At 58.7% G+C, this 55,804-nt stretch carries 57 protein-coding genes, 1 tRNA gene, 1 pseudogene and 1 riboswitch; of the genes and pseudogenes, 31 read left to right on the top strand and 28 right to left on the bottom strand.

The genetic code is table 11. From position 1 onward, the window contains the following. Positions 1 to 142 precede the first annotated feature (142 nt). On the top strand, positions 143 to 535 hold the full coding sequence (locus H7848_RS07380) for a hypothetical protein (protein WP_208349536.1): 393 nt from the start codon (positions 143 to 145) through the stop codon (positions 533 to 535). Here the strand turns inward: H7848_RS07380 and lipA are convergent, their stop codons facing one another. The 3 genes from lipA to H7848_RS07395 form a co-directional block, all read right to left on the bottom strand. Next, positions 536 to 1,489 (bottom strand): lipoyl synthase, encoded by a 954-nt coding sequence (gene lipA, locus H7848_RS07385; protein ID WP_208349539.1) that lies wholly within the window; start codon positions 1,487 to 1,489, stop codon positions 536 to 538. Positions 1,490 to 1,825: 336 nt separating this feature from the next. Further along, entirely contained in the window at positions 1,826 to 2,533 is a 708-nt protein-coding gene (locus tag H7848_RS07390) for a glutathione S-transferase N-terminal domain-containing protein (protein ID WP_208349542.1), read from the bottom strand. A 26-nt stretch (positions 2,534 to 2,559) separates the two neighbouring features. Beyond that, on the bottom strand, positions 2,560 to 3,471 hold the full coding sequence (locus H7848_RS07395) for an alpha/beta hydrolase (RefSeq protein ID WP_208349544.1): 912 nt from the start codon (positions 3,469 to 3,471) through the stop codon (positions 2,560 to 2,562). 121 nt (positions 3,472 to 3,592) lie between these two features. Beyond that, positions 3,593 to 3,671, top strand: a riboswitch (SAM riboswitch). Positions 3,672 to 3,730: 59 nt separating this feature from the next. On the opposite strand from H7848_RS07395, the gene metZ reads away from it, so the two are divergent. From metZ to H7848_RS07415, 4 genes are all read left to right on the top strand, one after another. Further along, positions 3,731 to 4,909, top strand: a complete 1,179-nt coding sequence (metZ, locus tag H7848_RS07400) for an O-succinylhomoserine sulfhydrylase (RefSeq protein WP_208349546.1) — start codon at positions 3,731 to 3,733, stop codon at positions 4,907 to 4,909. A 96-nt stretch (positions 4,910 to 5,005) separates the two neighbouring features. After that, positions 5,006 to 6,109 (top strand): GTP cyclohydrolase FolE2, encoded by a 1,104-nt coding sequence (gene folE2 / locus H7848_RS07405; protein ID WP_208349547.1) that lies wholly within the window; start codon positions 5,006 to 5,008, stop codon positions 6,107 to 6,109. Positions 6,110 to 6,166: 57 nt separating this feature from the next. Further along, on the top strand, positions 6,167 to 7,108 hold the full coding sequence (locus H7848_RS07410; RefSeq protein ID WP_208349548.1) for a C45 family autoproteolytic acyltransferase/hydrolase: 942 nt from the start codon (positions 6,167 to 6,169) through the stop codon (positions 7,106 to 7,108). A 64-nt stretch (positions 7,109 to 7,172) separates the two neighbouring features. Beyond that, positions 7,173 to 7,589 (top strand): PaaI family thioesterase, encoded by a 417-nt coding sequence (locus H7848_RS07415; RefSeq protein ID WP_237072646.1) that lies wholly within the window; start codon positions 7,173 to 7,175, stop codon positions 7,587 to 7,589. Positions 7,590 to 7,640: 51 nt separating this feature from the next. Here the strand turns inward: H7848_RS07415 and H7848_RS07420 are convergent, their stop codons facing one another. Beyond that, complete coding sequence (locus H7848_RS07420) at positions 7,641 to 7,862, bottom strand: DUF1127 domain-containing protein (protein WP_208349551.1); 222 nt, start codon at positions 7,860 to 7,862, stop codon at positions 7,641 to 7,643. Positions 7,863 to 7,956: 94 nt separating this feature from the next. Between H7848_RS07420 and H7848_RS07425 the strand changes: the two genes are divergently transcribed. From H7848_RS07425 to rpsI, 3 genes are all read left to right on the top strand, one after another. Then, on the top strand, positions 7,957 to 9,351 hold the full coding sequence (locus H7848_RS07425; RefSeq protein ID WP_208349554.1) for an aminotransferase-like domain-containing protein: 1,395 nt from the start codon (positions 7,957 to 7,959) through the stop codon (positions 9,349 to 9,351). 156 nt (positions 9,352 to 9,507) lie between these two features. After that, positions 9,508 to 9,966 carry a 50S ribosomal protein L13 gene (gene rplM / locus H7848_RS07430; RefSeq protein ID WP_208349557.1) on the top strand — a complete coding sequence of 153 codons (459 nt, stop codon included), beginning with the start codon at positions 9,508 to 9,510 and terminating at the stop codon, positions 9,964 to 9,966. Positions 9,967 to 9,968: 2 nt separating this feature from the next. Beyond that, positions 9,969 to 10,472, top strand: a complete 504-nt coding sequence (rpsI, locus tag H7848_RS07435) for a 30S ribosomal protein S9 (RefSeq protein ID WP_208349561.1) — start codon at positions 9,969 to 9,971, stop codon at positions 10,470 to 10,472. A 47-nt stretch (positions 10,473 to 10,519) separates the two neighbouring features. Here rpsI and H7848_RS07440 read toward each other — a convergent pair whose 3' ends face one another. The 10 genes from H7848_RS07440 to H7848_RS07485 form a co-directional block, all read right to left on the bottom strand. Beyond that, complete coding sequence (locus H7848_RS07440) at positions 10,520 to 13,099, bottom strand: cation-translocating P-type ATPase (protein ID WP_237072641.1); 2,580 nt, start codon at positions 13,097 to 13,099, stop codon at positions 10,520 to 10,522. A gap of 44 nt (positions 13,100 to 13,143) precedes the next feature. Continuing rightward, positions 13,144 to 14,355, bottom strand: coding sequence for an efflux RND transporter periplasmic adaptor subunit (locus tag H7848_RS07445; RefSeq protein ID WP_208349564.1), 1,212 nt, complete (start codon positions 14,353 to 14,355; stop codon positions 13,144 to 13,146). A gap of 4 nt (positions 14,356 to 14,359) precedes the next feature. Further along, complete coding sequence (locus tag H7848_RS07450; RefSeq protein WP_208349566.1) at positions 14,360 to 16,723, bottom strand: ABC transporter permease; 2,364 nt, start codon at positions 16,721 to 16,723, stop codon at positions 14,360 to 14,362. 5 nt (positions 16,724 to 16,728) lie between these two features. Beyond that, positions 16,729 to 17,436, bottom strand: a complete 708-nt coding sequence (locus H7848_RS07455) for an ABC transporter ATP-binding protein (protein WP_208349568.1) — start codon at positions 17,434 to 17,436, stop codon at positions 16,729 to 16,731. 63 nt (positions 17,437 to 17,499) lie between these two features. Continuing rightward, positions 17,500 to 18,963: an L-lactate permease gene (locus tag H7848_RS07460; RefSeq protein WP_208349570.1), complete on the bottom strand. Its 1,464-nt coding sequence runs from the start codon at positions 18,961 to 18,963 to the stop codon at positions 17,500 to 17,502. A gap of 88 nt (positions 18,964 to 19,051) precedes the next feature. Continuing rightward, a complete protein-coding gene (locus H7848_RS07465) occupies positions 19,052 to 20,308 on the bottom strand; it encodes a molybdopterin-binding protein (RefSeq protein WP_208349572.1) in 1,257 nt (418 codons plus the stop codon). Next, the gene (locus tag H7848_RS07470) at positions 20,305 to 21,201 is read right to left on the bottom strand and encodes a hypothetical protein (RefSeq protein WP_208349573.1); all 897 of its coding nucleotides are present in this window, start codon (positions 21,199 to 21,201) and stop codon (positions 20,305 to 20,307) included. The genes H7848_RS07465 and H7848_RS07470 overlap by 4 nt, the downstream gene beginning before the upstream one ends. Then, positions 21,198 to 21,686 (bottom strand): molybdopterin-guanine dinucleotide biosynthesis protein B, encoded by a 489-nt coding sequence (gene mobB / locus H7848_RS07475; RefSeq protein WP_208349577.1) that lies wholly within the window; start codon positions 21,684 to 21,686, stop codon positions 21,198 to 21,200. The genes H7848_RS07470 and mobB overlap by 4 nt, the downstream gene beginning before the upstream one ends. After that, positions 21,683 to 22,306, bottom strand: a complete 624-nt coding sequence (gene mobA, locus H7848_RS07480) for a molybdenum cofactor guanylyltransferase MobA (protein ID WP_208349579.1) — start codon at positions 22,304 to 22,306, stop codon at positions 21,683 to 21,685. Before mobA ends, mobB begins: the two co-directional genes overlap by 4 nt. Further along, positions 22,303 to 23,193, bottom strand: coding sequence for a formate dehydrogenase accessory sulfurtransferase FdhD (locus H7848_RS07485; protein WP_208349581.1), 891 nt, complete (start codon positions 23,191 to 23,193; stop codon positions 22,303 to 22,305). The genes mobA and H7848_RS07485 overlap by 4 nt, the downstream gene beginning before the upstream one ends. A gap of 54 nt (positions 23,194 to 23,247) precedes the next feature. On the opposite strand from H7848_RS07485, the gene H7848_RS07490 reads away from it, so the two are divergent. The 3 genes and pseudogenes from H7848_RS07490 (at position 23,248) to rpiB (ending at position 24,747) form a co-directional block, all read left to right on the top strand. Beyond that, the gene (locus H7848_RS07490) at positions 23,248 to 23,952 is read left to right on the top strand and encodes an AzlC family ABC transporter permease (protein ID WP_208349583.1); all 705 of its coding nucleotides are present in this window, start codon (positions 23,248 to 23,250) and stop codon (positions 23,950 to 23,952) included. Further along, positions 23,949 to 24,278 (top strand): AzlD domain-containing protein, encoded by a 330-nt coding sequence (locus H7848_RS07495; protein WP_208349586.1) that lies wholly within the window; start codon positions 23,949 to 23,951, stop codon positions 24,276 to 24,278. Before H7848_RS07490 ends, H7848_RS07495 begins: the two co-directional genes overlap by 4 nt. Positions 24,279 to 24,295: 17 nt before the next feature. After that, positions 24,296 to 24,747 (top strand): annotated as a pseudogene (gene rpiB, locus H7848_RS07500) (ribose 5-phosphate isomerase B). Positions 24,748 to 24,762: 15 nt separating this feature from the next. Here the strand turns inward: rpiB and H7848_RS07505 are convergent. The 7 genes from H7848_RS07505 to H7848_RS07535 form a co-directional block, all read right to left on the bottom strand. After that, positions 24,763 to 25,377 carry a TetR/AcrR family transcriptional regulator gene (locus H7848_RS07505; RefSeq protein ID WP_208349588.1) on the bottom strand — a complete coding sequence of 205 codons (615 nt, stop codon included), beginning with the start codon at positions 25,375 to 25,377 and terminating at the stop codon, positions 24,763 to 24,765. Beyond that, positions 25,370 to 26,239, bottom strand: a complete 870-nt coding sequence (gene ppk2 / locus H7848_RS07510) for a polyphosphate kinase 2 (RefSeq protein WP_208349591.1) — start codon at positions 26,237 to 26,239, stop codon at positions 25,370 to 25,372. The genes H7848_RS07505 and ppk2 overlap by 8 nt, the downstream gene beginning before the upstream one ends. Positions 26,240 to 26,281: 42 nt before the next feature. Further along, positions 26,282 to 27,256: an alpha/beta fold hydrolase gene (locus H7848_RS07515; protein ID WP_208349860.1), complete on the bottom strand. Its 975-nt coding sequence runs from the start codon at positions 27,254 to 27,256 to the stop codon at positions 26,282 to 26,284. 64 nt (positions 27,257 to 27,320) lie between these two features. After that, complete coding sequence (gene metA / locus H7848_RS07520) at positions 27,321 to 28,250, bottom strand: homoserine O-acetyltransferase MetA (protein ID WP_208349593.1); 930 nt, start codon at positions 28,248 to 28,250, stop codon at positions 27,321 to 27,323. Positions 28,251 to 28,511: 261 nt separating this feature from the next. Continuing rightward, positions 28,512 to 29,456 (bottom strand): universal stress protein, encoded by a 945-nt coding sequence (locus H7848_RS07525; protein WP_208349595.1) that lies wholly within the window; start codon positions 29,454 to 29,456, stop codon positions 28,512 to 28,514. Continuing rightward, the gene (locus H7848_RS07530) at positions 29,453 to 31,174 is read right to left on the bottom strand and encodes a cation:proton antiporter (protein ID WP_208349597.1); all 1,722 of its coding nucleotides are present in this window, start codon (positions 31,172 to 31,174) and stop codon (positions 29,453 to 29,455) included. Before H7848_RS07530 ends, H7848_RS07525 begins: the two co-directional genes overlap by 4 nt. A gap of 156 nt (positions 31,175 to 31,330) precedes the next feature. Further along, positions 31,331 to 31,732: a RidA family protein gene (locus H7848_RS07535; RefSeq protein WP_208349600.1), complete on the bottom strand. Its 402-nt coding sequence runs from the start codon at positions 31,730 to 31,732 to the stop codon at positions 31,331 to 31,333. 220 nt (positions 31,733 to 31,952) lie between these two features. Between H7848_RS07535 and H7848_RS07540 the strand changes: the two genes are divergently transcribed. Genes H7848_RS07540 through H7848_RS07580 form a run of 9 tightly spaced genes read left to right on the top strand, consistent with a single transcriptional unit; the run spans position 31,953 to position 40,193 of the window. After that, entirely contained in the window at positions 31,953 to 32,954 is a 1,002-nt protein-coding gene (locus tag H7848_RS07540; RefSeq protein WP_208349603.1) for an ABC transporter substrate-binding protein, read from the top strand. Next, complete coding sequence (locus H7848_RS07545; RefSeq protein ID WP_208349605.1) at positions 32,955 to 33,734, top strand: ABC transporter ATP-binding protein; 780 nt, start codon at positions 32,955 to 32,957, stop codon at positions 33,732 to 33,734. Next, positions 33,731 to 34,588, top strand: a complete 858-nt coding sequence (locus H7848_RS07550) for an ABC transporter permease (RefSeq protein WP_208349607.1) — start codon at positions 33,731 to 33,733, stop codon at positions 34,586 to 34,588. The genes H7848_RS07545 and H7848_RS07550 overlap by 4 nt, the downstream gene beginning before the upstream one ends. Continuing rightward, entirely contained in the window at positions 34,588 to 35,844 is a 1,257-nt protein-coding gene (locus H7848_RS07555) for a cytosine deaminase (protein WP_208349609.1), read from the top strand. The genes H7848_RS07550 and H7848_RS07555 overlap by 1 nt, the downstream gene beginning before the upstream one ends. Beyond that, positions 35,841 to 37,238: an FAD-binding oxidoreductase gene (locus H7848_RS07560; protein ID WP_208349612.1), complete on the top strand. Its 1,398-nt coding sequence runs from the start codon at positions 35,841 to 35,843 to the stop codon at positions 37,236 to 37,238. The genes H7848_RS07555 and H7848_RS07560 overlap by 4 nt, the downstream gene beginning before the upstream one ends. Before the next feature lie 49 nt (positions 37,239 to 37,287). Next, positions 37,288 to 37,869 carry an NAD(P)H-dependent oxidoreductase gene (locus tag H7848_RS07565; RefSeq protein WP_208349614.1) on the top strand — a complete coding sequence of 194 codons (582 nt, stop codon included), beginning with the start codon at positions 37,288 to 37,290 and terminating at the stop codon, positions 37,867 to 37,869. A gap of 1 nt (position 37,870) precedes the next feature. Then, positions 37,871 to 38,503 (top strand): NAD(P)H-dependent oxidoreductase, encoded by a 633-nt coding sequence (locus H7848_RS07570; RefSeq protein WP_208349617.1) that lies wholly within the window; start codon positions 37,871 to 37,873, stop codon positions 38,501 to 38,503. Next, positions 38,500 to 39,420: an isopenicillin N synthase family dioxygenase gene (locus H7848_RS07575; protein ID WP_208349624.1), complete on the top strand. Its 921-nt coding sequence runs from the start codon at positions 38,500 to 38,502 to the stop codon at positions 39,418 to 39,420. The genes H7848_RS07570 and H7848_RS07575 overlap by 4 nt, the downstream gene beginning before the upstream one ends. After that, a complete protein-coding gene (locus tag H7848_RS07580) occupies positions 39,420 to 40,193 on the top strand; it encodes a creatininase family protein (RefSeq protein ID WP_208349626.1) in 774 nt (257 codons plus the stop codon). Before H7848_RS07575 ends, H7848_RS07580 begins: the two co-directional genes overlap by 1 nt. Before the next feature lie 256 nt (positions 40,194 to 40,449). Here the strand turns inward: H7848_RS07580 and H7848_RS07585 are convergent, their stop codons facing one another. After that, the gene (locus tag H7848_RS07585) at positions 40,450 to 41,592 is read right to left on the bottom strand and encodes an ABC transporter substrate-binding protein (protein ID WP_208349630.1); all 1,143 of its coding nucleotides are present in this window, start codon (positions 41,590 to 41,592) and stop codon (positions 40,450 to 40,452) included. Positions 41,593 to 41,717: 125 nt separating this feature from the next. Beyond that, positions 41,718 to 43,298, bottom strand: a complete 1,581-nt coding sequence (locus H7848_RS07590; protein ID WP_208349632.1) for a phosphate ABC transporter substrate-binding/OmpA family protein — start codon at positions 43,296 to 43,298, stop codon at positions 41,718 to 41,720. Positions 43,299 to 43,625: 327 nt separating this feature from the next. On the opposite strand from H7848_RS07590, the gene H7848_RS07595 reads away from it, so the two are divergent. From H7848_RS07595 to H7848_RS07605, 3 genes are read left to right on the top strand one after another with little or no spacing between them, the layout of a single operon-like run. After that, positions 43,626 to 44,333, top strand: a complete 708-nt coding sequence (locus H7848_RS07595) for an ABC transporter permease (RefSeq protein ID WP_208349633.1) — start codon at positions 43,626 to 43,628, stop codon at positions 44,331 to 44,333. After that, complete coding sequence (locus tag H7848_RS07600; protein ID WP_208349638.1) at positions 44,326 to 45,075, top strand: ATP-binding cassette domain-containing protein; 750 nt, start codon at positions 44,326 to 44,328, stop codon at positions 45,073 to 45,075. The genes H7848_RS07595 and H7848_RS07600 overlap by 8 nt, the downstream gene beginning before the upstream one ends. 22 nt (positions 45,076 to 45,097) lie before the next feature. Further along, the gene (locus H7848_RS07605; protein ID WP_208349641.1) at positions 45,098 to 45,925 is read left to right on the top strand and encodes an ABC transporter substrate-binding protein; all 828 of its coding nucleotides are present in this window, start codon (positions 45,098 to 45,100) and stop codon (positions 45,923 to 45,925) included. A gap of 87 nt (positions 45,926 to 46,012) precedes the next feature. On the opposite strand, the gene H7848_RS07610 is transcribed toward H7848_RS07605, so the two are convergent. From H7848_RS07610 to H7848_RS07620, 3 genes are all read right to left on the bottom strand, one after another. Further along, positions 46,013 to 46,255, bottom strand: a complete 243-nt coding sequence (locus tag H7848_RS07610) for a hypothetical protein (RefSeq protein ID WP_208349644.1) — start codon at positions 46,253 to 46,255, stop codon at positions 46,013 to 46,015. Between the two features lie 10 nt (positions 46,256 to 46,265). Then, the gene (locus tag H7848_RS07615) at positions 46,266 to 47,465 is read right to left on the bottom strand and encodes a S8 family peptidase (RefSeq protein WP_208349647.1); all 1,200 of its coding nucleotides are present in this window, start codon (positions 47,463 to 47,465) and stop codon (positions 46,266 to 46,268) included. Positions 47,466 to 47,605: 140 nt separating this feature from the next. After that, on the bottom strand, positions 47,606 to 47,815 hold the full coding sequence (locus H7848_RS07620; RefSeq protein WP_419555500.1) for a hypothetical protein: 210 nt from the start codon (positions 47,813 to 47,815) through the stop codon (positions 47,606 to 47,608). A 115-nt stretch (positions 47,816 to 47,930) separates the two neighbouring features. Here H7848_RS07620 and prfA point away from each other — a divergent pair, with 115 nt between their 5' ends. The 3 genes from prfA (at position 47,931) to H7848_RS07635 (ending at position 50,558) form a co-directional block, all read left to right on the top strand. Then, positions 47,931 to 48,980, top strand: coding sequence for a peptide chain release factor 1 (prfA, locus tag H7848_RS07625; protein WP_208349653.1), 1,050 nt, complete (start codon positions 47,931 to 47,933; stop codon positions 48,978 to 48,980). Beyond that, positions 48,977 to 49,843 carry a peptide chain release factor N(5)-glutamine methyltransferase gene (gene prmC / locus H7848_RS07630; RefSeq protein ID WP_208349665.1) on the top strand — a complete coding sequence of 289 codons (867 nt, stop codon included), beginning with the start codon at positions 48,977 to 48,979 and terminating at the stop codon, positions 49,841 to 49,843. The genes prfA and prmC overlap by 4 nt, the downstream gene beginning before the upstream one ends. Before the next feature lie 184 nt (positions 49,844 to 50,027). Further along, the gene (locus H7848_RS07635) at positions 50,028 to 50,558 is read left to right on the top strand and encodes a DUF4167 domain-containing protein (RefSeq protein WP_208349667.1); all 531 of its coding nucleotides are present in this window, start codon (positions 50,028 to 50,030) and stop codon (positions 50,556 to 50,558) included. A gap of 51 nt (positions 50,559 to 50,609) precedes the next feature. On the opposite strand, the gene H7848_RS07640 is transcribed toward H7848_RS07635, so the two are convergent. Then, entirely contained in the window at positions 50,610 to 51,209 is a 600-nt protein-coding gene (locus H7848_RS07640) for an outer membrane protein (RefSeq protein ID WP_208349670.1), read from the bottom strand. Positions 51,210 to 51,540: 331 nt separating this feature from the next. Further along, on the bottom strand, positions 51,541 to 52,086 hold the full coding sequence (locus H7848_RS07645) for a porin family protein (protein ID WP_208349671.1): 546 nt from the start codon (positions 52,084 to 52,086) through the stop codon (positions 51,541 to 51,543). 230 nt (positions 52,087 to 52,316) lie between these two features. On the opposite strand from H7848_RS07645, the gene H7848_RS07650 reads away from it, so the two are divergent. The 5 genes from H7848_RS07650 (at position 52,317) to nusG (ending at position 55,655) form a co-directional block, all read left to right on the top strand. After that, on the top strand, positions 52,317 to 53,597 hold the full coding sequence (locus H7848_RS07650; RefSeq protein ID WP_208349673.1) for a tetratricopeptide repeat protein: 1,281 nt from the start codon (positions 52,317 to 52,319) through the stop codon (positions 53,595 to 53,597). A gap of 74 nt (positions 53,598 to 53,671) precedes the next feature. Continuing rightward, positions 53,672 to 53,747 (top strand) — tRNA-Trp (locus tag H7848_RS07655). Between the two features lie 37 nt (positions 53,748 to 53,784). Then, positions 53,785 to 54,669, top strand: a complete 885-nt coding sequence (locus H7848_RS07660) for a hypothetical protein (RefSeq protein WP_208349676.1) — start codon at positions 53,785 to 53,787, stop codon at positions 54,667 to 54,669. Between the two features lie 67 nt (positions 54,670 to 54,736). Continuing rightward, positions 54,737 to 54,925, top strand: coding sequence for a preprotein translocase subunit SecE (gene secE / locus H7848_RS07665; RefSeq protein WP_208349679.1), 189 nt, complete (start codon positions 54,737 to 54,739; stop codon positions 54,923 to 54,925). Positions 54,926 to 55,121: 196 nt separating this feature from the next. Then, positions 55,122 to 55,655, top strand: a complete 534-nt coding sequence (gene nusG / locus H7848_RS07670; protein ID WP_208349681.1) for a transcription termination/antitermination protein NusG — start codon at positions 55,122 to 55,124, stop codon at positions 55,653 to 55,655. Positions 55,656 to 55,804: the final 149 nt, after the last annotated feature.

The following is a 55,804-nucleotide window of genomic DNA, read 5'->3' on the forward strand; positions in this document are numbered from 1 at the left end:
TCTCCCGAAGGTCCATCGAAAGTGCCTTACCCACTGCTCGCCCTCCATCTTGTGGTCGGCGACAGTGAATCAGCAAAATAAGCCTATGTGAATCCCCCTTGATTCAGGTCGATTTCATCACGCTCTAGCTGATCTGATCCGGGTGTCGGCTGATATCTGCGATACAGTCTGGGTTGAAACTCATGCGCGCTGGCTGGCGGTGGATGATGCCAGACGACGCGACTGGATTGATTGTTTTCGGCAGACCAATGCGATTGTGAAAGTATCTTTCGACAAAATGCATCACCTGCGCACAGACATTTTACGTGAGATCACCACTGTTCTGGATGCCGAAGGTCTAAGGTGGATGATTGCGATAACCGAACCCGATGAGGCCAGCTTTTTAAAAACCCGCAACAGATGTGACTGGGTGGAAGATCGCCGAATTACATTCCAGAAATTGGTCACAGATCACAGACTACTGGTCAGCCCGCCTTTGGGAACGCTTTCGATGATAGGCAGATTGCAGACACAACCAACATCCCACTTTGAGTGATTAGGCCTGCGCCAGTTTTTTCAGCCGTGCCTCTCGCAGCCGTGCGAAGTCGTCGCCGGCGTGATAGCTGGATCGGGTCAGGGGGGTGGCGGATACCATCAGGAAGCCCTTACCATAGGCCACTTTTTCATAGGCCGCGAATTCGTCGGGCGTGACAAAGCGGTCGACGGCATGGTGTTTGGGTGTGGGCTGCAGATACTGGCCGATGGTCAGAAAATCGATGTTGGCGGTGCGCATGTCGTCCATGACCTGCAATACGGCCTGACGATCTTCGCCCAGCCCCACCATGATACCGGATTTGGTGAACATGGATGGGTCCAGTTCCTTGACCCGCTGCAGCAGGCGCAGCGAATGGAAATAGCGGGCACCTGGGCGGACCTCGGGGTAGAGGCCGGGCACGGTTTCCAGATTGTGGTTGAAGACATCGGGTTTGGCGGCGACGACCACCTCAAGCACCGCAGGATCGCATTTGATAAAGTCGGGCGTCAGAATTTCGATGGTGGTCCCCGGCGACTGGCGACGAATGGCACGGATGGTCTGGGCAAAGTGTTCGGCCCCACCATCTTCGATATCGTCACGATCGACCGAGGTGACCACGACATGGTTCAGCCCCAGCTTTTTCACCGCATCGGCCACGCGACCGGGTTCGAACACATCCAGAGCCTCGGGCGGTTTGCCGGTCGCGATATTGCAGAAGGTGCAGGCGCGGGTGCAGACCTCGCCCATGATCATCATGGTGGCGTGGCCCTGGGACCAGCATTCGCCGACGTTCGGGCAGCCCGCTTCCTCGCACACGGTGACCAGCTTATGTTCGCGCATGATCGCGTGGGTCTGTTTGTAGCCTTCGCTGGTGGGGGCCTTGACGCGGATCCAGTCCGGTTTTTTCGGCTGAGCGTTATCCGGGCGGTTGGCCTTTTCGGGGTGCCGCTGTTCAGGAATTTTCAGATCACGCATGATTTTCCCTCCGCTTTGCAGATAGATAGGGGATAACTTAGCAAATGTCCCGCGACTTTATTGCATGGCGGGTATTTGCTGTTTGGTTAAGCACACCCAATCGCCCGGTGCGCGCCGAAGGCGCAGGGCGAGCGCCTGACCGTCCCGGCGGGCTGGCGCTTTGGCCGCCTGTGTACAAAGCTTAACCAACAGAGGGGCTTGGCCACCATAAATCGCGTCGATTAGCCGCCAGGGCGCCATCCCACGGTCAGGCGTGCGCCCTGCTTTCATAGTTGGCATTCAACGCGGTCATCCGACCTTCTTTGCAGGCTCAAGCGGTCCTGTCGCATCGTAATGCTAACCCTTTTGCTTGAACAGAACCTCTTGCGCCTTTTTGTCGGTTTGCAGGTTGCCGCGCTTGTCTTCGGCCACCGCGCGGCCTTTTTTCACAGCCTCGCGCGATCCGACCAGGTCCAGCCAGCGCGCCAAATCGGGTTTGTCGTCCAGCGTCTGTTCCTGGCCTTCCCACAGGCTGGCCCAGGGCCAGATCGCCATATCGGCAATCGAATAGAAATCGCCAGCCACATAGTCATTGCCTGCCAGTTGTTTGTTCAGAACACCCAACAGGCGGCCGGTTTCATTGCGATAGCGATCCTTGGCATAGGGCAGATCGTTGGGCGGCTCCATCGATGGGGCATATTTCAGGAAATGATGCGCCTGACCCGCCATGGGGCCAAGACCACCCATTTGCCACATCAGCCACTGATCGACGGCAACGCGGTCGCGTTCGGTCGGACCGCCGAATTTTCCGGTTTTGCGGGCCAGATACTGCAAAATCGCGCCGGATTCGAAGATTGAGATGGGTTTGCCATCTGGCCCCTCGGGGTCGATAATCGCAGGCATCCGGTTGTTGGGGGCAATGGCCAGAAAATCGGGTTTGAACTGATCGCCCGCGCCGATGTTTACCAGGTTGAGGTTATAGGGCAGTCCCATTTCCTCAAGCGCGATGGAAATTTTCCAGCCGTTCGGCGTGGGCCAGTAGTACAGCTCAATCGGTTGTGTCATCTTCGCTTGCCCTCCAAAATTCGGGGTCAGGATGACGTTTTCTGCACAAAGGGCAAGACCGGTTTCGGCGCAAGGCGATCATGTCTTTGGAAGGCGGTGCGATCTGTGATGTTTTGCAACCGTGCCACAGGATAGTGGTTGGGGTGGCGCAGCAATGCGCGATAAAGCTGAAAAACACCCGGACGCAGATAGACCGACCAATGACACATCCGCGCGCCTGTTTCGGCAATGGCAAACCCCATCGTGTTCAGTTCCGCCAGTGTGGTCGGACATGACAGGCTGATGTCCGTCCAATTCGTATGCCGTGCCCCCAGGCCGCGCCCCAGAAGCGTGTCGCCGAACCGAACCGACGGGATCAAGGCGCCCAGCATATAGTCATAAAGATCGTTTTCGCGCGATGTGATGTTGACCACTTCTGCGGTACGCCCGGCAGGTGATGACATGGCCTTGCGGGCGACGCTGCGATAGTCGGCTGCCGCCAACAACACCGCGCGCCGGACACTATGCGGTGGCAAAAGCTGTAAGCCAGACAGAACGACCCGTGATCCCAGGCTGTGTGCCATCAAGGTAATGTCACGCTTCGGTGCGATCTGTTTGATTGAGCTGATCAGACGCGCAAGCGCATGACCGGTGGTGGCGGCACGGCCATAGGCGCGCCAGATTGATCCGCGGGCTTCCCATCCGAAGGCCAGGCATAGCCCGCCACCTTGTTCGGTAAAGCCAAGTTTTGTGGGCCAGCTGAGCGCCTTGGGGCAGGTGTCATCGGGACGAAGTGCCAGAATATGGCGATGCGGGCTAAAGCCGCGTGTGGATGGCGAAAACTTATAGCCATGGACCAGAATGCAGACCGGTCCGTCTGTACGCCGTAGCGCCGATTGCAGCAGTGTTTTACAGACTATTGGCCTGTCAGACACTGTATTGACCTGTATCAACGGCATCGGGTTGAACCCCCGTCACTCTGTGTTGCGGTCAGCCCCTAATCCCGTAATACGACACCTGCGTAACCATATCGTTAAACTTGGATGACTTGGCTTGACGCACCGGGATCTGATCGCTATGCCCCGGATCAGTGGCGATTTGTTCACCGGATTGCGGGCCACTTAAAACATGCCGCTAAAGAGGTCAGGGTGTTTGCCCCCGGCGTCTTGGAACGGTGGGGGCTTTTTTGTGGGCGCGACCGCCGCCTGGAGGATGAAGATGAGCGATTGGAAACCGCGCACCCGTGCCGTTCACGCCGGTACCCGCCGCAGTCAGTATAATGAGGTGAGCGAGGCGATTTTTCTGACGCAGGGTTTTGTCTATGACAGCGCCGAACAGGCCGAGGCGCGGTTCATTCAGGCCGGTGAGGATGAGTTCATCTATGCCCGTTACGGCAACCCCACGGTGCGGATGTTCGAAGACCGCATTGCGGCGCTGGAGGGGGCGGAAGATGCCTTTGCCACGGCCTCGGGCATGGCGGCGGTCAATGGCGCGCTGATGTCGATGCTGCAGGCGGGCGATCACTTGGTGTCGTCCCGCGCGCTGTTCGGGTCGTGTCTGTATATTCTGGAGGAGGTCCTGACGCGTTTCGGCGTCGAGGTGACGTTCGTTGATGGTACCGATCTGGATCAGTGGCGTGCCGCGATCCGGCCCGACACCAAGGTTGTCTTTTTCGAAACCGTCAGCAACCCGACGCTTGAGGTTGTTGATATCAAGGCCGTTTCTGATCTGGCCCATGAGGTCGGTGCAACAATTGTGGTCGACAATGTCTTTGCCACGCCCGTCTTTTCCCGTGCCTTGGAGCTGGGCGCCGATGTGGTGATCTATTCTGCGACCAAACACATCGATGGGCAGGGCAGGGCGCTTGGTGGGGTGATCCTGGGCACGCGTGAGTTTATCCGCAAAACAGTTGAGCCCTATATGAAGCACACCGGCGGGTCGCTTAGCCCGTTTACCGCGTGGATGCTGTTGAAGGGGCTTGAGACGATAGATCTGCGCGTGCGCGCCCAGGCAGACAGTGCCGTGGCCCTGGCGCGGGCGCTTGAGGGGCACGCGGCGCTGGATCGCGTTATTTATCCCCATCTGGCCAGCCATCCCCAAGCTGATACGGCTCGGGGCCAGATGGAGGCAGGCGGTACGGTGCTGTCGATTGACCTGAAAGCCGGGCAAGAGGCTGCGTTCAAAGTGCTGAACGCGCTGGAGATCTTTGTGATTTCGAACAATCTGGGTGATGCGAAATCCATCGTGACCCATCCCGCCACAACAACGCATCAGCGTCTGCCCGAGGATCAGAAACAGCACTTGGGTATCACCCCCGGTCTGATCCGCGTCAGCGTCGGGCTTGAGGATACCGATGATCTGATCGCCGATCTGACACACGCGCTTAGCATGATCTGACTAGAAATTTTTCCCGTAAAACAGAATGTTTCATTGGAAACATGCGATGCTGACCCTATGTAGACGCGGGCCAGTATCGAAGAGAGGTGGCCGATCATGAATATCCACACAACCGACATCGACCGCGCGCCGTCGCGGGATGAAGCTGAAACAGCGCTTGCACTTTTGCGACGTTGGGCCGGATCGGTCACACCGACCGAGGTTGCAACGCTGGATCCATCGGTTGCCCGTCTTTTGCCGGGGCAAGAGGTATCGAACTACCCCGATCTGTCCCGTGTGTACCCCGAGGATTTCACGGTCGATGCGGCCTATAAAGCCAGCCTGCCTGACCTGCAAAATGGCCCCACCAGCTTGATCCGCGGGGAAAAGCAGCAAATCCAGCACGTCGGGATTTCCAACTTTCGCCTGCCGATCCGGTTCCACACCCGCGATAATGGCGATCTGACGCTGGAAACCTCGGTCACCGGCACCGTCAGCCTTGAGGCCGAGAAAAAAGGCATCAACATGAGCCGCATCATGCGGACATTCTATCGTCGTGCGGAAGAAACATTCAGTTTTGAGGTGATCGAGGCCGCGCTGGACGATTATAAAACCGATCTGGAAAGCTTTGACGCGCGCATTCAGATGCGCTTCAGCTTTCCGATGAAAGTCTCATCACTGCGCTCGGGGCTTCAGGGATATCAGTATTACGACATCGCGCTGGAACTGGTCGAACAGGATGGGGTGCGCAAAAAGATCATCCATCTGGATTATGTCTATTCGTCGACATGCCCCTGTTCACTGGAACTGTCTGAACACGCGCGTCAGTTCCGGGGCCAGTTGGCGACGCCGCATTCCCAACGGTCAGTGGCGCGTGTGTCGGTCGAAGTGGATTGCGACGCAGATTGCCTGTGGTTCGAAGATCTGATCGACCTTTGCCGCGCAGCCGTGCCGACGGAAACCCAGGTTATGGTGAAACGCGAGGACGAACAGGCCTTTGCCGAACTGAACGCCGCCAATCCGATTTTCGTCGAAGACGCGGCGCGGCTGTTTTGTGAGCAGTTGAAAAACGATGTCCGCATCGGTGATTTCCGCGTAATTGCGTCGCATCAGGAAAGCCTGCACAGCCACGACGCGGTGTCTGTCCTGACCGAAGGTGACACCTTTGCCGCCGACAGTCTGGACCCCCGTTTGTTCAGCACGCTTTTCCACGTGGGCTAGTGGGCTTTTGGATCAAAGGTAACAAAAAATAAATCATTTGGCGGGAAAACACCCGCCATGATTGCACCGATACAGATAGACTTAGCCAAACCGGTTCAGGACCGTTGGTCATTCACCGACATGCAGTGTCGTCAGTCCAAGCAACTGGTCGATTATTATACCAACGATATCGGCAATGTGGCCGAAATGGCTGAAAACATCGGTCAGGTGATTTTTTCGACAATCCCAGAGGCACTTCTGGCTGAAATCGACGTTATTGCCCAGCAATTGGATCAATCGCCGAATATTGTGCTTCTGGTACATGCCTATTACGATCTGGTGAAAACGATCATGGGATGCACTGCGTTTGCCATTGAAACGGATGATGGCATTCTGCACGGTCGTAATCTGGATTGGTGGAGCGAAAACGAATTGCTGGCAACCAGTACGGTGATGTATCACTTCACGGGTGCCGCCGCCGGTGAATTTTACAGTGTCGCATGGCCCGGTTTTGCAGGGGTTTATTCTGGTATGGCACCAGGGCGCTTTGCGATTACGCTGAATTCCGCGCTTAGTAGCGAACCCATGCAGATCGTAACGCCCATCGCGTTTCAGATCCGGCAGGTTTTTGAAACGGCCACGTGCTTTGACGAAGCGGTCGAACAGTTGCAGAAAGCGATTTTGCCCTGTGACGGACTTATTCTGGTGACCGGTTGTGCCCCCGGTGAAATGGCCGTGATTGAACGCAGCCCGCGAAAATCTGCAGTCCGGCATGCTGTGGATGGGCAAATTCGGGTTACCAATAATTTCATGCAACTTGATGTCGCCGAAGTCAGTTTTGAAACTGAAATTCTGCAAAGCTCGCCTGGTCGATACGCACGCATTACCGAGTTGCTGCAAACCCCGCCGAAAAACCTGCACGAATGCATGGCGTATCTGAAAGATAATGACGTTCAGATGGATATGACTGTTCAGCAGATGGTCTTTTGCGCGGCAGGGGGCCAGTTTCTTTTGGCGTAATTTGGGTTGACCCGTCCCCGGTCCCACGACTTAGTGGGCGGGGGAGGAACCATACGTGTCATTGATGATGAACAAAGCCGGTCTGACGGCATTTTTGCAGAAAAGCTTTCCACAGGTCGCCGATGATTTTCAGATCGATACAGTATTGGAAACGGAACTGTCGGTCTGTTTGACCCCGCAAGATCGTCATTTACGCCCCGGCGGAACGGTTTCGGGGCCGACATTGTTCGGTTTGGCCGATGTCTCGATCTATCTTGCCATCCTGTCGCGCATCGGGCCTAAGGCATTGGCGGTGACCACCAATTGCTCGATCGATTTCATGCGCAAACCCGCGGCGGACCGTGATCTGATTGCGGTGGCCCGGCTGCTGAAACTGGGGCGTGTTTTGGCGGTGGGCGATACGATGATCTATAGCGATGGGATGCCAGACCCCGTGGCGCGTGCCACGCTGACCTATTCAATCCCGCCCAAGCAGGCATAAAAAAGGCCCGGCACGAAGCCGGGCCCAGGAAGAGGTCTGGCGCAGCAGGGATTAGGTGCGCCAGAACACACGACGTGCCTCATCCAAGGCATCGTCGCGATTCAAACCCACATCTTTCAGCAAGTGGTCATCCAATTGGGATAAAGCCACACGTGTTCGGCGTCGCTCGTCCCATTTGACAAGTGTCACCGCGACCGCAACAGCCACCTGAGACAGCGGCGTCAGGGGCCGTTCAGAAAGGTAAGCAAGCTGTTTTGTCCGGGTATATGTCATGGGACAAATCCTTTAATTGTATTGACACAATGTAGAGAATATCTACAATGAAACGATACAATATCAGCGTAATGCAGTCCACAGGAGTATTGTATTGAATACAATTTGGCGGCCGAACCTTGCCGATCACCCCGGACCCAAATACAAATCCGTGGCCGAGGGGATCAAATCCGCAATCGCGCAGGGCGAGTTGACGGTTGGTACAAAGCTGCCCCCCGTCCGTGATCTGGCCTGGGCGCTGGAAATGACGCCCGGCACCGTGGCCCGCGCCTATACCATCCTGACCGAGCAGGGTGTGCTAGAGGCTGTCGTTGGCCGCGGCACTTTTGTGGCGGGTCCGAAAACAAAACTGTTGGACGACGTCTGGGCCCGCGAAAAAGAGCTGATGAAACCCAGTGTTTTCAGCTTTTTTACTCCACATCTGCCCGATGTCGGACAAGTCAGCGCGATACGGAAGGCCATGGTTCAGGTGTCACAAGGCGACCCGGATCTGTTTCTGACCTATCCTGTGCGCGACACGTTGCAACCGGTGCGGCAAAGCGTTGTTGATTGGCTGTCTGACGTGCCCCTTGGCGGGATCAAGGATGAAGATGTCGTGCTGGCCCATGGCGGGCAGAACGCGATTAGCCTGGTGATGCAGACGGTTCTGTCGGGCGCCCGCCCCGTGATCATGGTCGAAGAACTCAGCTATGCCGGCTTCCGCCGCGCCGCGGAAACGTTGCGGGTCGATGTGGTGGGCGTTCCGATGGATGACAAGGGCGTCATCCCGCAGGCGCTTGAGGCCACCGCGCGCCGGACAGGTGCGCAACTGTTTTGTACCTCGCCCGAAGTGCATAATCCAACCGCGCTGCACACGCCAGTTGATCGCCGAAAAGAGCTGGTCGCCGTCGCCCGTCGTCAAGGCTTCGATATTCTGGAAGATGATTGCTATCGTATGGGGCAGGTCAAGGCGCCCACCTATCGCGCTTTGCTACCGGAACACGTCTGGTATGTTTCGTCGATTTCAAAAATGCTGACACCGGCCCTGCGGGTGGGCTTTGGGGTGGCCGCGCGGGGTCGGGCCGCGGATTTGCGGCGCTCGGCCGAGTACGGATTTTTTGGATTGGCCCGCCCCATGGCGGAAGTGACCCGCATCTTGCTAAGTGATCCGGCCTGCCGCGCATACACACATCAGATCAGGGCGCGGGTCGCGGATTACATCCGCATCGCGGTCAATGCCCTTGGCGGTTTCGACCTGACCTGGCACGAAGATGTGCCCTTTGTCTGGTTGCGTCTGCCGTCAGGCTGGCGTGCCGCTGCGTTCTGTCGCGCAGCCGAGTCCGAGGGCGTTCAGATCCGGTCTGCCGACGAATTTGCCCTGCGCGACGGCCGCGCGCCCCATGCGGTGCGGATTTCGGTCAATGGCCGGATTGATCGGGCATCATTTGAAGAGGCCATGCAAAGACTGCGCCGTTTACTGGATAATCCGCCTGAACAAATTAGCGTTTAAGGGGGTATTATTATACCTAATTTATAACATACTGATATTGCTTTATTATTTTTACTTCATGCCAATTGACTTGAGGTTTTACCTGTTTATAACCCGTCCATCGAATTTCGGCGGCACGTGTGTCGCCCACACTTAGACGATGGATACGGGGAAAATATGAAGACCTTTTCTGCAACACCGGCAGACATCGACAAGAAATGGATCATTATCGACGCCGAAGGCGTTGTTCTGGGCCGTCTTGCCTCGATCGTTGCCATGCGCCTGCGCGGCAAGCACAAGGCGTCCTTTACGCCCCATATGGACATGGGCGACAACGTGATCGTCATTAACGCTGACAAGGTTCAGCTGACCGGTCGCAAGCGTGACAAGCCGAACTATTGGCACACCGGGTATCCGGGCGGTATCAAATCGCGCACCACAGGCCAGATCCTGGAAGGCGCGCATCCTGAGCGTGTCGTTATGCAAGCGGTCAAACGCATGCTGCCAGGCAATCGCCTGAGCCGCCAGCAGATGACCAATCTGCGCGTTTACGCCGGGGCCGAGCATCCGCATGAGGCGCAAAGCCCCGAGGTGCTGGACGTCAAATCCATGAACAAAAAGAATACGAGAACATAGTGATGGCTGAAGAAATCAAATCTCTGGATGAGCTGAGCGCAGCTGTCGAAAGCGATATCGGCGGTGTTCAAGGCACCTCTGCCGACGAAGCTGTGCAGCGCGAACCTGTACGTGATGAATTGGGCCGCGCCTATGCGACCGGCAAGCGGAAAGATGCGGTGGCCCGCGTCTGGATCAAGCCCGGATCAGGCAAGGTCAGCGTGAATGGCAAGGAAATGGACGCTTATTTCGCGCGTCCCGTTCTGCAGATGATCCTGCGCCAACCGTTCCAGGTGGCCGGTGTCGAAGATCAGTTCGACGTTATGGCGACTGTTAAGGGCGGTGGCCTGTCCGGTCAGGCCGGTGCGGTCAAGCACGGTATTTCGAAAGCGCTTCAGCTTTATGACCCCGCGCTGCGCGGCGCGCTTAAGGCCGCTGGCTTCCTGACCCGCGACAGCCGTGTGGTTGAGCGTAAGAAATACGGTAAAGCCAAAGCGCGGAAAAGCTTCCAGTTTTCCAAGCGTTAAGCTTATCTGGCACTCCATCAAAAAGCGCGGTTTCGGCCGCGCTTTTTTCATGCGGATCGCCGTGTTCGGCTGGTCACGGTTTTCAGCACCTCGGGGATGACAATGATCGGCAGGGCAAACGCTGCGATCAGTAACCATTCGTCTGTGCCAATGGGAACTGTATGCAGCAGGGTTTGCAACGGGGCCCAATAGACCGCGACGACCTGTGCCCCCAAGGTGACCGCAAGGGCGATCAGAAGCAGGGGATTTGACAGCAAACCGATCCGCCAACACGGCAACGACAGGGACCGGAAGGCGAAAACGCTGACTTTTTCGAACACCACCATCGCCGTGAATGCCGTGGTCCGCGCCAGATCGACGCTGACATCAATCAAACTGAAAAAGATCCAAAGGCTGGCCCCACCGGTATAAAGCCCCAGCACACAGATGCTGACAATGCCGCTTATGCCCAGAATCGGCTGGTTTTTCGGTCGGGGCGGTTGTTTCAGCTGGTCCGGCTCCGATTTTTCCAGCCCCAGGGCCACGGCCGTCACGCCATCGGTGACCAGGTTCATCCACAGAATCTGGGTTGCCAGAAAGATCAGCGGCCCGCCCACAAGGATATTGACGACCAGGGCCACGACCTCGCCCGCGTTGGAGCTCAGCAGATAGCGCACGAATTTTCGGACATTGGCGAACTGGCGTCGGCCTTCACCGATGGCGCGGACGATGGTGGCAAAGTTATCGTCCAGAAGAATAAGGTCAGACGCATCACGCGCGACATCTGTGCCCCGGATACCCATCGACACGCCAATATCGGCTTTTTTCAGTGCAGGCGCGTCGTTCACCCCATCGCCTGTCATCGCGACGATCTGATCCTGCGACTGCAGTGCGGCGACAATGCGCATTTTATGTTCGGGCTTGGTGCGGGCAAAAACCACGTCATCGTTCAGCGCGCTGATAAGATCAGCGTCATCCATTGCCGTCAGGTCGTCCCCGATCACGGTCTGGTGGACGGGCAGCTGTAATTGTTCGGCAATGGCGCGGGCGGTTACGGGGCTGTCGCCGGTGATCATGACGATCTTGATGCCCGCCGATCTGGCGGCGCGGACGGCGGCTTTGACTTCGGCGCGGGGCGGATCAATCAGGCCGACAAGGCCAAGAAAGACCATATCGTCCTCGGTCAATACGTGATCTGGCACGGTCTTTTCGGCCAGCGCAATGACCCGCAGACCTTGGCTGGCCATGCTGTCGTAGGCCGCGATGATTTCGGTTCGGTCCGTTTCGGTCAGGGGGACGATCTGATCGTCACGCCGTATGCGGTTGCACAGATCAAGCAGCCGCTCGGGCGCCCCTTTGGTATAGATATGACCGCCCGCACCGTCGCGGAACAGGACGCTCATACACTTGCGATCGCTGCTAAAAGGTGCTTCGGCGATCATCGCATTGGGGTCGGGCAGGGGGCACCAGCCTTTGTAGGCCAGCGTGACCAGCGCGGCCTCGGTCGGAACGCCGGTGACACGCCAGGTTGCACCATCGCGCTGCAGCGCCGCGTGGTTGCAAAACAGACCTGCGGTCAGCAGGGCCGATAGCGCAATGTCGTCTTCGGCGCGCACCCGGCGGCCGTCCGTTTCGATATGACCGGTGGGATCATAGCCTGTGCCCGTGACGTCATAGCTCCGCGTGGCGGTCCAGATCGACGTGGCCGTCATTTTGTTTTCGGTCAGCGTGCCGGTTTTGTCGGTACAGATGACCGACGCCGCGCCCAGGGTTTCGACGGCCTGCAGCCGCCGCGCCAGCGCCTTTTGCCGGATCATCGCGGCCGCGCCCAGGGCCAGAGTGATCGTGACGACCGCGGGCAGCCCTTCGGGCACCATGGCGACTGACATCGAAAGGCCGGTCATCATCATTTCGAACTGATCGCGCCCGAACCAGATGCCCAGGCCCACGACACTGGCCGCCACCAACAGGGCCGCAGCCCCAAGCTGCGTGGCCAGACGCCCCAGTTTGACCTGCAGATTGGTTTTCTTTGGCCCAACCGCGCCGGTCAGAACGGCAATCTGGCCGAATTCGGTTTTCGCGCCTGTTGCGGTGACCTGTGCCTCGGCCCGGCCCGAGATGACCGAAGTTCCGGCAAAGACCTGATCCTGCCCTTGGGCTGCGGCCTTTTCCACCGGCAGGGATTCCCCCGTCAGAACGCTTTCGTCCAGACGCAGGTCAACCGAATGCACCAGCCGCGCATCGGCCGGCACTTTGTCCCCCGCAGTCAGGATGATCACATCATCGGGCACCAGGTCACGCGCTGCGATCACCTGTTCCACGCCGTCGCGCAGGACCACAGCCTTGGGTGTCATCATATCCCGCAGGGCCTGAAGCGCGGTTTCGGCGCGCCATTCCTGCACAAACCCCAGGCCGGCGTTCAACAGGATCACCAGCCCAATCGCCAGCGCATCGATGCTTTCGCCGACGATTACTGCGATCAGGGCGGCGGCGATCAGGATCAGGACCAGAAAGCTGGAAAACTGCCGCAGAAGGACCCCGATCATGCTGGCGCGCTTGCCCTGGGGCAGTTCGTTCCAGCCTGCCGTCTGTCGCAGCTGCAGGACCTGGGGCTGACTAAGGCCTAGGCTGCTGCGGCGATCAGGCAAAGTGGTGCTTTCTGCCGCTGTGACGGTCTGCGAACGCGGGCATGCTAAAGCGTGGATCTGTCGATCAGGCTGACACCGCGGCGGACGGCATCACTGGGATGCGTGACCACCCGGTCGCCCGGCGCCAGACCGTCAAGCACCACGGCCATCTCCATGTTGCGCCTGTGAATCACCACTGGTCGCAACTCGGCCATACCGCCCGCTTCGACAAAAACGGCCCAGTCATCGCCTTGCCGGAATAACGCACTGAGCGGGACCTGCAGCGTATCGTCCGATTGCCATTCGACGATCCGCAAAAAGACCGAAAAACTGTCGCCTAGTCCCGGGCGCTGATCGACCGGTGTTGTCAGGTTGAAATAGGCGTCGACGCGTTGTTCCTCGATCCCCAGAGCCGACACTTTGGTCCGCGCGATAGGGTCGATGCGATCCAGTTCCGCAATCAGGGGGTCTGGGCCGCCCCACCGATCCACATAGGCAACCGCGCCGGGGGACAGGCGCACGCCGTCGTTTGACAGCAAATCTGCCACCAGCTCAAGATCGGTCGGATCGCCCACGGTCAAAAGCGGTTCGCCCACCGCGACAGGGCGTTGGCTGATCGTATTAATCGACAAAACAACGCCGTCAGCAGGCGAGGTGATTTCAACGCAGCACCCATTGGCGGCGTCATCGCCAAAGTCCGGGTCCATCAGGCTGGCGCGGGCGCGGTCGATCGTGCCCTTGGCCATATCGATGCGGGCCTCGGCCGCGGCAACTGACGCATTTGCAATCGCCAGACGCTGACTGGCATCCTCAAGCTGGGTCAGCGAGGCGACGTTGCGCTCAAGCAATGCCTCGACGCGGTCGAATTGGGTCTGGGCAAAAATGCGATCTTCCTGCGCACTGACCAGATCGGCCTGTGCGACCTGCAGGGCGGCGGTGGCTTCCTGCAGCGTGGCTTCGGCCTGCAGGCGCGTGCGGCGGTCCAACAGACTGGGGGCGACGGGTTCGACGACCGCGACAACGGTTTGCCCTGCCACGACGGCATCGCCGACCTCAACCGGGGACCGCAGGGCCGTGCCAGCGATGGGTGATGCGATTTCATAAAGATCACGCACCTTGGTTTCACCATCGGCGTTGATCGTGACCTGAAACGGCCCGCGCCCGATGGTGTGCAAATCGACCGCGACCGGGTCTTCGCGAAAGCTAAGATAGGCCAGCCCGCCGACGATGACGATCCCCAGACCGATCAGGATAAGCGTACGAAAAGAGTGGCCCATAGCATCATTCCCTTGTTTTCATGACAGAAACCAGATCAAGCCGATCCAGCCGGCGCCGCACGACCATGGCCGACGCAAAGGCGACCGTCAGCACAATCAGACTGGCCAGCGCAAAGGTATCCAGTTCCAACACCAGTGGTATCGCATAAAGGTCGCTGGAAAAGGCATTGGTCATCAGCCGCGCGATATAGGCCCCGATCAACCATCCCAGGGGCTGGGCAAGCAGCGTCAGAAACATGGTTTCGCCCACCAGAATATACGACACCTCGCCCCGACCAAACCCCAGGATACGCAGGCTTGCCAGTTCGCGCGCGCGTTCGGACAGCTGGATGCGCGCGCCGTTATAGGCCACGCCGATCGTGATCAGGATCGCGATGGTGATATAGACCGTGTTCATGACCGCCACGTTCTGCTGAATGGTTTCCTGAAAGGCCTCTCGGTTTTCGTTCATTTCGACCAGACCAGACAGCTTTGGCAGCTCTTTCAGCGCCAGATGCAGGTCGGGCAGGCGCGCACTGTCCAGGCTGATATTGGCGACAGACATCTGCGGGATCTGCCGAAACTGGGCGTTGATATAATTAAGATCGACATAGGCCCCCAGGCCGAAATGCTGTTCGACCAGACCGGTGACCGGCAGGGCCAGCGTTTCACGTCGTCCGGTCAGGAATTCGGCATCGATCACATCGCCGGGGCGCGCGTCCAACTGATCGGCCAACCGTTCCGACAGCAAAATGCCACCCGGTGGGGCGCTGATCACGACATCATCTGCAGACATCACGCGGCTCAGGTCGGTGTTCGGCGGGCGCGCCTCTATCGCGACGCGCTTTGACAGATAGCCATTGCGCAGGATGGCGGTATGATATTGCTGCGGTTCGGCCTTCAGGACACCGGGCAGGGCAAGTACCTCGGTCAATGCGGTTTCAGGCAGATCATCGGTAAAGATCACGATGGCGTCCTGCCGGTTGGTCTGAAAAAACGCCGTCTCGATGATTTCGTCCAAGGCATCGCTGACGAAAAGCGACGCAATCACGGACGCCACCGCCAAGGATAACCCCAGACAGGTCAGAAAGCTGCGGCCGGGCCAGCGGAAAAAGCTGCGCAGGATCATGATGGTGGGTTGCGACAGACGCAGGGCCGTCATCATCCGGTCCAGCCAGGATCGTTTGAAGCGTGGGGGGGTGGGCGGCTGCATCGCGATCGCGGGCGCCAGCCAGGCCGCGGCCAGCGCGCTGCGCATTGCGCCCAGGGTTGTGGTCAGCAGGGCCGCCAGCCCGGCCGCGGCGTAAACCCAATAGGACAGGCGGAAAATCACAAAGGGAAAATCAAAGAACTGCGCATATTGCAGTGCCATGCCGCGGGCCAGCCAGGTGCCCATGGCCCATCCGATACAAATCCCAAGCACCGCAATCAGCCCGGCCAGCATCAGATAGTGCAAACAGACCTCGGTATTGGAATAGCCCACAGCCTTGAGCAGGCCGATTTCGCTGCGTTCCAGCGCGATGATGCGGCCCATGACCATGCTGACCAGAAAGGCCGAGATGCCAAAGAATATCGGCGGCAGAACCATCGCCATGCCGCGCAGCTGACTGATTTCGGCGTCGATGAAACTGTCGGACAGATGCAGATCACGCCCATAGGCCCCAAGCCCGCCATAGGGTTCAAGGATATCGTCCAGACGATCAATGACGTCCTTTTCGGTGCTGCCCGTCGCCAAGGCCAGTGTGACCCCGTTGAACGCCCCGGTCATGTCAAAGGCGGCGGCGACGGTCCGTTCAGACATCCAAAGAATGCCGTAATATTCGTTGTCCGGCATCAGCGCGCCGGGGCCGATGGTGTAGATGAATTCAGGCGACAGGGCGGCGCCGACAACGGTCAAGGTGCGCTTTTGCCCGTTCAGGTTGGCGCTGAACTGATCGCCGTATTCAAACCCGTTGGCCAGCGCAAAAGGTTCGTTCACCATGACCTCATCCGTGGCATTGGGGTCTGGCAGACGGCCCCACCGCAAAAGCGGTATGTTCAGAACCGGCGCATGGGCTTCGGGCAGGGACAGAATACGGCCCGTCGCGGTGCGCGGTCGTTCCGGCAGATCAAGGATCGCAGTTCCGGATACGCGCGCTTCGGCCGTCAGAACGCCATCGATATCCGCGATCTCCTGCATCAGACTGATGGGTGCGCGGCGGGTTTCGGCAAAGACGTCGGCAAACCTGTTACGCTCATAATAAGCGGCGCGCGTTTCGGTCAGCGCCTGGTACATCCCCAAGGATGTCAACAGGATGGTAACCCCGCAGGCCAGCACCAGCGCAATCGCCAGCGCCTGAACCCAAAGCCGCTTGAAATCGCGCAGAAGTTTTCGGTCAATGGCCTGCATCACGCTCACCACTTGATCTCGGACGGGGCAAGGCGATGGTCGTTCACCTGCGTTTCGCTGATTTTGCCATCGCGAAAATAAATCACGCGGTGCGCCATGCGACGGATTTCTGCGTTATGCGTGATGACAACGGTGGTGGTGCCGAACCGGTCGTTGATGCTTTGCAAGACCTCCAGCACCTGGATGCCTGTGCTGCTGTCCAGCGCGCCCGTCGGTTCATCACACAGCAGGATATCGGGGCGCTTTGCGATGGCGCGCGCGATGGCCACGCGCTGTTGTTCGCCGCCTGACATTTCAGATGGAAAGTGATCCATGCGGTGATCCAGACCGACCAGGCCCAAGGCCTCGGCCGCGGACATCGGATCATGGGCCACGTCGGTGACCAGCTGCACGTTTTCGCGGGCGGTCAGACTGGGTACAAGGTTATAGAATTGAAAAACAAAACCAACATGATCGCGCCGGTATTTGGTTAATTCGCGATTGGTCATGTCGGTCAGTTCGGTTTGCCGGAACCAGACGTGCCCGTCGGTTGCGTGATCCAGGCCGCCGAGAATATTCAGCAAGGTCGATTTGCCGCTGCCCGACGGCCCCAGCAACACCGTCAATTCGCCGCTGTAAAGCTGCAGATCAACGCCATCCAGCGCGTGGACCTTCACATCGCCGGTGTCATAGACCTTGGTGATGTCTTCGGTTCTGAAAACGATATCGGGCATGTTTGATTCCTGTTCTGCCGACTTTTGCAGGCCGCGGTCCCGTTCGCTTTGACCAAGGTCAAATCAGGCCAGGATCAGCACCAGCGTTCCACCGATACCGGCCGCGATGAGGCAGGGGATCGCGGTCCGGGCCAGGACGTCACCCTCTTTGCCGACCAGCCCCACCGTCGCGCTGCCCGCGATGATGTTGTGGGGGGCCACGATGTTGCCCACCGCCGCGCCGAACCCCTGAACGGCGGCCATGGCCGACGGTGACAGCCCAAGTGTGTCGGCCGTGGACAGCTGCAGTTCGGTGAAAAGGATGTTCGATGCTGTGGCTGATCCGGTGATGAAGGTGCCCAGAATGCCGATGAACGGCGCCAGGAATGGCCAGATCGCCCCGGTTTGTGCCGCCGTCAGTGCCAGGACCTGTATCATGCCGCTGTGAACCATCAGCCGCGACAGGGTCAGCATCACCAAAAGCGCCACTGCCACCGGTAAAAGCCGCCTTAGGGCCGCTGTAAGCGCGGTCCAGATCACCGCGCCTTGGCGCGTCATCAGCGCCCCAAGCAGGAACCCCAGAATCAGGATCGTGCCGGGGTGATAGAGCGGTTGAAAGCTGCCTGTGAAGCCGCCGTCAATCTGCCATGACCAGACCGGGGTGCCGAGGAACTCTTTCAGCGGCGGCACCAGCCGAGTGACCAGCACCAATGCCAAAACAACGCCATAGGGGGCCAGATCACGGGGCAGTCCGGCCAGGTTTGGGGCGGGGCCCGCATTGCGCCACCGCCAGACCGCAACGAAAACCGCAGTTCCCGCTAGCGCCGCGCCCAAAGTCGCCAGCTCGGGGCCTGCCAATGCGGCCAAGACCAGCGCGGGCACGAAAAAACTGATCGCGGCCAGGATCGTCCAGGCGATGTCGCGGCGGGTCAGGGGGGTGTCGGCGGCCAATCGTACCATGAACAGCAGCAGCATTGGGCCTGTGACGGTGTGTAGTGCCATGGTCTGAAAGGCGATGGTGTTCGCGGGTAGGCCGCTGATTGCGATTTGGGCCAGGGCAGGGGTGCCGACCGCGCCGAATGATACGCCCGCCGCATGTCCCAGCAAGGCCAGGACCACCGCGCGCACAGGTGGATAACCCAGCCCGACCAGCAGCGGTGTTGCCAGCGCTACAGGGGTGCCAAACCCCGCCGCGCCCTCCATGAACAGGCCGAAAAACCACGCGATCAGAATAGCCTGAATGCGCCGCTCGGACGCGATGCCCGATAGCGTATCGCGGATATGATTGATGGCGCCGGTTCGGTTCTGAAATTCATAAATGGCCAGCGCGGGCAGGATGATCCACAGGATCGTCGCGGTGGTATGCAGGGCCTCGGCGCCTGTGCCGATGGCCAGATCGGCAACCGGTCCAGCTGGCGCAAAAACGGTCAGCGCAATCAGTCCCGCCAGGGCAAGCCCCGCCAGACCGGCGATAAAAGCCGATTGTCGGAGAACGACCATACCGACAAGGATGACAACAAGCGGCGACGCAGCCAGAATTGCGGACATGGGGCCTCGGGTAACTTAGGGGATAGGATCTTGAGTTGACTATATCCAAAGCGGCGCCGGTTGGAAGCCCCGGATATAGCGGGGGCGATTACAGGCCAAAACTTCCAAACGGGATGTACCGCACCGGGTCGCCATGGTTGATTATCCGCGCGCCATCTTCTATTTCGACAAAGCCATCGGCCCAGCTTAGCCCAGATATGCGCCCCGATCCTTCCGAAGCGAAAACCTCGGCATGGCCATCCGTGTTCAGTCGTGCACGCAGAAATTCGCGCCGCCCAGGCTTTTTGTTTTTGGTAAAAGCAGCGGGGACTTCAAATCCGACGGGATCAGACCATGCCGCGCCCGCCAGCACCTGCATCGCCGGGCGGGCAAAGATCAGCGTACAGGTAAAGGCGGCCACCGGATTGCCCGGCAACCCAAAGACCGGCGTACCGTTCCACAGCCCCAAGGCCAGCGGGCGGCCCGGTTTGACCGCAATGCGCCATTCGGCCATCGATCCGGTTTCGTTCAACAGGGCTGAAACATGGTCTTCGTCCCCCGCCGATGCCCCGCCCGACGTCAGGATCACATCCGCTTCAGCTGCCTGATCAAAAGCCGCGCGCAGAGCGGTGCGATCATCTGCGATGCGGCCGATATCAATGGCCTCATATCCCCACCGTCGCGCCAGCGCCAACAGCATGGGGCGGTTGGCGTCGAAAATCTGATTGTCACTGGCATTCTCGCCGGGCGACCGCAATTCATCCCCTGTCGAAAGAACCGCCACTTTCAAACGGGATCGCACATGCAGTTCATGTGCCCCAACCGCACTGAGCAGGGCCAGATCGGCCGATGTCAGAACACGCTCGGTCGTCAGCGTCGCGGCTCCGGCCTGAATGTCCTCTCCTGCGTTTCGTGTGTTGGCACCCGGCTTCAATGGCCCGTGAAACGCAATCTGACCGTCACCCTGTGTCACGTCCTCTTCGAGCACAACGGTATCCACGCCAGCGGGCAGGGTCGCACCGGTCAAAATGCGTATCGCATGGCCCTTTGGCACCTGTCCGGCAAAGGGCACGCCCGCAGCAGCCCGCCCTTCGGTCAGGGGCAAAATCTGGGGTCCTTCACCAGTCGCCGCATGGGCAAATCCGTATCCATCGACCGCCGCATTGGGCAAAGGCGGGTTCGACCGCGTGGCGATAACATCCTGCGCCAGTACGCGCCCCTCGGCCTGCATGACATCGACCTGTTCAACCCCGGTCACAACTGACAGCCTGTCGCGCAACCGGGTAAGCGCGTCGTCCACGGGCGTCCATTCGACCCCCGGCGGCAGGGCAAAGCAGTCGTTTTTCAGGGGCGGCGGTTTGATCATGCGGCGCGGCTTTCTGCCTTCGCCTTGGGCATCAGCCCCATGATCCAGCCCTCTTCCACAGCCACCCGTTCGGACGACGCGGGCTGAAACAGACCGTCCAGCGCGCCCTTATCCTGCAATGTCGCAAACCCCCGCGCCATACCGCGGACCTGAACGGCATCCTCGATCTGATAAATCTCGTCCTTGGACGCCCATCCGAAATCCTGCCCCCCCAAGGGGCCATCCTGACGCAGCATAGATGGGTAAATTTCGACCAGAGTGATCAGCGCATCGGGCTTTTCCCAACCGCTTTCCATCGGCCACACACGCAGATCGTTGCCATAACGCCTGCGCAGCCTCTGCAAATGCGGCAGCCCCAGCAAGGTCTGCGATCCCACCGACCCCGTCGTGAACAGTTTCCACACCGGTTGGGCCGATGGCATATGCTGTTCGGCCAGTCTTTTATCGGCCAATCGTACGTCCAATATGCCCTTGGTCGGCGACAGACCGTCGATCTGTATGCTCGGCGGGCATCCCCATAGCGGGCCGTCACCGTCGTACATCGCATTGACCTGTGCTGCAATCTGAAAGCGGTTGTTTTCGTTTTGGGGGCCGTCGGTGATGTGATCCGCCAGCCAGTCCCAAACGGCCAATGCACTCGGCTTGCCCGTCAATCGTTCAGCAAACCCCTGCGGATAGCCAAAGGCGAAATCAAACCCCAGTAAAACACGCTTTCCCTGCGCGACCGTCTGATCCAGAACCTGATGCAGATGATCCATCGCCGCGCGACGGGTGCGGCAATAAATGGGGCGCTGATCGTCCTGCCCGATGAAAATCGCATCTTTGACCGGCTTAACAGGGGACGGCACGGAACGCGCCGACCAGTCCACCATAATAAAGCTGTCAAAACTCACAATCCCACCTCAGCCAGTATGAAATCTGCGATGGCTTTTGTGTCGTTCAGATCGAACACTGGCCTGTCGGTGATATCAAGGCCCGTGTCGCTGGCAATGGCCTTGACGGTGTCGTCGGCGATCAGGGGCTTGCCCGCGGCGGCGCGGTAGGCTTCGACCTTGGGGTGGGCGTCGCGCTTGTAGCCCTCGACCAGGATCAGATCGACGGGGGCCAGTTTTTGCAGCAGCTCCGCCAGGGGCGGTTCATCCTGATCGCGCAACTCATGCATCAAGGCCCATCGCTTGGACGAGGCCAGCAACACCTCTTGCGCGCCCGCGGTCCTGTGGCGATAGCTGTCCTTGCCCGGCTGATCCACGTCGAAATGATGATGCGCGTGTTTCAGCGTCGACACGGTGATCCCGCGCCCCGTGATGTCCGTCACCAGCCGTTCCATCAGCCCGGTTTTGCCGGTGTTTTTCCAACCGACCACGCCGTAAATTCTCATGCCACCCCGTCCCCTAGCATCTTTTGTGCCTGTGCCAGATCGTCGGGCGTGTTGACGTTGAAAAACGGATCGCCCGCTCTGGTCTGAAACACAGCCGTACCCGCGCCGTGGCGGTCTGTCCAGAGAACGACCTTTCGCAATCCATCTTGTAACGCGGCGCGCAGATCATCGCGCAGGGCGGTGGGCCAAAGGCCGAACGTCGGATGTCGGACGGTGCCGCGATCGGGGTCGGGTGTGGCGGCCAGGGCGATCTGGGCGCTTGCGTTTTCAGCAGCTAACACCAACTGAGGGACCAGATCACAGGGGAAAAACGGCGTGTCTGCGGCGGCGGTCACGATGGCATCTGCGCCCTGATCCACGGCCCAGTCCAGCCCCGCCAGAACACCGGCCAAAGGTCCCGCGTACCCTTCGATGCTGTCGGCAATGACCGGCAGGTCATAACCCGCAAAACGCACTGGGTCACCATTTGCGTTCAGCGCGACCTGACCCACCTGAGGCGACAGCCGGTCAATCACCCGCTGCAAAATCGGCACGCCGCCCAACTCCAGCAGACCCTTGTCGCCCCCGCCCATGCGCGTGGCCAGCCCCCCGGCCAGGATCACACCCAGGGGTTGCTTCATGACTGCGCCCCCTTGCGGCGATGTTTGGGGCTTTCGTCGGCCACATCGCCCGGATCGATATCGCGCACCAGACGATCTTCGCCCGACAGGCAGACAAACCGCTGCCCGCGCATCCGCCCGATCAGGGTCAGCCCCACCTGTTGCGCAATCTCAACCCCCCAGGCCGTAAAGCCCGACCGCGACGCCAGCACCGGAATGCCCATCATCGCGGTTTTGATCACCATCTCGGAGGTCAGCCGACCGGTCGTATAAAGCGTCTTGTCATCTGCACTAATCCCTTCGCGCAACATCCAGCCCGCGATTTTGTCGACGGCGTTGTGGCGACCCACGTCCTCCATATAAACCAGCGGACGCGCACCTTGACATAGGACCGTGCCGTGAATCGCGCCCGCCTCAAGATACAAACTTGGCGTGCGGTTAATCCTGGCCGACAGCGCATAAAGGTCCGACGTCTGCACGGGCGTGGCAGGCAGGCTTAGCCCCTCAAGCCCCTCCATCATATCGCCGAAAACAGTGCCAACGGCACAGCCACTGGTGCGGGTCTTTTTCTCCAGCTTCTCCTCATATGTCGTCTGCGAGGCCGTGCGCACCACCACCGTTTCCAGATCGTCGTCGTAATCCACGCCGGTGATCTGTTCGTCCACGGCCAGCATCCCCTGATTGCGCAGAAAGCCAAGCGCCAGGTATTCGGGGTAGTCGCCGATGGTCATCGCCGTGACGATTTCCTGGCTATTGAGGAAGATCGTCAGCGGGCGTTCTTCGACCACGCGGGTGTCAATCGCAGCGCCCGTCTGATCATAGCCCTGCACCGCGCGTGTCAGATCGGCGCGGCCTGGATCGGGGGCAATCAGGTAATCATCCAAATCGTCGCGTGTGGCCAATTGCATCTTCCTTACCGGCAGTCTAAGCGTGGGGCGTTTGGCAAAATCTAAAGCGAATTCATGGTAACCTCCACCACCAAATCCATCTTCTTCAAAGGCGTGCTGGACGGGTTGCCGTTTTTGCTGGTTGTTGGGCCCTTTGGCCTGTTGTTTGGCGTCATCGCGACCGAGGCCGGGTTGAACGTGGCGGAAACCATGGGATTTTCCGTTCTGGTCATCGCAGGCGCGTCACAATTCACTGCGATCCAGTTGATGGTCGACAACGCACCAACCGCAATCGTGCTGGCCACGGCACTGGCGGTAAACCTGCGCATGGCCATGTATTCGGCGTCAATCACGCCGCATCTGGGTGCCGCACCCCTTTGGAAACGCGCGTTGGTGGCCTATTTTCTGGTCGATCAGACCTATGCCGTCAGCGTTGATAAATACGAGCGCAGCGACTGGTCTTTGCCGCAGAAACTGGCGTATTTCTTTGGCGTCGTCCTGCCGATCTGCCCTATGTGGTACGTGCTGACGTTGACTGGCGCGATGCTGGGCGAAGCCATCCCCGACGCCTGGGCTCTGGATTTCGCAGTGCCCATCACATTCCTGGCCCTGGTCGCCCCCGCCTTGCGGACGCTGCCCCATGTCGCAGCCGCGGTGACGTCAATCGTGCTGGCGCTGGCGCTGGCCGGGTTACCCTATAACGTCGGCCTGATTATCGCTGCGATCGTCGCGATGATGGTGGGGGCGCAGGCCGAAGTCATGATGAGGCCGCGCAAATGATCCCCGAGGGCACCCCCATCTGGCTGGTCATCGTCATCCTGGGGCTGGGCACTTTTCTGATCCGTTTTTCGTTTCTGGGGCTGATTGGCGACCGTCAACTGCCCGAGTGGTTCCTGCGGCATCTGCGATACACGTCCGTCGCTGTGCTGCCGGGGCTGGTGGCCCCGCTGGTGGTCTGGCCCGCCGCCACAGACGGGCAGCTTGACCCGGCGCGACTAACCGCCGCCGGTATGGCCGTGCTGGTCGGCGTGGTGACGAAAAACGTTATTGCTTCGATTTTCGCAGGCGGCCTGACGCTTTATGCGATGCTGTTCTTGTTGGGATAGGTGGGAAAGGGGGTCTGATGACCACAAACAACCGAATTGTTCTATCCAGCGACCACACGGCGATTGCGCTAAGGCAGACCATTGCGGACCACATCGCAGCGCAGCGCAGGGGTGGGATGTGGTGGATATCGGACCGACCTTGTCTGAAAGCACGCCGTATCCCAGACACGGTGCAGCTGCTGCGCGTCAGGTGGCCGATGGAGACTGTCGGTTCGGCATCATACTCTGCGGCACAGGGCAGGGCATCATGATGGCGGCCAACAAGATCAAGGGGGTGCGCTGTGGTGTCTGCAGCGATACGTTTTCGGCCCGGATGATCCGCCAGCACAACGATGCCAATATGCTGTCACTGGGCGCGCGGGTTGTCGGGCCGGGGCTGGCATTGGACATTGTCGATGCATTTCTGGCCGCGCCTTTCGATGGTGGCAGGCATACGCACCGTGTCCAGATGATCAAGGCGCTTGAATAGGCCCTTGGCGCCACCTTAGTCCGGCGGGATCAACCCCAGCCCGCGCAGATAAATCCCGATACCGGTTTCCAGCAAATCCTCGGGCGGAAAGGGCGACCGGGTACCGGGTGATCCGCGCGCAAACAGTTCGACCACGCCATGCGACATCGCCCAGATATGCGCCGAAAACATCTGCGGCGGGGGGCGTTTTTCGGCGGGGATATGTTCAGACAGTTGCACGGCGGCCTTTTCCAGAACACCCAAGGCACGCGTAGCGACGGCGTTCAGTTCCGGCGTGCGCTGGATTGAAATGCCACTTTCAAACATCGCGATGTAGTGGCCAGGATACTTGCGAGCAAAGGCCAGATAGGCGCGGCCCGTCGCCGAAAACGCCGACAGGGCCGAAGGCTGGCCGCCCGCATATGCATAATCCAGAAGATCAGCAAAAATCGCATAGCCCTGACGTGCAATCTCGGCGATCAGGTCTTCGCGCCCGGCGAAGTGGCGATAGACGGCGGCGGGGGTGACGCCTGCGGTCTTGGCGGCCTCAGACAGAGTAAATCCCGTCGGGCCGCGCTGTTCGATCAACTCAAGCGCCGCTGTGATCAGCGCCTCGCGTAGATTGCCGTGGTGATATCCGCGTTTAGGCATCCCAGATGACCGGTCCGCCTGCCACATGATTGTCAATCTGCCCAATCGCCTTTTCGTTTTTGTGGGCGTAATCAATACCTTGCAGAACGGTCTGGATCGCCGCCAGCCGCGCGCGCCGCTTGCCGTCAGACCGGATCACGGTCCAGGGCGCGTCTTCTGTATGGGTGCGGTTGATGGTCTCGCTTATGGCTTCAGTATATGCGTCCCATTTCGACAGGCCCTTGATGTCGATACTGCTTAGCTTCCATTGCTTCAGCGGGTCATTTTCGCGCACCAGGAAGCGGCGCAACTGTTCGGCGCGCCCGACATTCAGCCAGATCTTGCACAGGTTGATCCCTTCGCGCACCAGCATCCCCTCAAAGGGGTAGACCTGTTGAAAGAACTGTTCGCGTTCTTCATTGGTGCAAAAGCCAAACACATGCTCGACCACGCCGCGATTATACCAGGACCGGTCAAAGAAAACGATTTCCCCGCCCGAGGGCAGGTGATCGATATAGCGCTGAAAATACCACTGCGTGCGTTCGCGTTCGGTCGGTTTTGACAGCGCCACCAGCCGCGCGCCGCGGGGGTTCAGGTTTTCGCGGAACCGCTTGATTGTGCCGCCCTTTCCCGCCGCATCGCGACCTTCGAACACGATGGCCACGCGCGCACCGGTGGCTTTGGCCCAGTTCTGTAGCTTTACCAGTTCGATCTGCAGCGCATAAAGGTGATCTTCATACTGCTTGCGATCCATCCGTTCGCGATAGGGATAAAGCGGATTGATGATGTCGCCTTTATGTGCCGTTTCAATGGCTTGGCGCACAGCGTCGGGCGCGTCATGCTTGTAGAAATTACTGATGGCTCCGTCAAAGGGCAGTTGCATCGGGATCATATCCTTTTTCGCCAATATGGTCCGATGCGCCCGTCAGCGCAATCCGGCACGCGCGGCGGCACGATCAATGGCATTGATGACGGCCTGTGGCGCGACATGGTGGGGCATATGGCCCACGTCGGGCAGGATGGTCAGATTGGCCGCGGGGATTTGCTGTGCCAGGGGCGTCGAATGGATGTCCAGCGGCACGATACGGTCTTTTGCGCCGTGCACGATTTCGACCGGTATATCGATCAAGGGGTATTCTTTCGACATGTCAACAACATGGGGGCGCAGGCTGTTGACCTGTTGTGCGTTGGCCCGCAGTGTTTCGCGGCGCAGGGTCAGACCCACGCCGATATAGTCTGCATAACCTTGCGGTGGCGACTGGGGCGCGAAAATCGCGGCGATGGCTGTCTCGGCCCGGTCTTTCGGGGCAAAGGCCGTGATCAGCGGCACGACAACCGCGCCCCCCACGCGTGACGAATTCACAGCGTAAAGCGGCCCAAGACCACCGGGCCAGGGGTTTGAGGCCGCAGACACAGGCACAAGGGCGGCAGGGTGGTCGGAAAACTCTAACGCCCAGGCCAGCGCGATGGCACCGCCATAACTGTGGCCCAGAATGATGGGGTCGCGCACGCCCAGTTGGTCCGCTGCGGCCTTCAGCAATCTGGCTTGCTGCGCGGGTGTTTCGGCGCGGGTGTTGATGGGGCCGGTCTGACGATCGCCCAGCCTTTCGGTCCAGCCCAGTCCGGGCCGGTCAAAGGCGATGACGCGATAGCGGTCCTTGACCCGATCGACGAAATCAAAGGTGAAATCACGCGTGTTGCCCGATGCGCCATGGATCAGGATCAGATCGGGGCCGCGCCCTTCGATATGCGCATGAACGCGGGTGCCATCGACGTCAACAAAACGGCCTGTGGGCGGATAGCTTTGCGTGGCGCGGATTTCCTGTTTGTCGGCACGCTGATCCACATAGGCCCCGCATCCGGCAAGGGCAAGGGTCGAAAGCAGAAGGCTAAAGGTCAATTTTTTCAAGACTTTACACTGGGACAGCAAACGGTGATGGCTAGGTGTCTATATAGAGGGCGCCTCAGCTTTGACCAGATGATCCGATGCGTTCCATGTCAAAGGGCGTGGACTGATAGATTTGGTTGATCCAGTTGCCATAAAGCAGATGCGCATGCGACCGCCACCGGTTCTGCGGCTGCTGCGAGGGGTCATCATCAGGATAATAGTTGATAGGCACGTTGATTGCGGTGCCGTTTTCGATATCGCGGTCATATTCCTGTTTCAAAGTGCCGCTGTCATATTCGAAATGGTTGAAGATATAAAGCGCGCGGTGCGCCGGGTCTTCGACCAGACAGGGCCCAACCTGATCGCTACCAAGCAGTGTGCTCAACCCTGGTGCGACATCGATTTCATTCTGGCGCATTTCGGTCCAGCGGCTGACAGGGATGACACAATCATCCGAAAACCCCCGCAGATAGGGAGAGGCCGGGGACAGGTTCTTGTGACGAAAGCAGCCAAAAGCCTTGGCGGGCAGCATGTGTTTCTGCACACCGTGGAAATAGTTGATCATCGCCATGCCTCCCCAACAGACGCCAAAGGTCGAATGCACATGGGTTTGCGTCCAGTCAAAGACCTGTTTCAACTCATCCCAATAGGTCACATCCTCGAAGGGCAGATGTTCGATCGGGGCACCGGTGATGATCAGTCCGTCAAATTTCTGATCGCGCACCTGCTGAAATGGCCGATAAAATTCGCGCATATGTTCGGCGGCGGTGTTTTTTGTGCGATGTTCGCTCATCCGGATCAGGGTCAGTTCGATTTGCAGCGGTGTAGCGCCGATCAGTCGGGCGAACTGGTTTTCCGTCTGGATTTTCTTGGGCATCAGATTCAACAGCCCGATCCGCAGCGGGCGGATGTCCTGACGCGCGGCCGTGTCATCATCCATGACCATCACGCCTTCGTGCGTCAGCACATCGTAGGCGGGCAGGTTTGATGGAATTTTGATCGGCATGGGATCTGGTCCTTTGCGGTTCGGACGACAGCCTTTAGGGGATTTATCTGAAAGGGTCAAAGCAAATGCGCGCGCCCGCGGCGCGCATTCCTTCTGGCACTTCGTGCGGTTGGGGGCGTTGCCCCCGCGCCTGACGGCGCCCCCCAGAGTATTTTAGGAACAATAATGAGATGCTCCATCATTATTGTTCCATAAATACTCCCGCCGGAGGCACCGCGACGCGCGAAGCGCGGCGCAAAACCTTTGGAACTGCGATGATGTTTAAGCCAAAGGAGAGATAAATCCAGGCGGTTTGACGGTGACGACGGAACAATCGGTGCTGTTGATGATGTCTTCGGCAGTGTTGCCGATGATCACCCCGGGCACACCACTTCGGGCGATGCTGCCGATGATCAGCAGGTCAGCGTTCAGATCGTTGGTCAGTGTGACCAGTTTTTGTCTGGCGAAGCCTTCGTGCAGTTGTGGAATGATCGAGATGCCGGGTGGCGTTTTTTGGTTGGCGATCAGTTGGTCCAGCGCGCGTTCGTGTTCGTCCTGGATATCCCGAATGTATTTCTGGCGCGCATAGCCAGGATCGGGTGTGTTTGACCACAGCCATAGCATCCCGGCCTCGGGCGCCTGCCAGATGTGGGTCAGATGGATCTCGGCCGGGCCGGATGACACGCAGTCCACCGCCGTTTGCAGGATCCGGGCGTTCAGCGCGTCGCAGCTGCCATCCGGCACGACATCGACGGCGGCGATGGCTGTTTGTGTCGCGGGCATCTGGTCTCGGGTTTGCAGCCAGACGGGGCAGGGGCATTTGCGCAAAAGGTGCTGATCTGTGCTGGTGAAAAAGTATCCAGGCAGGCCATGGTGGCTTTCAGCGCTTTTCAGCACCAGATCGATATCATGGCGCAGGACATATCGGATCGTTTCAAAGAAAAGCTTTCCGAACCCTACCTCAACCGGAATGTCGTTTTCACGAATCTCAAGCGTTTCCAGGATTTCGTCATGTAAATCCTGCACAAGATGGTCGCGAATTTGCTTATGCGACAGCCCGGTGATATCGGGCAGCGCGGGATGGGATACCGGGTCTTCGATCACACCCATGATGATCAGTTCGGCCTGATGCGTCTGGGCCAGCGTTCGGGCCTGCGCGAAGGTGATCTGATCGCGCGCCTGCCCGGTAAAGACGAACAGGATGCGATCTGTGCTGTGACCCGTCATGTCAGAAGCGCCTTTTGTCCGCTGGCATCTATGGCCGGTTCTGACGACACGGTGTCACGGCCCAGCACCAGATCGGCGGCCTGCATGGCGGCGTCCCGATAAGGTAGCAGCACCAGATCGACGCCATCGATCACGCGAAGATCATCACCGCTGGCCTCATTCTGGGCCGCCACGGCGATTTTGCCGGTAAAGCGGTTGTCGCGCAGGGTTTGGATCAGCATTTTTCGCCCCTCATTGTGCGTGATACCGGTCTGATGGTCCGGCACGGCCGAAATCGCGTAGTGCGCCTGTTGCAAGGGCAGATGGGCCAGAAATTCGGGGTCGCTGGCATCGCCGAATATCACATCAATGCCCTGCGCACGGGCATAGCGCACGGCGACGGGGTCGAAATCGATGCCTAAAACGGCTTTGCCCGATTGTTTCAGCGCCTGCGCGATCCCAAGGCCATAGCGCCCCAACCCAAAGATCAGGATGTCATAGCTTTGCTTTTGCGCATGCACTGTATCTTCGCGTTTTTCAGCCGATTTGCGTTCGAAGGGGCCAAGAGCGGGCTCAAAAACCGCATAAAGCTGGTGCGAATAGGTGATCATATAGGTCGACGCGGCGATCGTGATCAGACCGACCAGCGTGACCAGCCCAAGCGCATCGGGCGCAACATGCCCGATGCTGACGCCCATGGCCATGAAGATCAGGGAAAATTCGCTGATCTGGGCCACGGTCAGCCCGGCCAGAAACCCGGTGCGTTTGCGGTACCCAAGCGCGCCCATGATCACCAGCACGATCAGGGGGTTGCCGATCAGGACAAAGGCGGAAAACACCAGTGCGGCGATCACGTTATCGCCCAGGATAGACAGGTCCAGCGCGGCGCCAAGGGCGATGAAGAAAAACAACAGCAGAAAATCCCGCAACGCGGACAGGCGCGCGGCGATGGCTTCCCGAAAGGGGGTTGAGGCCAGCGAGACACCCGCCAGCAATCCGCCCAACTCCTTTCCGAAGCCCAGATAGTGGCCCAGGGCCGCCAGCAATGCCGCCCATCCGATGGCAAAGGATACCAGCAGTTCCGGCGCGCGTGACAGACGTTCGACCAGCGGGTTGGCAATGAAACGCACAAACAGGATCACGCCGACCAGCATCGCCGCGCCATAGGCAAAAACGCGGATGACATCACCAAACGCGCCATCGCTGGCGGCACCCACGCCAACCGCCGACAAAATGATCATCGCCAGCACCACGACGATGTCCTGGACGATCAGAAACCCCAGGGCGATGCGGCCGTGGAGTGAGTCGATCTCTCGCTTATCCGACAGAAGTTTTACGATGATGATGGTGGATGAAAACGTCAGGGCGATGGCGACATACAGGCTGGTCAACGGCCCCAGCCCAAGCGCCAGACCGATCATAAAGCCAAAAATCGTGGTAAAGATCACCTGACCCAGACCGGTCATCAGCGCAACCGGGCCGACTGTGCGCACCAACTTCAGATCCAGTTTCAGACCGACGAGAAACAGCAAAACGGCTATGCCCAGTTCGGCCAGCAGGTCAATCTGTTCGTCGGATTGCGCGATGTTCAGAACCGACGGGCCTGCGATAATGCCTACGGCGATGAAACTGACGATCAGCGGCTGGCGCAGCAGCAAGCCGATAAACCCGACACCGGCGGCCAGCACCAAAAGGGCGGCCACTTCATAAAACAGATATCCGGTCAGGGCGTCAGCCATGGTGTGTGCTCAGGCAGGTCAAGATCAATGCGTCCTCATTTGACTGGGGCAAAGAGTGTACTGATCACCGGGCTGGCATGACTGCGGGCTGAAAACCGTTACTCCAGATGACATATGCAATGCCGTTCCGCATGAAAGAGGGTGCGGGAAATTATTTCAGCTTGCAGTGGCGAGAATACTGGCGATTGCCTCGACCTCAACCAGAAATTCGGGCCGGGTAAAGCCCGACACGATCACCAGGGTCGAGGCCGGCAGCACATCGTGATCCGCCAGCCAGGCGTCGCGCGCGGCCATGTATCCCTGCATATGGGCGCGATCGGTGACATAGGCTGTCAACTTGACGACATCCGCTGGTGATGCGCCTGCGGAGTTTAGAATTTCACTGATATTGGTAAAACATATATCGGCCTGCGCGCTTGCATTATCGGGGATCATGCCGTCGGCCGCCATCCCCAGTTGCCCCGATGTCATGACCAGTTGATGCCCGACAGGGACCGTAAATCCGTGCGCATATCTGGCAAAAGGCGGGGCGATTGTGGTCGGGATCAAGGGGGGCATGGCGCGTCCTGTGGATGGGTAAAAGAACGGTTAACAGAACCACGATCTGGCCGCCTTGACCATAAATCAGCCAGGGTGTCGCGTAAAATTTCAGCAAAATGCCACCGACCGCTGATATTTTCACCAACTGATGCAAAAATCTGCTTTAATCTCTGGATCAGTCTTTCAATGTTTCCAGCTTTTCCAAGGATGTCACAAATAAAAATACTTGGAGGTATCGATGTTCATCAAAAGAACCTGCGCGGTTGCCGCCGGTGCAATCATGGTGGCCAGCAGCGCCATCGCACAAGATAATCTGACCCCCGTCGTTTTCGGCACCAACTGGCTGGCCCAGGCGGAACATGGTGGTTTCTATCAATCGGTCGCCGATGGCACCTATGCTGAATGTGGCTTGGATGTCCAAATCATCTCGGGCGGGCCACAGGTCAACAACCGCGCGCTGATGCTGGCGGGGCGGATCGATTTTCACATGGGCGGCGATATGCTGCAGGCCTTCAACGCGGTCAACGAAGGCATCCCCGTGGTGTCTGTCGCGGCAATTTTCCAGAAACATCCCCAGGTCATCCTGGCCCACCCGGGCGAGGCCGACAGTTGGAATGAACTGAAAGACCTGACGCTGCTGATCGGTGACAATGGCTTTACCAGCTATTACCAATGGATGATCGCGGAACACGGCTTTACGGTCGAACAGCGCGAACCCTATACCTTTAATCCCGCGCCTTTCGTGGCTGATAAACGCAAGGGGATGCAGGGATACCTTAGTTCCGAACCCTATGCCATTGAAAAAGAGGCAGGTATCAAACCGAATGTCTTCCTGATCGCTGACGCTGGTTATTCGTCCTATGCGACTACGATCGAAACCATGGCCGATACCATCGAAAACAACCCTGAAAAGGTGAAGTGTTTCGTCGATGGATCACTGACCGGATGGTACAATTATCTTTATGGCGACAGTAGCGCGGCGGATGCGCTGATCATGGCGGCCAACCCCGATATGTCTCAGGATAAGATCGATTTCGCCAAGGCGATGATGAAGGACGAGGGCATCGTTGACAGCGGTGATGCGCTGGAACTGGGGATCGGCGCCATGACGGATGAGGTGATCGGTGGTTTCTATGCCAAGATGGTCGAAGCCGGTGTGTTAGAGGACGGGCTGGATTGGCAGTCGGCTTATACGCTGGAGTTCACCAACCAGAAAGTTGGGATGGAGCTGAAGCCCTAGATGCCCAAAACGCTGCCGCTGGATCAACGCCCGCCGCTAATGCGGCTGGACGGGGTCGATAAGACGTTCGGCACCGTCACCGCGCTGCAGGGGATGTCGGTTCAGGTCAATCAGGGCGATTTCATTTCCCTGCTTGGGCCGTCGGGCTGTGGGAAATCCACAGTCCTGCGGCTGATTTCCGGCCTGATGCGGCCCACATCCGGGCGGCTGACCTGGGTTGATCCGCCCAAGCGCAATGATCTGGGCGTCGTCTTTCAGGAACCCACATTGATGCCCTGGGCCACGGTCGCCCAAAACGTCTGGCTGCCGTTTCGCCTGCAGGGCAAAACCTATGTCGAGGTGCGCGATGATATCCTTGAAGCCCTGCGTCTGGTCGGGCTGGATAAGTTCCAAACGTCGTACCCTCGCGAATTGTCCGGCGGCATGAAAATGCGCGTGTCCATTGCCCGCGCGATGGTCACGCGTCCGAAATTGATCCTGATGGATGAACCCTTTGCTGCGCTGGATGAAATCACGCGGTTCAAGCTGAACAACGATCTGTTGGCCCTAAAAGAAAAGATCGGCTGCACGGTGATTTTCGTCACCCACTCGGTCTTTGAATCCGTCTTTCTGTCGGACCGCATTCTGGTCATGGCCGCCCGGCCGGGCCGCGTGATCGAGGAACTGCAGGTCGACGCACCTTATCCCCGCGATGATGTGTTCCGCACATCCAGCGAATACGCGGGCTTTACCCGCAAGGCCAGCGACGCCCTGCACACCGCAATGGAAGAGGCCGCATGAGCATCGCCGAAAACGCCCCCGAAACGGTCATCGAAGACGCCGAGGAAAAAGCCCGCCGCAAATCGATGCAGATCGAAAAAGCCGCGAAATGGCTGTTGCCGGTCGTTGCCCTGGGGGCGGGGCTGGGGCTTTGGGAATTCATCGTCTGGTGGAACGATATCCCGCATTACATTCTGCCTGGGCCCACGCTGGTTCTGACAACACTGGTGCAGGATTGGGTGATGCTGTTCCAGGCACTTCTGATCACGTTGCAGATCACGCTGATGGCGCTGGCCGTCGCGGTGATCGGCGGGGTGGGGCTGGCGGTTCTGTTCAACCAGTCCCGCTGGATCGAGATGAGCTTTTACCCCTATGCCGTCATCCTGCAGGTCACGCCGGTCATCGCCATCGCCCCGCTGATCTTTATCTACATCGACAGCCGTATCGCTGGTCTGCTGCTCTGCGCCTGGATTGTTGCCTTCTTTCCCATTCTGGCCAATACGACGCTTGGGCTGAACTCGGCCGACCACAACCTGCGCGATCTGTTCCGGATTTACGGTGCCACGCGATGGCAGAAACTGCGGTACCTGCAACTGCCCTCGGCCCTGCCGTACTTCCTGGGGGGCTTGCGCATTGCGGGCGGTCTTAGCCTGATCGGCGCGGTTGTGGCGGAATATGTGGCAGGCACCGGTGGTCTGCAATCCGGGCTGGCGTTCCGTATTCTTGAGGCCGGCTATCGCCTGAACATCCCACGCATGTTTGCCGCCCTGATCCTGATCGCGGCGACGGGGGTGATCATCTTTGTCGGTCTCAGCTTTCTCAGTCATATGCTGCTGCGCAAATGGCACGAAAGCGCGTTGAAACGGGACGGATGATGGATTTTCAGACGCTGCCCACAGGTCCGGTGACGCTGCAAAACCTGACGGTGCCTGCGTGCCTGATGGGGCAATCGGGTGATTTGATCCGCATCGATCTGAACATCGCCGACGGTCATCTGACGGACCAGCCGGGGCAGGGGGTCGATATGCGGGGCGCGATGGTCTTTCCCGCTTTCATCGACATGCACACCCATCTGGACAAGGGCCATATCTGGGCGCGTGCGCCGAACCCCGATGGCACTTTCCAGGGCGCCTTGGACACCGTGCGCGCCGACAGTGCCGCGAACTGGTCGGCGGACGACGTGCGTCAACGGATGGAGTTTTCGCTGCGCTGCGCCTATGCCCACGGCACCCGCGCCATTCGCACGCATCTGGACAGTATCCCGCCGCAGGACGACATCAGCTGGCCCTTGTTCAAGGATATCCGCACCGAATGGGCGGGCCGGATCGATCTGCAGGCCGTCTGCCTGATCGGCTGCGACCGGATGAACGACCGCTTTGTCCACACCGCCGATTTGGTGGCGGATGCGGGCGGTGTCTTGGGCATGGTCACCTATCCGTTGCCTGACCTAAAAGACCGCTTGCTGGGGTTTTTCAAACTGGCCGAGGCCCGCGGGTTGGCGGCCGATTTTCACGTCGACGAAACGCTGGACCCCGCGTCCGAGACTTTGCGCCTGATCGCGGAAACCGTGCTGGAAACCGGCTTTTCCGCGCCCGTCACCGTGGGCCACCTGTGTTCGCTATCGACCCAGGATGAGGCCCGCGCGCTGGATACGCTGGATCTGGTCGCCAAGGCGGGGCTGAACGTCGTGTCGCTGCCCATGTGCAACCTTTATCTGCAGGACCGCGGGCCCAGCACGCCGCGCTTCCGCGGTATCACTCTGGTCCACGAAATGAAGGCGCGGGGCATTCCGGTCAGTTTCGCCTCGGACAACACCCGCGATCCGTTTTATGCCTATGGCGATATGGATATGCTGGAAGTCATGCGCGAAGCCACGCGCATCGGTCATCTGGACCATGCAGGCACCGACTGGACGCATGCCTTTCTGACAAACCCCGCCCGCGCCTGCGGCTTTGACCAACCCAGCCTAACGCACGGTGCGCCCGCCGATCTGGTCATCTGCAAGGCACGAAGCTGGACCGAACTGTTCGCCCGCCCGCAATCCGATCGCATCGTCCTGCGACAGGGCCGCCAGATCGACCGAACCTTGCCCGACTACGCCGACCTTGACGATTTGATGAGGACCCCATGACGCCAAACATAACTGCGGCAAAAGCCGCGCTCAGCCATCTTGAGATCGAGGAAAAAGACACCGCCATACGCGCCAAAAGCCGCGATTTCTTCTGGTATTCCCCGGTGCTGAAAGACCGTCTGGATCACATCGTGGCTGATTTCGTCGTCTCGCCCCGGACTGAGGCCGAGGTGATCGAGGTTCTGAAGGTCTGCTATGCCCACGACGTGCCGGTCACGACCCGCGGGGCCGGGACGGGGAACTACGGGCAAGCGATGCCCCTGTCGGGTGGCTGCGTGATGCACCTGACGCATATGAACGCAGTCAAGGAAATTCACCCCGGCCGCGTGATCGTTGAACCGGGTTGCCTGCTGAAAGATCTCGATGCCGCCTGCAATGAGACGGGTCAGGAAATCCGCATGTTTTCCTCGACCTGGGCCACAGCGACGATCGGCGGGTTTATCGCCGGTGGCTCGGGCGGCGTGGGGTCGTGCACCTGGGGCAGCCTGCGCGATCTGGGCAACATCATCCGCCTGCGCGTCGTGACGATGGAGGAAGAGCCGCGCATTCTGGACTTCCGCGGCGAAGAACTGGCCCGTGTCAGCCACGCCTACGGCACGAACGGGATCATCACGCAGGTCGAAATCCCCCTGGCCCCCGCCTATGACTGGGTCGAGATGTTCGTGGCCTGCGACGATTTCATGGACGCCGCCCGCTTTGCCGAAGAACTGGCCAATGAAGACGGCATCCTGATCAAACTGGCCAGCGTGTTTGAGGCCCCGACGGCCAAGGATTATTTCCAGCGCGTCGCCCCCCATGTCGACGACGGCACGCATCTGATCGCGCTGATGGTCGCACCGCAGTCGATGGACGGGTTTCTGACGTTCCTGGCCCGCCGTCCCGTGGCCCGGCTGATCTATCGCTCGGACGACAACGATTGGCCACGCACGCCCGGCGCGGTTTTCGAATATGGTTGGAACCACACAACCCTGCGCGCGCTGAAGGTCGATCCGTCGATCACCTATCTGCAGGTCCGCTATGGGTTCCCCGATCACCTGAAGCTGGTCGAACAGATGCGCGACCAGTTCAGCCCCGAGGTGCTGCAGCATCTTGAGGTCCTGCGCGAAAACGGCAAGGTGATGTTTGCGGGCCTCAGCCTGGTGAAATTCACCACCGAGGACCGCCTGGACGAAATCATAAAACTGCACGAGGACGCGGGCGCGATGATCTTCAACCCCCACCGCTATACGCTGGAGGAAGGCGGCCGCCAGACCGTCGACGACCGCCAGTTGCAGTTCAAGAAAGAGGCCGATCCAAAGGGCCTCTTGAACCCCGGCAAGATGATCGCCTGGGACGATCCTGATTGGGCCTATGATCAGATGTACAGCTATCCCAAGATACAGGCAGCGGAATGAGGTGGCGTGACATAGAGGTCCCGGATCAAGTCCGGGACTGCGCAGGGCCATGACCCGCGCGCTGGTCCTTTATGCTCATCCGTGCCCCGAGAGCTTCTCGTCGGCGCTGCATAAAACCGTTGTGGAAAGTCTGCAAAACCGGGGCTGGGACGTCGACGACTGTGACCTGAACGCCGAAGGCTTTTCGCCCTTGCTGACCGAGGCCGAACGCCGCGCCTATCATCAGGAAGAGGTCAACATCGAACCCGTCCGCGCCTATGTCGACCGGCTGCGGCAGGCGCAGGCGCTGATCATGGTGTTCCCGGTCTGGAATTTCGGCTATCCCGCGATCCTGAAGGGATTTCTGGATCGCGTTTTCCTACCCGGCGTGTCCTTCAAGCTGGTCGACGGGCATGTCAAACCCAACCTGACGCACATTCGCAAACTGGCCGCGGTCACGACCTATGGCGGCACGCGGATGCGGGCGATCATGGCAGGCGACCCGCCGCGCAAATGCGTCACCCGCGCGGTCTGGCATGTCTGCCGACCCGACAAGACGAAATACCTGGCGCTTTATGATATGAATCGCGCCACCGATCAGAAACGCGGTCAGTTCCTTGCGCAGGTGGGCCGAGAGATGGAGGCACTTTAAAATGCGCGCTTTGGTGGTCTATTGTCATCCGAAAGAGGGAAGCTTTACCGCAGCCATCCGCGATCTGGTCCTGGCCAAGTTACAGGATGCGGGGGCCGAGGTCCGCCTGACCGACCTTTATAAACGCGGCTTTGACCCGGTGCTCAGCGCGCATGAGATGGATATTTACCTGGACACACCCGCCAATCGCGACCCCGTCAGTTCGGATGTCGATGATATCCTGTGGTGCGATACGCTGATCTTTGTCTATCCCACATGGTGGTACGGCCTGCCCGCGATGCTGAAAGGCTGGCTGGACCGGGTGCTGCTGCCCGATGTGGCCTTTCTGATGCCCGATGAACAGAACGCCGATATCCGTCGGGGTCTGACGCATATAAAGCGGCTTGGCGTGCTGACGACCTGCGGGGCCAGTTGGGGGCTGACCCATATGCTGGGCGCGCCGGGCAAACGGACGATTTTGCGCGGGGTCCGGTCAATCTGCCATACCCGCTGCAAAACGATGTACGTGGCGCATTACCTGATGGACAGCTCGACCGATGCAACGCGGCAGGCCCACCTGCAGCGTGTGGCCCGCAAAATGGATCAGTTCATCGGCGCCGCCCCCCGATCCGCAACCCGTGAGGTCCGCGCATGATCCCCTTACTAGACTGGCAGGATTTTGAAACGAACCGCGACGCTTTCGTCTCGGCCATCGGCGCAGCTTGCCGGGGGCCGGGGTTTTTCCTGCTAAAGAACCCGCCCGTGCCTGCCGATCTGCGGGCAGAGGTCTTTCGTCAGGCAGACACGTTCTTTGCATTGCCAGCCCAAGAGAAAACCAAGCTGGATATCCGGAAAACGCCGCACTATCGCGGGTGGGCGGCGCAGGGGGTTGAGTCGCTTGATGACAGCACCGCGCAGGTCGACCTGAAGGAAAGTTTCAACATCGGCTACGATCTGGCCGCCCATGACCCACGCGTGCTGGCGGGCGAGCCCTTTCGCGGGGTGAATGTCTGGCCCGATCTGCCGGGCTTTCGCCAGACCATGTTGACCTATTTCGATGCAGCCCTTGATCTGGGGCGGCAGATCCACCGGGCCTTTGCCGCCGATCTGGGCCTGGCCGAGGACAGCTTTGCAAAAGCCTTCGACGAACCCCTGGCCGCCATGCGCCTGCTGCATTATCCGCCGGGCACCGGGGCTGACAATGAAATCGGGGCCGGGGCGCATACGGATTACGGGGCGATCACGCTGCTGATGACGGATGGCGAACCGGGTCTGCAGGTTAAACCGCGCGGCGGCGACTGGCAGGATGTGCCCCATGTCGATGGCGCCTATATCGTCAATATCGGCGACTGCCTGATGCGCTGGACGAATGACATATATATGTCCACCCCCCACCGCGTTCTGCCCCCCAAACGCCAGCGCCGGTCGGTCGCGTTCTTTGTCGAGGCGAACCCTGACACCATCATTCAGGCCCTGCCCGGAACGGGCGCTGCGAAATACCCGCCGATCCGGGCGGCGGATTATCTGCAATCGCGGCTGGATGCGACTTATGCCCCGAAAGGGGCCACCTGATGGCCGCGCGCGACTGGGCCGATCTGAAAGCGTCCGATTTTGACACCATCGACCCGATGGAAACCATCGCCGTTTTGCCGACCGCAGCCATTGAACAGCACGGGCCGCATCTGCCCGTTGGCACGGATACCCTGATTGCCGAGGGGATGTTGGGCGTGTTCCGCACTCAGTGCCCCGAAGATCTGGACGTGCGCATTCTGCCGGTGCAGGCGGTGGGGAAGTCGAACGAACATCTGTGGGCCAAGGGCACATTGACCCTGTCCGCCGCCAATGCGCTGGCCGTCTGGACCGAGATCGGCCTGTCTGTCGCCCGCGCAGGCATCCGCAAGATCGTCCTGATCAACTCGCACGGCGGAAATCTTGATCTGATTTCTATCCTGTCACGCGAATTGCGCGTGCAGGCCGATATGCTGGCCGTCAAGGCGCAGTGGGGCAGTTTTGGTGTGCCCGGGGGGCTTTACGCCGATCAGGAACGCAGTTTTGGCATCCATGGCGGCGATCTGGAAACCTCGCTTATGCTGGCCTTTCGCCCGGAAACGGTCGACATGGATCAGGCGCGGGATTTCCGGTCGACGGCGGAAATTTCGTCGATCCCGCCCATCGGCCCGATTTCCTACGGCTGGATCGCCAGCGACCTGAACCCCGACGGGACCGTAGGACAGGCGCATCTGGCCACTGCCGAAAAAGGGCATCAGACAGCGGCCCATCAGGTGGCGGGTTTCATCGACCTGTTGCGGGACGTGCGGCAGATGCCGCTGTTCGATATCCGGTAGAGTACCTTTTTAAAAGCCACAGTGTATTGAATTAGACGCTAGGGCAGCGACCGGCCTGAGGGTGGGTGCGAGACAAGCGCCCGCCGTCGTGCTGGAAGCACGCCTTCGGCGTGACGGGGGGCGGGTCGGGCGCTGCCCGGTGGTGCCCACCGGGCGGAATGAGTGGATATGGTGTTACGGGTTTTTAGAAAGATGCCCCAAAAACAAAAACGCCAGCCCGATCAGGCTGGCGCATAAGCATTATGACAAGACTGCCTTACATCGGCTCAAAGAAACCATCCGGCAGCAGACGTGTCATAAAGATCTGGTCGATCCCCTGGTTGTCATCGGGGTTGAAGCTCAGCTCAACCCCGCCCAGATCCAGCGACGATGTGCCTTCCAAAGCAGCCAGGAAGCTTTCGCGTGTCGGGTTGGGACCGGCTTTCGCCAATGCATCAATCGTAAGCCGCCCGACCAGATAGCCTTCCAGTGAAACGAAGCCGAACGACGCATTATCATTATAGGCCTTCAGCGCTGTCTGATAATCACTGACAATCGGAATGTTCTTGTCCCACGGGAACGGCACGACTTGGCTGATGATGACGCCTGCACCCTCTGGCCACAGCTCATCGGCCAAGGCCTGAGATCCCACGAAGGAAATCGTCACGAATTCGGGCGTGAAATCATAGGATCGCGACAGCTTGATGAACTCACCTACAGGGCGATAGGCGCCGACCATCACAACGGCGTCGGGTGACGCATCGCGGATGGTGATCAGCGCGTCTTTGACGTCGGTTGTGTTCCGGGTGTAGGTGCCCTCGGCCACCAGTTGCATGTTACGGCGCGTCAGCGCTTTGTTCACACCGCTTAGACCCGCCTGACCAAAGCTGTCATCCTGATAGAGGATCGCAATGCGCTGCAGACCCATGTTGTCGACCAGTTCGGCAATCCATGCTTCGGTTTCGGCATCATAGCTGCCGCGCACATTGTAGACATTGTTGTTGTCGGCATTCCGCAGGAAGCCTGCACCGGTGAAGGGACCAACCAAAGGCAGGTTGGCCTGGGTCGCAATTGGCTGCAACGCCACGTTCGTTGGTGTTCCGACCGTGCCGATCAGCGCGAAATGCTGGTTGTTGCTGATCATCTGGTTGATATGGGCGGTCGATCTGTCGGGTTCATACCCGTCGTCGAAACTTTCCAGTTTCAGCATGCGGCCGTTGACACCGCCGTTGCGATTGACTTCCTCGAACGCGGCCATCAGACCAACTTGCATGCCAAGACCAAGCTGGGCGGCAGGGCCATCAAGGGCAGCAATCTGACCAAACATGACGGCATCATCAGAAACACCGGGTTCAGCCATGGCCGTCACTGGGATCAGAAGGGTGGACAGCGCAGCGACCAGTTTTGCGCGAAGTGACATTTTAAATCTCCGATAGGGCGAAAAACGGACGGACTGCATGGTCAGCACGTTTGTTCGGAATTAACTTTTACAAGCTTTGAAGCGGGTCCCGCCAGTTGTATGGCAGGACCTCGATCGTGTTTGCATTAGGGCTTGCGGACCCACACTTCGACGCGGCGGTTGATACGCTTGCCGTCCAATGTGTCGTTACAGGCCACCGGTGCCATTTCACCGTATCCTTTGGCAGTGAATTCAATCTTGCCAAGCTGAGGGCCGGCAAATATCTGAATTGTTTCAGCCACCTGCTGCGCGCGGCCTACGGACAGGGCGCGGTTTGCCTCAAACGCACCGTCACTGTCGGTAAAGCCGACAAATGCAACTTCGGTGCCTTCGGGTTGCGTTTGCAGATAAGTGACCAGACGCTGCAGGTCTACCTGGGCCTTACCATCCAACCGGCTGGAACCGGATGAGAAACGGAAGGTTGTCGACAAACGGTCCCACTGGAACATATCCACCAGCATTTCGCGCATAAGACCCAGTTCAAAAGGATCGTTGGTGGATTGGATCAGGTCGCGCATCCGGCTGCCCGCGCTGTCCATCGCCAATCGTCTGACCCCCAGATCAACAAAGCCTGCTTTGGCCACAAGGCTGTCCGCTTCGCTTGAGATTGCGAAATCGATCAGATCCTGGCCTTCAAAGCTAAGGTTGTCGGCCCGGTTATAAAGGTACAGGCGGCGCTGAAGGGGGTATTCCTCGGTTTTGGCCAGGAAGGATGTCGGGCTGGTGGTGATGCCGCAACTGGCCTGGATATCCAGCGGTTTGGCGCCGCGCACAAAGGCCGAACCGACATATCCGATGGCACCCGGATCAGCATTCACAAGACGGCTGACTTCCTGATCGTTATCCACGGAACGGACAAAGTTCGACTTGCTGCGGCCGGATGCCGAGAAAATTTTCTCTTCGAAAACCGCGGCTGTACCACTGCCCGTTTCACGGCCATAAACGGTGATCGGGGCGCTTGGTCCGCCGATTTCAGCCCAGTTCGTGATGTTGCCGCTATAGATCAGGTCCAGATTTTGAAGGGAAATCGACTGGATCGGATTGTTGGGATGGACGATTACAGAAATACTGTCCACCGCAACGATGTGTTCCTGACCAACGTCGATCATGTTGCCCGCGCCCGCATCGCGCAGCGAACGTGCCTCGGCGGGCAGAATACGACGGGACGACATATTGATTTCCACGCTGTCATCCCGCAGGTCGCGGAATCCTTCGGTCGAACTTGATGGTCTCAGAATATATTTGGCCAGTTCATCACCAAAGCCGGCTTCACCGATAACGGTTGCCTCCATCGTGCCGCCTTGTTCCTTGGTGTCCACGACAGCATCCTGGTTGGCTGCAAAACCCTGCAGCAGCAGCGGCATAAGCGCCTCACCCATCGAGCCAGACCCGACAATCGTCACACCTTCAACTGCGGTGTTCAGGCTGGGGCACCCTGCGCCTTCGCAGTTGATGTTGGTGGCCGAGATACGCATCGTTCCCAGACTGGTGCGGATAGTGTAAAAGCCACCCTCAAACGTGACAATTTCGCCGCGCGCTGTGAAAGACCCGTCAGTGGACTGAAGCCTGACTTCCTGCGCACTTGCTGCCCCTGACACTGCAATCGAAGCACAGATCGCAAACGCGAGATGTGCCGTAGATCTCAGTAGATTTATTTTTTTTGACACGTGGTACTCCTTCCAAGCCGATACCAGGTAATGACAAGCAATTTATTGCCTAAATAATTTGCTATATTGCATCTTGGTAATACTTTATTGGCTTATTTTGGCGTGATTGTGCTCGAAATAAGAAAAATAAGGCAAAATTGGGCAATTTGATTACAAATTTCAAAATTACGACAGATTTGCACGTACTGCAAACCCGGTATGCATAAAAATTATGGCAGTTTTAGGGTGCGTCAGTGTTCCGCACCGGACTGAGTCGTGTGGGCTGGACAGCTTGCAAAGGATGTGTAATTTTCAGTTTTGTACTATTTTGGGAAATAATAACACAAAATGCAAAATTTTGCATCTATTTTCTCGAATGCTATCGGCCTAATTTGGTCCGGTGATCCGGCGTTGTGGGCCATTATTCTGCTGTCACTGCAAGTTTCGATAGCGGCTGTTCTGATTGCCGCTGTGATTGGGCTGCCCCTTGGCGCCGCACTTGCCGTCAGTCGCTTTCCGGGACGTCAGGTCGTCATAGTTTTGGTGAATGCTCTGATGGGGCTTCCGCCGGTGGTGGTCGGGTTGATGGTGTATCTGATGCTGTCGAACGCGGGCCCATTGGGCGTCTTGCAACTGCTATATACACCAACGGCGATGATCATTGCCCAGGTTGTGTTGGTCACCCCGATCGTTACCGCCTTGACCCGTCAGGTGATCGAAACCCTGGACGCCGAATATCATGAACATCTGCGCTCAATCGGTCTGTCGCGTCTGGCAACGGTGCCCGTTCTGCTGTGGGATGGCCGGTTCGCGCTGATGACAGCCGTTCTGGCCGGTTTCGGCCGCGCCATTGCCGAGGTCGGCGCGGTGATCATCGTGGGTGGCAATATCAATCACGTCACACGGGTCATGACCACAACAATCGCACTGGAAACATCCAAGGGCAATCTATCGCTGGCGATGGCCCTGGGGACGGTCCTGCTGATTATGGCGGTTGCGGTCAATGCGGTTGTAGGGCTGCTTGGCCTGCGGGCGCGGCAGGTGGCCTATGCGTGACACGGCGGCCCATGACCTGACCGTCGTCCCGATCCGGGGCGAAGACACAGGCATACCGATCCTGACGGCGACAAACCTGTTGCTCGACAAGGGCGATACGGCATTGCTGGATATTCCCCGCCTGCAGGTGCAAAATCATGGCCCGACCCTGATCATGGGGCCGAACGGCGCCGGCAAAAGCCTGCTGCTGCGTGTTTTGCATGGGCTAATCCGCCCGACCCGCGGTCAGGTCAGCCTGGCGGAACCCTTCGATCAGGCCATGGTGTTTCAGCGGCCCGTTCTGCTGCGTCGCTCGGTCGCCGGGAATGTGGATTTTGTTCTGAAATCCGCAGGCATCCCCCGCAGGCATCGCAAGGCGCGGGTGGCGCGGGCGCTGGCGCAGGCGGGTCTGACCGATCTGGCACGGCAGTCCGCGCGGTCCCTGTCGGGCGGCGAACAGCAAAAGCTGGCGCTGGTCTCGGCCCTGGCCCGCAAGCCCGACATCCTGTTTCTGGACGAACCGACATCAAACCTTGACCCCACCGCGACCCAATCCATTGAACAGCTGATCGCTCAGGCAAATCGTACCGGCACCAAGGTCATCATGGTCACCCACGACGCAGGCCAAGCCAAGCGCATCGGGGGCGAGGTCATATTCATGAACAAGGGTCGCGTCATAGAACAGACGCCGATCCAACATTTTCTGCAATCCCCCAAATCCGATGCTGCCCGGCATTATCTGGCGGGCGGGTTGCTGATCTGAGACCGCCGCGGGGGAGTATGGAATGCTGAAACGGATATGCGTGACACTGTGTCAGGCGGCAGTGGCCACCGGAATGATGGCGGGGCTGGCCGCGGCGGACGACAGCTTCATAATTGTGCAGTCGACGACATCCACGCAGAATTCGGGCCTGCTGGACGCGATCCTGCCGCAATTTCAGGATAAGACGGGGATTGAGGTACGGGTCGTCGCGGTTGGTACAGGGCAGGCCATCCGCAATGCACAAAACGGCGACGGCGATGTGCTGCTGGTGCATTCCAAGCCCTCCGAAGAACAATTCGTCGCCAATGGCTGGGGCGTGCAGCGGTTCGATGTGATGTATAATGACTTTGTCATCGTCGGCCCCGCGTCAGACCCCGCGGGCGTTGCGGGCAGTGAGGACGTGGTCGACGCCCTGACCCGGATTGCCCAGGCTGGGGCTGTTTTCGCATCCCGCGGTGATGATTCAGGTACCCACAAGGCTGAGATCAGGCTCTGGGCCGCCACAGGCATCGACGTCGCCGCGCAATCGGGCACCTGGTACCGCGAAACCGGGTCAGGCATGGGCGCCACGCTGAACACCGGCACCGGCATGGGCGCCTATATCATGACCGACCGCGCCACATGGATTTCCTTTGGCAACAAGGGGGATCATCAGGTTCTGGTGCAGGGTGATCCGCGGATGTTCAACCAGTACGGCGTGATCCTTGTGAACCCCGAAAAGCACGACAATATCAAAGCCGACGCCGGTCAGGCCTTTATCGACTGGCTGACCGGTGCCGAAGGCCAAGCCGCCATCGCCGCCTATCAGATCGACGGGCAGCAGTTGTTTTTCCCTAACGCGACGCGCTAAGGTATCGCTCTAAAATTTGCAGCGTTATATCCACCCATCCCGCCCAGTGGGCACCCTCGAGTTCGTCGATGCCCTAATCGCGACGGATCACTGCGGCACTTTGGGCGAAAAGGGCGGCAGTTGAACGGTGCCTTCAGGGGCCACGCGCAAAACGCCCTTGATATCCTGCAGCTTGGGAATTTCGCTTTCTTCGCACGATCCAAACAGCGCGCCGATGGCGGGGATACAGCGGTCGACCTCCATCCCGGCATCGGTCACACAGCGTTGAATTTCGTCAGCATCAACACCCGCCTTGGTGTCAAAGATTACCTTGATTTCGATTTTGGACATGGATCACCCCCTAACTGAGCGGCCCCGGCACCTGGACCAGCCCTGCGCCGATATCTCGTACACTATCATTTAGGGGCTGTGCCGTCTGAACCAAGCGGTCCCACAGCGCGCGGCCCCGTAAATTCGGATCGGACTGCGCCCAAAGCGCCGCGGCACCGGCCACATGCGGGCAGGCCATGCTGGTGCCCGATAGCGTCGCGTAAAGCTGCGGGGTGGGGGTCGATGAAAAGACCCCAACACCAGGCCCTGCGATATCAACCTCTCCCCCGTCGGGATTAATGCCACCGCTGGAAAACTCGGCCACCGCCAGCGCCTGATCCACGGCGGCCACGGCCATGATCGAGGGCGCGTTGGCCGGGCTGCCCACGGGCGCGATAAAGCCAAAAGCGCGCGAACTTTCGTTACCCGCGGCCGCAATGATCAGACAGCCGTTGTCCAGGGCCATGCGGGCCAGGTCTTCGTATTCCGGGATAAATGTCTCACCCTCGCGCACAGCAGCGCCCAGGGACATCGAAATCACCTCGCACCCCTGTTCAATCGCCCAGGCCATGCCGGTCAGGATATCGCGTTCGCGCCCGCTGCCGTTGTCGCCCAGAACCTTGGCCACGTACAAATCCGCCTCGGACGCCACACCATAGCGAAAGCCGTTTCCGGTCACCGTTCCGCCCACAGCGGTGCCCGCACAATGGGTGCCATGGCCCTGACCATCCTGCACCGACTGCCCGCGCACGAAACTTTCGCTGATGATCGTGCGGCCCTGATAATCGGGATGCTGCAGATCAAGCCCTGTGTCCAGAATGGCCACCTTGATGCCAGCACCGGTGAACGAACTGGTCCAGGCGCCCACCGCATCGACACCCCAGGTCTTGTCGTCATCATCCTGAAAGGTATCCAGCGCAAAGAAGTAAAACTCGGGCCGGACCGACCGCACACGGTCGTCATCTTTCAGCTTAGACCGGATGTTCGAATTTTCAGATAAACCCAGGTGTTCGGAAATGAATCCGATGTTCATATGTTCCAGAATGACAGCGGCCATATCGCTGGCCTCATCGGGGAAATGCCCGCTGCGGGGAACATAGGACCGGATGTTACTGCCCGCCAGATCGGCCAGAATGCTTTGCTGTGTTTTCAGATCGACACCGGGTTGGAATGACACGACGCTGCCGCCGGTCGGGCGGGGGCGCTGAAGATCCAGTCTTTTGTTTTGCATGTCTGCTCCTGCGATTTATTGGGCTATAACCTGTGTGCCCCCGACCCGGATCGCAACCGGGGCGGGTATTGTCGGCTTTATTCAGCTTACTGACAGGATATCAATGCGTTGGTCTTTGCCAATGACACGCGAATGTGAGGTCAGGACGGCGTTTCGCCTGTCGTCGGGGTCAGGTCAGATGACAAGCACCCCTGCTGCACCTCGCGCCACATCGGCACGTTCAGGGACATCTGACATTGCGCCGTAAAGCTGCGCCCGTCGACTGAAAGGCACATCATCTGTCCCAGTTCCACCCGATTGCCGCCTGCATCGGTGCAATAGCAATCCGTCGTTTTGCGTCCTTCGGCCATCGCGCCGCTGATGCCGATGAACACACAGAATGTCGTCAAAAGGATCTGTCGCATTTTGCCAGCATAGCACAGGATCGGGCTTGACCAAAGTCCGACGATAGGACAGTGAAACCGGATGGTTCCTTTTGAAAAACTAGAACAAATCACGCAGCGCTTTGAATATCTTGAGGCTCAGATGGCCGATGGATCGGGCGATATTGCCAAACTGGCCAAGGAATATTCCGACATGAAGCCGGTGGTCGAGGAAATCCGCGACTATCGCCAGTTGCTGGATGATATTGCCGAGGCCGAAGCGATGCTGGCCGATCCCGAAATGAAGGAACTGGCCGAGGAAGAGCTGCCGGGGCTCAAGGCCCGCCTGCCGCAGGTCGAACAATCGTTGCAACTGGCGCTTCTGCCCAAGGATGCCGCTGATGCGCGCCCTGCGATGATCGAAATCCGCCCCGGTACAGGCGGGGACGAGGCCGCGCTGTTCGCGGGCGATCTGTTGCGGATGTATCAGCGCTATGCCGAAACCCACGGCTGGAAATTCGAGATCATCGAAGAACAGGTGACCGAACTGGGCGGCATCAAGGAAGTCACCGCCCATGTGCAGGGCGACGGCGTTTTCGCGCGGCTGAAATATGAAAGCGGCGTGCATCGGGTGCAGCGGGTGCCCACGACCGAAAGCGGCGGGCGCATTCATACCAGTGCCGCGACGGTGGCGGTATTGCCCGAGGCCGAAGACGTCGATATCCAGATCGACCCGCAGGACATCCGCATCGACACCATGCGCGCCAGCGGGGCCGGCGGTCAGCATGTGAACACCACCGACTCTGCCGTGCGGATCACGCATATTCCCACCGGGCTGGTTGTGACCAGTTCGGAAAAGTCCCAGCACCGCAACCGCGAGATTGCCATGCAGGTGCTGAAAACGCGGCTTTACGATCTGGAACGGCAGCGGGTGGACAGTGAACGATCGGCGGACCGGAAAGCTCAGGTCGGGTCGGGTGATCGGTCGGAACGCATCCGCACCTATAATTTCCCCCAAGGCCGCATGACGGATCATCGCATCAACCTGACGCTTTATAAGCTGGATCAGGTAATGCAGGGCGATCTGGATGAAATCATCGATGCCCTGACCGCCGAAGCTCAGGCCAACCAACTGGCCGAGATGGGCGCATGACAGTGGCCGAGGCGCTGCAATGGGGCGCCGGGCAACTGACGGAAGGCGGCATTCCAAATGCTGCAGGCGACGCGCGCTGGCTTTTGGCCGATGCCCTGGGGGTTGAGCCGATGCGGATCACCCTGATGGCCGCCGACCCTGTGGCCGCCGAAAAACTACAGCAATTTCAGGCCCATATCGCCGCACGGCAGCAGTATCAGCCGGTGGCCCAGATCATCGGGCATCGCATGTTTTACGGCCGCCGGTTCCGCGTCACCCCCGATGTGCTGGACCCGCGCCCGGACACCGAAACCCTGATTGAGGTCGCCCTGCAGGCCGCGTTTCGGCGCGTGCTGGATCTGGGCGTTGGGTCGGGCTGCATTCTGCTGACCCTACTGGCGGAACAGCCCGATGCAACCGGGACCGGCACCGACATTTCAGATAAAGCGCTGGCGGTTGCGCGGCAGAATATGACCGATCTGGGTCTGTCTGACCGTGCCCGCCTTGTGCAATCGGACTGGCTGACCCATATAGAAGGCGTGTTCGATCTGATCGTATCGAACCCGCCCTATATCAGTACCGCTGAGATGGCCGATCTGTCGCCCGACGTGACCGACTGGGAACCACATGTGGCCTTGACGCCCGGCGGTGACGGGTTGGACGCCTATCGGATCATCACCCGTCACGCGGCAGACTATCTGACACCGGGTGGGCGTCTGATCGTGGAAATCGGGGCAGGGCAGGGCGATGCCGTCCGCATCCTGTTTCAGAATGCAAAACTGGATGATATCGTGATTCACAGCGATCTTGATGGGCGTGATCGTGTCGTTTCGGGAAAAATCGGGAAAAAAATATGGAAAACCAGCGAAAAGGCGCAACTTTAAACAAAAAGACGCAGTTTTCGCTTGCCCCATCGAATAACCGTGATATCACCAAGAAATCGGAACGGGTGAGGGCAACAGCGCTCCCCTCGACAACAAGCAGAAAATCGCACCTCCCGATGCTTAACCACTGATTTCGTGGTGTCGGAAAGGGCACAAGCCATACATAAGGCTGGACAGCAAGTTTATGAGATCATCTAAGTCACGTTCGCGGTCGAAATCGAACCGCAGTCGGCCTACGGGCAATATTGTCAACCGTGTGTTTGACAGTTCGGGGCCCGAGGGCAAAGTACGCGGCACGCCGCAGCAGATTATTGACAAGTACAGCCAGTTGGCGCGCGATGCTCAGCTGAGCAACGACCGCGTCGCGGCCGAAAACTTTCAGCAACACGCGGAACATTACACGCGCCTTCTGGGCGAGGCACAGCGTGAAATAGACGCACGCCGCGAACAGCAGGAACGCGAAAATCGCGAACGCCAGGCCGAGCGTGATCGCGACCGGCCTGATCGTCAGCCCCAGGACGGCGATCCGGCACAATCCCCGCAGCCTGATCTGGTCGAAACGCCCGAAGCGCAGGAAAATGGCGGATTGGTCGAAACGCCCGAAGCTTCGGATGAAAAGATCAAGCGCCAACGCCGCCCCCGCAAACCAAAACCCGCCCCGGTCGAAACGGCAGAACAGGCCCCACCGCCCGAGGCCCCCGAGGCCGCTGAATAAAGCAAATAAAAAAGGACCAGCCAGGGCCGGTCCTTTTTTGTTTATGCCACATCAGAACCGGCTGATAACACCCAGTGACAATGATCCCCCTTCATATTCGATACCATCGGGCAGTCCGTCGATATCTACAGACCCGTTGAAATAGCTGACCTCACCCCGGAAGCTGATGTTGTTTTGCGAAACAAACTCGGCGCCGATGCCCAACTTATATCCGGTGCCGGTTTCGTCGGTGTCGATGTCGAATAAGGGCGTGTCAACTTTGGCCTCAAAATTCGTGCTGAAGGCACCGACTTTACCGTATATCAACGTGTTGGGCGTTGTCAGTCCGCCAATGATAAGACTGATCGAACCGATTGATGTTTCATCAACAGACGCAGATATCCCCAAGGAATCAATCGAGCTTTCTGCACCAACGTTTGACAGACTGAATTCTGCTTCGCCAGCAATATACAGTCCACCGCTTAGGACGCTGTAACCGCCCAATATACCATATTGCAAACCGTCAAAGCTGATATTGGTATTTTCATCTTCCCCATAGCTGGAATAGCCACCCTGGGCACCAATATAAAGTCCCGTCCAATCCTGTGCAAATGTCATCTGCGGCAGCATGAAAGTCATTCCGGCCGCACAGATCATAATGTAATTTTTCATTTCAGTCCCTCATTAAAGTTCACGAAAACTGGCTTAGGTGCCAATGATCGATTCAGGGAATACGGGCAGGTCAGGCTTGGCTAAGCTATTGCTTTTGAATAACATTTTGGGCCTGAGTTTAAGCATGATCTTGCGCGGCAGTCTTCAGAACGCGCGTGTTTCTGCCGGGTTGCGTTGTCGAAAAACCAGCGGTTGAGAAGACCCGGCGATGGTCGCCTAACCATCGTAGGTCAACACAATTCACCCCCGACACAGTCGAAGACGCCGCAGAGATACCGCAATAAAAAAGGACCAGCCAGCGCCGGTCCTTTTCGTTTTTATCTGCTCGATTTTAGAAACGTGAGATCACGCCAAGTGACAGCGATGTGCCGTCGAACTCAACATCGACATCGTCGAATTCGCCATCAAAGAACCCGACCTCGCCACGAATACTAAGGTTGTTCTGCAGCGCGAATTCACCACCGAAGGCCAGTTCATAGCCGGTTCCGGTGTCATCGAAATTGACGCCAAAAATTTCATATTCGACATCGGATCGGAAAAACCCCAGTTTGCCGTAAAGCAGGGTATTGGGGGCAATTGGGGCACCCGCAATCAGGTTGATTGCACCGATCGAATTTTCCTCAAACTCGACGCCGCTGCCTTCGCCTTCAACGTTCGACAGGTTGAATTCGGCCTCGATAGCGCCGTAAAGCCCGCCGCTGGTGCCGCCGAAACCGGCAACAACACCGTAGGTCAGGCCATCGACATCCGTGTCGACGTCGTAGCTGTTATAGCCAAGCTGACCACCCACATAAATGCCGTTCCAGTCTTGGGCGGATGCTGTTTGCGGCAGCATGAAAGCCAAGCCAGCGGCACAGATCATCATATTTTTTTTCATTGCTATTCCCTCGCTAAAGTTCACGTCCAAAGGCTTAGGCATCAAAGATCGGCTGCGGGAACAGGGGCGGGCATGACTTGGTCAAGCTGTTGCTTTCAAATGACATTTTGGGGCAGAGTCTGGGCGTGATCTTGCGCGGCACACGCCAAAACGTGCATGTTCTTGCCGGGTTACACTTGTTTAACAACCGCGATATAGGGTCGGCATAATTCGGCCGGACTGGGGTTATGATGCTGCGCATTATTCTGCTGATATCTGTTTTTGTCTGCGGGTCTGCCGCGGCGAAACCCTTGATCACCTCGTCCGAGGATACTGCGGCGCGGGCCTGTCTGGCCTATGCCGACACGCCCGACCGTTTGATCCGTCTGTGTCAGCAGGCCCTGGACGGCGGCAATCTGACCCAAAGCGAACGCGCGCAACTGATGAATACGTTAGGCGATGCGCATCTGGATCAGGGGGACCATAAAAAGGCCGAAGAGACGTATCGCAGTATTCTGGAGCAGGCTCCGTTGAATGTCCCGGCCCTGGCGGGGCTGGGGTGGGCGCTGCGGTCGCAGGACCGGGATGAGGAGGCCTTGCAGGCCTTTCAGACCGCCTTTGACATCGACCCGCGGGATGAGGTCCTGGCCGGTCTGGGGCAGATGACCTTTGAAACCGGCGGTGATCCGGACATCGCGCTGCAGTATCTGGACGGGGCCATCGCGGTCACGCCGAATTACGACTGGGCCATTCGGTCAAAGGGCTGGATCTATCGCGATATCGGCCGGCTTGAGGACGCCGAGCAGGCCTTTCGTCGCGCGCTGGATCTGAATGGTCTGGACGAAAACGCACTTTACGGCCTGGCGCGGGTTCTCAACGATCTGGGTCAGAACGACGAGGCGCTGCTGATGATCAACGAGGCCGTAGCACTTGATCCCGACTATGCCTGGTATTACGCCCAACGCAGCGCCATTCTGCGGAACCTGGGGCGGAATGCGCAGGCGGTTGTCGATGCGGACAAAACGATAGAGCTGCTGCCGGGCGACAGTGAGGGCTATGTCCAGAAATCGCGCGCGCTGATCGGTCTGGCGCGCCGGGGTGACGCGCTGGACGCTTTGAAAGGGGTCAAAGTCCACGCCCGCGACAGTTATTTCTATTACTGGTACTCGGACGTTCTGGCGCGTGATCTGCAATATGACAAGGCGCTGCTTATGATCGACAACAGCATCGAACTGGCCCCCGAAGATCATTGGGGCCACATCCAGAAAGCCTTTATTGCCTTGCAACTGGAAAACTATGATCTGGCCCTGGTGCACGGCGCCGAAGCTGCAAGACTGGATGGGACCAACGCCTATGGCTTTTTCTATACCGCAACGGCGCTGGTGTATCTGGACAGGCTGGACGAGGCCTATGTGCAACTTGATCTGGCCGTCGCGGCGGATCTGGACGAAGATCGCATCGGCGATTTCGCACAGGATCTGATCGCGGCGGGTTATCTGCGCGATGCAATTCTGCTGCGGTTGAAATATTGATGGGTTTTTGTGATCTTTCATCGCGACGGGGCTTGATTAACGGCACAAGCTGCCGTAACTGGTCGCTCTGACGTAGGGGTTTAGCTCAGTTGGTAGAGCATCGGTCTCCAAAACCGAGGGTCGTGGGTTCGAGTCCCTCAGCCCCTGCCAAATCTCAGAACAGGCTGTTTTGCAGATGGTGGCGGTGATGACAGATCACCCTGCTTTACGTCTTTCCTTTCATCTGGGGGGCCATAAAACGGCCACAACGCATTTTCAGGCGTCTCTGTTCAAGAACCGTGCGCATCTGCGGGACGCGGGTGTGCAATATTATCCGCCGCGTAAGCTGCGCGGGCCTGGGCGCAATTTCGATCACCGCTTTGGGCGCAAACGGCCCCCTGGCACCGATCCGCAGCAGATTTTGCAGCAGATGGCCAAAGGGCAGGGCCAGATCATCTTTTCGGATGAAAACCTTCTGGGCCGGGTCCACAACCGCAAAGCGCCCGATGTGACCCTGTTTTACCCACGCGCCACGGCCGAGCTGAAAAAATTCGTCCGCGCGTGCCCGGGCCATCAGATCGAGCTGTTCATCGCGATCCGCAACACGGGCGATTTTTACAGATCGCTCTATTGCCAGCAACTTGTGTCGGGGCGGCATATCTCATTCGAAAACTTCATCGCCCAGACGCATCATAAATCAGCGCGCTGGTTCCGGGTGATGACCCGATTTTCGAAAATGCCCGAGGTGTCGCGCATCTTTGTCTGGCGGTACGAAGATTACCCGGCGACCGTGAAAACCATTCTGTCGCATATGATATCGCCCGATCTGGCCGAAAAGGTCACCCTGATCGGCAACCGCAAGAATGACAGCCTGTCGGCCGAGGCGATCTTTCAGCTGTTCGATCACGTCGCGCGGGGCCTGCCGATGACGCGGGCCGATGCCGAAAAACTGCGCCGGCAGTATCCCCAATCCGAGGAATACCCCACCTTTGAGCCCTGGACGGCTGCGGAACAGGCCGACAGCCTGAGGCGATATGACAAGGATATCGATCGGATCGCGCAGATGGACAAGGTGACGTTGATCACCCCGTGAAGACTTGGTCTTGAATTATAACGCAAGACGCCGTATCTGGCCCCGTAACAAGGCGAAAGGGTATCAGATGGCCAAGGCAAATCCATTTCAGTTCATTCAGCAGGTGCGCGCTGAGGTGGCAAAGGTTGTCTGGCCAACCCGCAGGGAAGTTGCCCTGACCAGCATCATGGTGTTTATCATGGCCATGCTGACGTCGGCTTTCTTCTTTCTGGTCGATTGGCTGATCCGCAGCGGTCTGGGCTTTATCCTGAACTAGGGATTTGCCCAAGAAAACTGCGCCCGGGGCCTTGAAATAGGGTGGCGTGACCGGTATTGCGGCCCTTACTTTCCGGACAGGGCGTGCTTCGATTCGTGTGGCACGCCGCTTTTTGTTTCGGGGCTTTGCGGTTAACCGCTTGGAATAATGGGAATATCGGGCGCGTGCGCCCAGGCATCAAAGGGTTCTGACAGTCATGGCGAAGCGGTGGTATTCGGTTAGTGTTCTTTCGAATTTCGAAAAGAAGATCGCCGAGCAGATCAGAACGGCTGTGGCCGAGGCTGGTCTGGAAGACCAGATCGAAGAGGTCCTGGTGCCCACCGAAGAGGTGATCGAGGTGCGCCGCGGCAAAAAGGTGACGGCCGAACGCCGGTTCATGCCGGGCTATGTTCTGGTGCGGATGGAAATGACGGATCAGGGCTATCACCTGATCAGTTCCATCAACCGCGTCACAGGCTTTCTGGGCCCGCAAGGCCGCCCGATGCCCATGCGCGACGCCGAAGTGAATGCGATCCTGAACCGCGTGGAAGAGGGCGAGGCCGCCCCACGCACGCTGATCCACTTCGAGGTCGGCGAGAAGGTGAAAGTGAACGAAGGTCCGTTCGAGGATTTCGACGGCATGGTCGAAGAAGTCGACGACGAAAACCAGCGCCTGAAGGTGACTGTGTCCATCTTCGGCCGCGCGACACCTGTTGAACTGGAATACACTCAGGTGACGAAGCAGAGCTGATTAGTCGCTTTCGATGAAAGTTAATATGCTACGGAAAACCGTAAGACAGATTAATGGTATTTTTTGAACAGAATTTGTGTATTTGATGCCACTAGAAAATTTAACATAGCATCAGTATTGGCTGTGTTTAATACTAGAAATTCGACTTA

The organism is Pseudaestuariivita rosea, from assembly GCF_017592335.1.
GTDB classification, from domain to species: Bacteria; Pseudomonadota; Alphaproteobacteria; order Rhodobacterales; family Rhodobacteraceae; genus Parasulfitobacter; species Parasulfitobacter rosea.

What these genes read in the sequence shown, in the direction of transcription:
- H7848_RS07485 (WP_208349581.1), bottom strand. Translation starts at nt 23,193, where the DNA reads ATGCAATTGGCCACACGCGACGATTTGGATGATTACCTGATTGCCCCC.
- metZ (WP_208349546.1), top strand. Translation starts at nt 3,731, where the DNA reads ATGAGCGATTGGAAACCGCGCACCCGTGCCGTTCACGCCGGTACCCGC.
- H7848_RS07505 (WP_208349588.1), bottom strand. Translation starts at nt 25,377, where the DNA reads ATGCCTAAACGCGGATATCACCACGGCAATCTACGCGAGGCGCTGATC.
- folE2 (WP_208349547.1), top strand. Translation starts at nt 5,006, where the DNA reads ATGAATATCCACACAACCGACATCGACCGCGCGCCGTCGCGGGATGAA.
- metA (WP_208349593.1), bottom strand. Translation starts at nt 28,250, where the DNA reads ATGCCGATCAAAATTCCATCAAACCTGCCCGCCTACGATGTGCTGACG.
- H7848_RS07495 (WP_208349586.1), top strand. Translation starts at nt 23,949, where the DNA reads ATGATCCCCGAGGGCACCCCCATCTGGCTGGTCATCGTCATCCTGGGG.
- H7848_RS07555 (WP_208349609.1), top strand. Translation starts at nt 34,588, where the DNA reads ATGGATTTTCAGACGCTGCCCACAGGTCCGGTGACGCTGCAAAACCTG.
- H7848_RS07615 (WP_208349647.1), bottom strand. Translation starts at nt 47,465, where the DNA reads ATGCAAAACAAAAGACTGGATCTTCAGCGCCCCCGCCCGACCGGCGGC.
- H7848_RS07530 (WP_208349597.1), bottom strand. Translation starts at nt 31,174, where the DNA reads ATGGCTGACGCCCTGACCGGATATCTGTTTTATGAAGTGGCCGCCCTT.
- H7848_RS07595 (WP_208349633.1), top strand. Translation starts at nt 43,626, where the DNA reads ATGCAAAATTTTGCATCTATTTTCTCGAATGCTATCGGCCTAATTTGG.
- prmC (WP_208349665.1), top strand. Translation starts at nt 48,977, where the DNA reads ATGACAGTGGCCGAGGCGCTGCAATGGGGCGCCGGGCAACTGACGGAA.
- H7848_RS07585 (WP_208349630.1), bottom strand. Translation starts at nt 41,592, where the DNA reads ATGTCACTTCGCGCAAAACTGGTCGCTGCGCTGTCCACCCTTCTGATC.
- H7848_RS07535 (WP_208349600.1), bottom strand. Translation starts at nt 31,732, where the DNA reads ATGCCCCCCTTGATCCCGACCACAATCGCCCCGCCTTTTGCCAGATAT.
- H7848_RS07560 (WP_208349612.1), top strand. Translation starts at nt 35,841, where the DNA reads ATGACGCCAAACATAACTGCGGCAAAAGCCGCGCTCAGCCATCTTGAG.
- H7848_RS07580 (WP_208349626.1), top strand. Translation starts at nt 39,420, where the DNA reads ATGGCCGCGCGCGACTGGGCCGATCTGAAAGCGTCCGATTTTGACACC.
- mobB (WP_208349577.1), bottom strand. Translation starts at nt 21,686, where the DNA reads ATGAGAATTTACGGCGTGGTCGGTTGGAAAAACACCGGCAAAACCGGG.
- rpsI (WP_208349561.1), top strand. Translation starts at nt 9,969, where the DNA reads ATGGCTGAAGAAATCAAATCTCTGGATGAGCTGAGCGCAGCTGTCGAA.
- H7848_RS07660 (WP_208349676.1), top strand. Translation starts at nt 53,785, where the DNA reads ATGACAGATCACCCTGCTTTACGTCTTTCCTTTCATCTGGGGGGCCAT.
- rplM (WP_208349557.1), top strand. Translation starts at nt 9,508, where the DNA reads ATGAAGACCTTTTCTGCAACACCGGCAGACATCGACAAGAAATGGATC.
- H7848_RS07550 (WP_208349607.1), top strand. Translation starts at nt 33,731, where the DNA reads ATGAGCATCGCCGAAAACGCCCCCGAAACGGTCATCGAAGACGCCGAG.
- H7848_RS07570 (WP_208349617.1), top strand. Translation starts at nt 37,871, where the DNA reads ATGCGCGCTTTGGTGGTCTATTGTCATCCGAAAGAGGGAAGCTTTACC.
- H7848_RS07610 (WP_208349644.1), bottom strand. Translation starts at nt 46,255, where the DNA reads ATGTCCAAAATCGAAATCAAGGTAATCTTTGACACCAAGGCGGGTGTT.
- nusG (WP_208349681.1), top strand. Translation starts at nt 55,122, where the DNA reads ATGGCGAAGCGGTGGTATTCGGTTAGTGTTCTTTCGAATTTCGAAAAG.
- H7848_RS07415 (WP_237072646.1), top strand. Translation starts at nt 7,173, where the DNA reads ATGATGAACAAAGCCGGTCTGACGGCATTTTTGCAGAAAAGCTTTCCA.
- lipA (WP_208349539.1), bottom strand. Translation starts at nt 1,489, where the DNA reads ATGCGTGATCTGAAAATTCCTGAACAGCGGCACCCCGAAAAGGCCAAC.
- H7848_RS07640 (WP_208349670.1), bottom strand. Translation starts at nt 51,209, where the DNA reads ATGAAAAATTACATTATGATCTGTGCGGCCGGAATGACTTTCATGCTG.
- H7848_RS07390 (WP_208349542.1), bottom strand. Translation starts at nt 2,533, where the DNA reads ATGACACAACCGATTGAGCTGTACTACTGGCCCACGCCGAACGGCTGG.
- H7848_RS07460 (WP_208349570.1), bottom strand. Translation starts at nt 18,963, where the DNA reads ATGTCCGCAATTCTGGCTGCGTCGCCGCTTGTTGTCATCCTTGTCGGT.
- H7848_RS07450 (WP_208349566.1), bottom strand. Translation starts at nt 16,723, where the DNA reads ATGCAGGCCATTGACCGAAAACTTCTGCGCGATTTCAAGCGGCTTTGG.
- ppk2 (WP_208349591.1), bottom strand. Translation starts at nt 26,239, where the DNA reads ATGCAACTGCCCTTTGACGGAGCCATCAGTAATTTCTACAAGCATGAC.
- mobA (WP_208349579.1), bottom strand. Translation starts at nt 22,306, where the DNA reads ATGAAGCAACCCCTGGGTGTGATCCTGGCCGGGGGGCTGGCCACGCGC.
- H7848_RS07395 (WP_208349544.1), bottom strand. Translation starts at nt 3,471, where the DNA reads ATGCCGTTGATACAGGTCAATACAGTGTCTGACAGGCCAATAGTCTGT.
- H7848_RS07525 (WP_208349595.1), bottom strand. Translation starts at nt 29,456, where the DNA reads ATGACGGGTCACAGCACAGATCGCATCCTGTTCGTCTTTACCGGGCAG.
- H7848_RS07565 (WP_208349614.1), top strand. Translation starts at nt 37,288, where the DNA reads ATGACCCGCGCGCTGGTCCTTTATGCTCATCCGTGCCCCGAGAGCTTC.
- H7848_RS07620 (WP_419555500.1), bottom strand. Translation starts at nt 47,815, where the DNA reads ATGGCCGAAGGACGCAAAACGACGGATTGCTATTGCACCGATGCAGGC.
- H7848_RS07605 (WP_208349641.1), top strand. Translation starts at nt 45,098, where the DNA reads ATGCTGAAACGGATATGCGTGACACTGTGTCAGGCGGCAGTGGCCACC.
- H7848_RS07410 (WP_208349548.1), top strand. Translation starts at nt 6,167, where the DNA reads ATGATTGCACCGATACAGATAGACTTAGCCAAACCGGTTCAGGACCGT.
- H7848_RS07445 (WP_208349564.1), bottom strand. Translation starts at nt 14,355, where the DNA reads ATGGGCCACTCTTTTCGTACGCTTATCCTGATCGGTCTGGGGATCGTC.
- H7848_RS07540 (WP_208349603.1), top strand. Translation starts at nt 31,953, where the DNA reads ATGTTCATCAAAAGAACCTGCGCGGTTGCCGCCGGTGCAATCATGGTG.
- H7848_RS07490 (WP_208349583.1), top strand. Translation starts at nt 23,248, where the DNA reads ATGGTAACCTCCACCACCAAATCCATCTTCTTCAAAGGCGTGCTGGAC.
- H7848_RS07420 (WP_208349551.1), bottom strand. Translation starts at nt 7,862, where the DNA reads ATGACATATACCCGGACAAAACAGCTTGCTTACCTTTCTGAACGGCCC.
- prfA (WP_208349653.1), top strand. Translation starts at nt 47,931, where the DNA reads ATGGTTCCTTTTGAAAAACTAGAACAAATCACGCAGCGCTTTGAATAT.
- H7848_RS07465 (WP_208349572.1), bottom strand. Translation starts at nt 20,308, where the DNA reads ATGATCAAACCGCCGCCCCTGAAAAACGACTGCTTTGCCCTGCCGCCG.
- H7848_RS07650 (WP_208349673.1), top strand. Translation starts at nt 52,317, where the DNA reads ATGCTGCGCATTATTCTGCTGATATCTGTTTTTGTCTGCGGGTCTGCC.
- H7848_RS07545 (WP_208349605.1), top strand. Translation starts at nt 32,955, where the DNA reads ATGCCCAAAACGCTGCCGCTGGATCAACGCCCGCCGCTAATGCGGCTG.
- H7848_RS07455 (WP_208349568.1), bottom strand. Translation starts at nt 17,436, where the DNA reads ATGCCCGATATCGTTTTCAGAACCGAAGACATCACCAAGGTCTATGAC.
- H7848_RS07645 (WP_208349671.1), bottom strand. Translation starts at nt 52,086, where the DNA reads ATGAAAAAAAATATGATGATCTGTGCCGCTGGCTTGGCTTTCATGCTG.
- H7848_RS07635 (WP_208349667.1), top strand. Translation starts at nt 50,028, where the DNA reads ATGAGATCATCTAAGTCACGTTCGCGGTCGAAATCGAACCGCAGTCGG.
- secE (WP_208349679.1), top strand. Translation starts at nt 54,737, where the DNA reads ATGGCCAAGGCAAATCCATTTCAGTTCATTCAGCAGGTGCGCGCTGAG.
- H7848_RS07600 (WP_208349638.1), top strand. Translation starts at nt 44,326, where the DNA reads ATGCGTGACACGGCGGCCCATGACCTGACCGTCGTCCCGATCCGGGGC.
- H7848_RS07575 (WP_208349624.1), top strand. Translation starts at nt 38,500, where the DNA reads ATGATCCCCTTACTAGACTGGCAGGATTTTGAAACGAACCGCGACGCT.